Annotated in this window: 37 protein-coding genes (2 of these 37 running past the window's edge); 16 read left to right on the plus strand and 21 right to left on the minus strand. The window is 49.2% G+C overall.

From position 1 onward, the window contains the following. The 3 genes from HNQ57_RS02575 to HNQ57_RS02585 form a co-directional block, all read left to right on the plus strand. Positions 1 to 1,336 carry the 3' portion of a mechanosensitive ion channel domain-containing protein gene (locus HNQ57_RS02575; protein ID WP_226968250.1) on the plus strand. 908 nt of this gene lie to the left of the window's left edge, so 1,336 of the gene's 2,244 nt are visible here — the last part of the coding sequence; the start codon falls outside the window, past its left edge; it ends in the stop codon at positions 1,334 to 1,336. Positions 1,337 to 1,541: 205 nt separating this feature from the next. Continuing rightward, positions 1,542 to 3,230 (plus strand): VRR-NUC domain-containing protein, encoded by a 1,689-nt coding sequence (locus HNQ57_RS02580; RefSeq protein ID WP_184461048.1) that lies wholly within the window; start codon positions 1,542 to 1,544, stop codon positions 3,228 to 3,230. A gap of 11 nt (positions 3,231 to 3,241) precedes the next feature. Then, entirely contained in the window at positions 3,242 to 5,545 is a 2,304-nt protein-coding gene (locus HNQ57_RS02585; RefSeq protein ID WP_226968249.1) for an ATP-dependent DNA helicase, read from the plus strand. A gap of 77 nt (positions 5,546 to 5,622) precedes the next feature. On the opposite strand, the gene HNQ57_RS02590 is transcribed toward HNQ57_RS02585, so the two are convergent. After that, complete coding sequence (locus tag HNQ57_RS02590; protein WP_184461049.1) at positions 5,623 to 8,703, minus strand: parallel beta-helix domain-containing protein; 3,081 nt, start codon at positions 8,701 to 8,703, stop codon at positions 5,623 to 5,625. A gap of 115 nt (positions 8,704 to 8,818) precedes the next feature. Between HNQ57_RS02590 and HNQ57_RS02595 the strand changes: the two genes are divergently transcribed. Next, positions 8,819 to 9,829 (plus strand): AraC family transcriptional regulator ligand-binding domain-containing protein, encoded by a 1,011-nt coding sequence (locus tag HNQ57_RS02595; RefSeq protein ID WP_184461050.1) that lies wholly within the window; start codon positions 8,819 to 8,821, stop codon positions 9,827 to 9,829. Positions 9,830 to 10,009: 180 nt separating this feature from the next. Further along, positions 10,010 to 11,740, plus strand: a complete 1,731-nt coding sequence (locus HNQ57_RS02600) for a potassium/proton antiporter (protein WP_184461051.1) — start codon at positions 10,010 to 10,012, stop codon at positions 11,738 to 11,740. Positions 11,741 to 12,145: 405 nt separating this feature from the next. Here the strand turns inward: HNQ57_RS02600 and HNQ57_RS02605 are convergent, their stop codons facing one another. The 5 genes from HNQ57_RS02605 to HNQ57_RS02625 all read right to left on the minus strand — a co-directional run bounded on the left by HNQ57_RS02605 (position 12,146) and on the right by HNQ57_RS02625 (position 20,981). After that, complete coding sequence (locus HNQ57_RS02605; RefSeq protein WP_184461052.1) at positions 12,146 to 14,698, minus strand: TonB-dependent receptor; 2,553 nt, start codon at positions 14,696 to 14,698, stop codon at positions 12,146 to 12,148. Positions 14,699 to 15,873: 1,175 nt separating this feature from the next. After that, complete coding sequence (locus HNQ57_RS02610; RefSeq protein WP_184461053.1) at positions 15,874 to 16,221, minus strand: pyruvate kinase; 348 nt, start codon at positions 16,219 to 16,221, stop codon at positions 15,874 to 15,876. A 725-nt stretch (positions 16,222 to 16,946) separates the two neighbouring features. Beyond that, on the minus strand, positions 16,947 to 18,299 hold the full coding sequence (locus HNQ57_RS02615; RefSeq protein ID WP_184461054.1) for a protoporphyrinogen/coproporphyrinogen oxidase: 1,353 nt from the start codon (positions 18,297 to 18,299) through the stop codon (positions 16,947 to 16,949). A gap of 38 nt (positions 18,300 to 18,337) precedes the next feature. Further along, positions 18,338 to 19,852, minus strand: coding sequence for a glycoside hydrolase family 5 protein (locus HNQ57_RS02620; protein WP_184461055.1), 1,515 nt, complete (start codon positions 19,850 to 19,852; stop codon positions 18,338 to 18,340). Positions 19,853 to 19,904: 52 nt separating this feature from the next. Continuing rightward, positions 19,905 to 20,981, minus strand: a complete 1,077-nt coding sequence (locus HNQ57_RS02625) for an AraC family transcriptional regulator (protein WP_184461056.1) — start codon at positions 20,979 to 20,981, stop codon at positions 19,905 to 19,907. A 368-nt stretch (positions 20,982 to 21,349) separates the two neighbouring features. Here HNQ57_RS02625 and HNQ57_RS02630 point away from each other — a divergent pair, with 368 nt between their 5' ends. Beyond that, complete coding sequence (locus HNQ57_RS02630; protein WP_184461057.1) at positions 21,350 to 22,870, plus strand: cellulase family glycosylhydrolase; 1,521 nt, start codon at positions 21,350 to 21,352, stop codon at positions 22,868 to 22,870. A 117-nt stretch (positions 22,871 to 22,987) separates the two neighbouring features. Beyond that, a complete protein-coding gene (locus HNQ57_RS02635) occupies positions 22,988 to 25,360 on the plus strand; it encodes a TonB-dependent receptor (RefSeq protein ID WP_184461058.1) in 2,373 nt (790 codons plus the stop codon). A gap of 768 nt (positions 25,361 to 26,128) precedes the next feature. Here HNQ57_RS02635 and HNQ57_RS02640 read toward each other — a convergent pair. Then, positions 26,129 to 26,269: a hypothetical protein gene (locus HNQ57_RS02640; protein WP_184461059.1), complete on the minus strand. Its 141-nt coding sequence runs from the start codon at positions 26,267 to 26,269 to the stop codon at positions 26,129 to 26,131. Positions 26,270 to 26,787: 518 nt separating this feature from the next. Between HNQ57_RS02640 and HNQ57_RS02645 the strand changes: the two genes are divergently transcribed. Both HNQ57_RS02645 and HNQ57_RS02650 read left to right on the plus strand, forming a co-directional pair. Then, positions 26,788 to 28,428 carry a long-chain fatty acid--CoA ligase gene (locus HNQ57_RS02645; RefSeq protein ID WP_184461060.1) on the plus strand — a complete coding sequence of 547 codons (1,641 nt, stop codon included), beginning with the start codon at positions 26,788 to 26,790 and terminating at the stop codon, positions 28,426 to 28,428. Positions 28,429 to 28,854: 426 nt separating this feature from the next. Next, positions 28,855 to 29,463 (plus strand): hypothetical protein, encoded by a 609-nt coding sequence (locus HNQ57_RS02650; protein WP_184461061.1) that lies wholly within the window; start codon positions 28,855 to 28,857, stop codon positions 29,461 to 29,463. A 931-nt stretch (positions 29,464 to 30,394) separates the two neighbouring features. Here the strand turns inward: HNQ57_RS02650 and pyk are convergent. Together pyk and gap are read right to left on the minus strand one after the other, a co-directional pair. Continuing rightward, positions 30,395 to 31,843, minus strand: a complete 1,449-nt coding sequence (gene pyk, locus HNQ57_RS02655; RefSeq protein WP_184461062.1) for a pyruvate kinase — start codon at positions 31,841 to 31,843, stop codon at positions 30,395 to 30,397. Then, positions 31,840 to 32,883 carry a type I glyceraldehyde-3-phosphate dehydrogenase gene (gene gap / locus HNQ57_RS02660; RefSeq protein ID WP_184461063.1) on the minus strand — a complete coding sequence of 348 codons (1,044 nt, stop codon included), beginning with the start codon at positions 32,881 to 32,883 and terminating at the stop codon, positions 31,840 to 31,842. The genes pyk and gap overlap by 4 nt, the downstream gene beginning before the upstream one ends. A 231-nt stretch (positions 32,884 to 33,114) precedes the next feature. Between gap and HNQ57_RS02665 the strand changes: the two genes are divergently transcribed. Beyond that, positions 33,115 to 33,996 carry an SIS domain-containing protein gene (locus HNQ57_RS02665; protein WP_184461064.1) on the plus strand — a complete coding sequence of 294 codons (882 nt, stop codon included), beginning with the start codon at positions 33,115 to 33,117 and terminating at the stop codon, positions 33,994 to 33,996. Between the two features lie 5 nt (positions 33,997 to 34,001). Here HNQ57_RS02665 and HNQ57_RS02670 read toward each other — a convergent pair whose 3' ends face one another. From HNQ57_RS02670 to HNQ57_RS02715, 10 genes are all read right to left on the minus strand, one after another. After that, entirely contained in the window at positions 34,002 to 34,628 is a 627-nt protein-coding gene (locus HNQ57_RS02670; RefSeq protein WP_184461065.1) for a bifunctional 4-hydroxy-2-oxoglutarate aldolase/2-dehydro-3-deoxy-phosphogluconate aldolase, read from the minus strand. Between the two features lie 34 nt (positions 34,629 to 34,662). Beyond that, positions 34,663 to 35,376 (minus strand): 6-phosphogluconolactonase, encoded by a 714-nt coding sequence (gene pgl / locus HNQ57_RS02675; RefSeq protein WP_184461066.1) that lies wholly within the window; start codon positions 35,374 to 35,376, stop codon positions 34,663 to 34,665. After that, on the minus strand, positions 35,376 to 36,845 hold the full coding sequence (gene zwf / locus HNQ57_RS02680) for a glucose-6-phosphate dehydrogenase (protein ID WP_184461067.1): 1,470 nt from the start codon (positions 36,843 to 36,845) through the stop codon (positions 35,376 to 35,378). The genes pgl and zwf overlap by 1 nt, the downstream gene beginning before the upstream one ends. Before the next feature lie 76 nt (positions 36,846 to 36,921). Next, complete coding sequence (edd, locus tag HNQ57_RS02685; RefSeq protein WP_184461068.1) at positions 36,922 to 38,733, minus strand: phosphogluconate dehydratase; 1,812 nt, start codon at positions 38,731 to 38,733, stop codon at positions 36,922 to 36,924. Between the two features lie 158 nt (positions 38,734 to 38,891). Continuing rightward, entirely contained in the window at positions 38,892 to 40,553 is a 1,662-nt protein-coding gene (gene pgi, locus HNQ57_RS02690) for a glucose-6-phosphate isomerase (protein WP_184461069.1), read from the minus strand. 72 nt (positions 40,554 to 40,625) lie between these two features. Then, positions 40,626 to 41,546 (minus strand): carbohydrate kinase family protein, encoded by a 921-nt coding sequence (locus HNQ57_RS02695; RefSeq protein WP_184461070.1) that lies wholly within the window; start codon positions 41,544 to 41,546, stop codon positions 40,626 to 40,628. Continuing rightward, positions 41,546 to 43,090 (minus strand): mannitol dehydrogenase family protein, encoded by a 1,545-nt coding sequence (locus HNQ57_RS02700; protein ID WP_184461071.1) that lies wholly within the window; start codon positions 43,088 to 43,090, stop codon positions 41,546 to 41,548. Before HNQ57_RS02700 ends, HNQ57_RS02695 begins: the two co-directional genes overlap by 1 nt. Before the next feature lie 81 nt (positions 43,091 to 43,171). Continuing rightward, positions 43,172 to 44,887 carry a purine-cytosine permease family protein gene (locus HNQ57_RS02705; RefSeq protein ID WP_184461072.1) on the minus strand — a complete coding sequence of 572 codons (1,716 nt, stop codon included), beginning with the start codon at positions 44,885 to 44,887 and terminating at the stop codon, positions 43,172 to 43,174. 155 nt (positions 44,888 to 45,042) lie between these two features. After that, positions 45,043 to 46,008 (minus strand): sugar-binding transcriptional regulator, encoded by a 966-nt coding sequence (locus tag HNQ57_RS02710; RefSeq protein ID WP_184461073.1) that lies wholly within the window; start codon positions 46,006 to 46,008, stop codon positions 45,043 to 45,045. A gap of 33 nt (positions 46,009 to 46,041) precedes the next feature. Continuing rightward, complete coding sequence (locus HNQ57_RS02715; protein WP_184461074.1) at positions 46,042 to 46,728, minus strand: HAD family hydrolase; 687 nt, start codon at positions 46,726 to 46,728, stop codon at positions 46,042 to 46,044. A gap of 526 nt (positions 46,729 to 47,254) precedes the next feature. Here HNQ57_RS02715 and HNQ57_RS02720 point away from each other — a divergent pair. Further along, positions 47,255 to 48,526 (plus strand): hypothetical protein, encoded by a 1,272-nt coding sequence (locus HNQ57_RS02720; RefSeq protein WP_184461075.1) that lies wholly within the window; start codon positions 47,255 to 47,257, stop codon positions 48,524 to 48,526. A gap of 415 nt (positions 48,527 to 48,941) precedes the next feature. Here HNQ57_RS02720 and HNQ57_RS02725 read toward each other — a convergent pair whose 3' ends face one another. Beyond that, positions 48,942 to 51,317: a neutral/alkaline non-lysosomal ceramidase N-terminal domain-containing protein gene (locus tag HNQ57_RS02725; RefSeq protein WP_184461076.1), complete on the minus strand. Its 2,376-nt coding sequence runs from the start codon at positions 51,315 to 51,317 to the stop codon at positions 48,942 to 48,944. 448 nt (positions 51,318 to 51,765) lie between these two features. On the opposite strand from HNQ57_RS02725, the gene HNQ57_RS02730 reads away from it, so the two are divergent. From HNQ57_RS02730 to HNQ57_RS02750, 5 genes are all read left to right on the plus strand, one after another. Beyond that, the gene (locus HNQ57_RS02730) at positions 51,766 to 52,554 is read left to right on the plus strand and encodes an SDR family NAD(P)-dependent oxidoreductase (RefSeq protein ID WP_184461077.1); all 789 of its coding nucleotides are present in this window, start codon (positions 51,766 to 51,768) and stop codon (positions 52,552 to 52,554) included. Positions 52,555 to 52,956: 402 nt separating this feature from the next. Beyond that, positions 52,957 to 53,529, plus strand: coding sequence for an SOUL family heme-binding protein (locus HNQ57_RS02735; protein ID WP_221301540.1), 573 nt, complete (start codon positions 52,957 to 52,959; stop codon positions 53,527 to 53,529). Then, positions 53,522 to 53,992, plus strand: coding sequence for a pyridoxamine 5'-phosphate oxidase family protein (locus HNQ57_RS02740; RefSeq protein WP_184461079.1), 471 nt, complete (start codon positions 53,522 to 53,524; stop codon positions 53,990 to 53,992). The genes HNQ57_RS02735 and HNQ57_RS02740 overlap by 8 nt, the downstream gene beginning before the upstream one ends. Before the next feature lie 353 nt (positions 53,993 to 54,345). Then, positions 54,346 to 55,134: an acetoacetate decarboxylase family protein gene (locus tag HNQ57_RS02745; RefSeq protein ID WP_184461080.1), complete on the plus strand. Its 789-nt coding sequence runs from the start codon at positions 54,346 to 54,348 to the stop codon at positions 55,132 to 55,134. Between the two features lie 89 nt (positions 55,135 to 55,223). Beyond that, the gene (locus HNQ57_RS02750) at positions 55,224 to 55,808 is read left to right on the plus strand and encodes a TetR/AcrR family transcriptional regulator (RefSeq protein WP_184461081.1); all 585 of its coding nucleotides are present in this window, start codon (positions 55,224 to 55,226) and stop codon (positions 55,806 to 55,808) included. A gap of 2 nt (positions 55,809 to 55,810) precedes the next feature. Here HNQ57_RS02750 and HNQ57_RS02755 read toward each other — a convergent pair whose 3' ends face one another. Further along, positions 55,811 to 57,671: the 3' portion of a TonB-dependent receptor gene (locus HNQ57_RS02755; protein ID WP_184461082.1), read on the minus strand. Its footprint extends 521 nt past the window's final position; 1,861 of the gene's 2,382 nt are visible here — the last part of the coding sequence; its start codon lies beyond the right edge, outside the window; its stop codon occupies positions 55,811 to 55,813.

The following is a 57,671-nucleotide window of genomic DNA, read 5'->3' on the forward strand; positions in this document are numbered from 1 at the left end:
TATTGTGGTGCTTCGCAATAAGAACGATATTCGCCAAAACCTACTCACCAAAGCAAAGGCTTATCAGGGAGTCCGGTCCATAGTCCTGCGCTTGCTGGCACGATATTGGCACCTCTTGGCGCTGACCTACGCAATTGCGGTTACATTTAGCAGTGTTTTGTACCCAGAAACAGCTCTGCCGTTTATCGCCACCGCAAGCTTAAAAACTGGATTTTACATCGGTATTGGCGCGCTCTTGCTGACGATCATCCGCCAACTCATTGGCAGAGAAATCAATTTACCGACCTCACTTACCGAACAATTACCGCAGCTCCAGTCGCGAGTGAATACCTACATCCCAACCGGTTTAAAAGTGCTGGGTACGCTCGTCGCCACTATTATCAGCGTATTCACCTTGGATGCCTGGGCCGTATTCGACTTTTATGCATGGTATGACACTGAAACCGGCAGCAGTGCGGTGTCATCGCTGCTGGATTGTTTGTTGATATTAGTACTGGCCTCGGCATTTTGGATTCTGGCCGCAAGCTACATAGAGCACCGTTTGTCACCGAACAAAAAAGTCACGCCCTCGGCCGCCGCGCGCGCTGAAACCCTGTTAGGCTTGTTCCGCAGCTCGCTGGCTATTGTCATTATTGTCATGACGGTGATGATTATCTTGTCAGAGATTGGTGTAGAAATTGGCCCCTTAATCGCTGGTGCCGGTGTGCTCGGTCTTGCCGTTGGTTTTGGCGCGCAAAAATTAGTACAAGATATTATAAACGGCGTATTCATCCAGCTGGAGAACGCCATTAATACCGGCGACTATGTGAATGTTGGCAGCCATGAAGGAACCGTTGAGCGCGTCGGCATTCGCTCGGTCGCCCTCCGCGATCTCTTTGGCACCTACCATATAGTGCCGTTTTCCTCCGTTGAAGCGGTTTCAAATTTCACCCGGGACTTCGCCTTCCATCTCGGCGAATACGGCATTGCCTACCGCGAAAATATCGATCATGCGATAGAACACCTCAAGGCGGCTTTCGAAGAGCTTCGTCAAGGCGCCCACAAGGACGATATTTTGGAAGATTTGCAGGTTGCCGGCGTTTCGGCGCTAGCCGACAGCTCGGTAAATATACGGGTGCTCATCAAAACCGCGCCGGGAATGCAATGGGCCGTTGGTCGCGCCTACAACCGCTTGGTGAAAATGCACTTCGACAAGGCCGGTATCGAAATCCCCTTCCCCCACACCACATTGTATTTTGGGGAAGACAAAGAAGGTTTGGCACCACCAGCCTATGTGCGAGTCGACACCGACAAGCCGGAAATAGCGGCAACCGAAGCTAGCTCAACGACATCGTAATTACATAGACACCACCACAGAATTCGAAACGCCCTAGATTAGGAAACTAGGGCGTTTTCACTGGGTGTCAATTTATGGCTATTAGATGCCCCTTCTTAGACGCAGACCTCTCTGGCGCCAAACTCGGCCATTAATCAATGGACGTAGCAGCATAAAATCACAACAATAAGGCCATGAATCAGATCACCTCACACAATCGCAATTGATGAACGAGCAAGCCACTCTGCTAGCCAGCGCGCTTGCACCGGCCTCGCTCGACGACCCACTCTACTACCTGAAAAACCTTCAGGCAGTGGTGACCTGGGTAATGACTCACCATCACGACCTGCTCGACGCTGAGGAATTAACAACACTCCAACAACTCCTGCAACTTTCTATTCCCGCACAGGGCCTACTGGCCCGAATGATTATTCGCAAGGGAGAGCTATTCCGCAGTGATAAGCTGGAATACGATGAAATTCCATCAAGCGCGAACGCACTAGATGAGCTAAGTAAATACGGCTTTATCGATAGTAATCCGCTGATAGCTATTGAACAAATACATAAACACTGCCGCCGCGATGAACTTCTCAATTTACTCATCGCCGCCGGTAGCGCGCTACCTAAGTCTGCCAAAAAATCCGAGCTGCTGACCGCGCTAGAGACTCTAGATCTAGCGACAAGCGCCAGCCCCCTCCACGACTGGTGGCCGGAGGCGCCATTTAGCTTGGTGTCACTGCAATGCATGGCACTATTTGATCGCTTGCGACTGATGTTTTTTGGCAATCTTCATCAGGACTGGTCAGAATTTGTACTAACCGAGCTTGGCCATCAAGCCTATGAAGCCGTTGCCTTCGACCCCCAGTTTCGCGCCTTCGGTGGCCGCGACGATGTGGATAGCTATCTTGCCTTATACCACTGCCAAACCGCACTGCAAGAGGCAAGCGACATCACCGCCATTTTACCGCGACTCCCTGAGCGCTTAAGCAACCCTTGGCTTGAATATCGACGCCAACGGCTGGGTTTTCAAATGGCGCAACACGCTGAACGTGCAGGCGACATTCCGCTGGCTATCCAGCTTTATACCGGCAATGTTTTGGATGAGGCCAAGGTGCGCCTGTATCGGGTGCTCGAGAAACACAGCGACGATTCGCTAGCCGTTATTCACGCCATAGAGCAAGACTTACAATCACCGCTCAGGCTAGAGACCCAAGTTCATCTCCAGCGTATTCTCCTGCGGCTTAGTCGCAAAGTTGGCAAACCGCAGCCAAGACCAACAAGGCAAAAGCTGCCTGTTGTTGAGTTCAGCCTTAACAACAACGACCAGCGTGTGGAATTTGCCACCCTAGACGCACTCACGGCAGAAGACGAGCAAGAAGGCTTTTATACCGAAAACTGGCTGTTCACCGGCCTGCTTGGCCTACTCTTGTGGCCAGTGCTGTTCGAGCCTTTACCCGGCGCCTTCTTTCACCCGTTTCAAGCTGGCCCAGCAGATCTCTATCGGCCAGATTTTGTCGCACGCAGAAAAGCTCAAATCGATGAGCGCCTCGCGACATTAGATTCCGGTGAATACCGCGACTTGATCAAACACTGCTGGCAGCAAAAATACGGCATCGCTTGTTCCTTAATCCATTGGCCAGTGATCACAGAGGCACTATTGGATTTAGCCTTAGCGATTATTCCCGCTACGCACTTAAAGACGATTTTCACGCACCTATTAAGTGACCTACGCAATCACCGCCGTGGCATGCCAGACTTGTGCGTATTTGACCGTCGCCAGCGAAGTTACAGACTGGTTGAAGTCAAAGGCCCCGGCGATAGACTGCAAGACCACCAAACCTTATGGATAGAATCAATGTTAGCTACAGGCATTCCCATTGAGGTCGCTCAAGTGCAATGGAACACCCCCCTATGATGGATGTTTCAGTGAGATCACTGTGCGAATTTGCCGCCCGCACCGGCAGCTTGGAGTTTAAATACACCCCGGCACCAAGCGCCGAAGAAGGTATTATCGGCCACATTACTGTTCAGCAACGACGCCCCGATCCCTACGTAGCCGAGTATTTACTCAAAGGCGAATGCGAAGACGTGTTTGTGAGCGGACGTGTCGACGGTTACTACGCACTGCAACAAGACTGCTTTCTGGAAGAAATAAAAACCCATCGGGGCAATGTCGCCAGAATTGGCCCTGGCCGCCGCGCGTTGCACTGGGCACAGTTAAAAGTGTATGGCGCGCTGTTTTGCCGGCGCGATAATCGCGAGTCAATCAATCTTCGCTTGACCTATTTTGAAGTGCGCAAAGAGGAAGAAACCCACGAAACGCTGGAATTTAGCGCCGACGAGCTCTGGAACTACCTTAGCGCTTTATGCCGAGACTATGCCCAGTGGGCAATAAAAGAACAGCGCCATCGCGAGCGGCGCGATCTTGCCCTCGCCGCGTTAGATTTTCCCCACGCGGATTTCCGCACAGGCCAACACGATCTATCGCGCAATGTGTATATGGCGGTTGCATCGTCAGTGCCGCTGCTCTTACAAGCCCCTACCGGCATCGGGAAAACCGTCGGGGTTTTATACCCCGCAATGAAGGCCATGCCAAAAATCGGCTTAGATCGTCTGTTCTTTTTAACCTGCCGCAATACTGGGCGCAAACTCGGGCTCGATGGCCTGAGTACGATTATTAAAGCGCAAGCCCCTGTCGACCTAGAAGCCCCGGCCAAACTAGAAGCACCACCTATTCGCGTACTTGAGCTTTCCTCTCGCGAAGCCGCCTGCGACCACCCCGACAAAGCCTGCCATGGCGACTCCTGCCCGCTGGCTAAAAACTTTTTTGACCGCTTAAGCGACGCCCGTGAAGAAGCCATTCAGCAACGCTTTTTAGATCAGTCCGCGCTCCGTGCCATTGCCCGCAACCATTCCATTTGCCGCTACTTTCTCGCCCAGGAGATGGCGCGCTGGAGCGACATTGTGGTTGGCGATGTGAATCATTACTTCGATCAATTTGCGTTACTCCACAGCCTAACCAAGCAAAATGAGTGGAAGGTTGCACCGCTAGTTGACGAAGCCCACAACCTTATCGACCGTGCGCGCGGCATGTACAGCATTGTGCTCAGCGAAGCGGAAATGCTCTACACCATCAGTAAAGCGCCAGCACCACTGCAGAAGCCGCTCGCTGATTTAGAAGACGCATGGCAAACATTAATAAAGCCCTTTTTGAGCGACACCCCAGTAGCAGACATAGAGCACCGCTACTTCTTGGCCGAGGTGCCCGAAGAGTTAAACAGCGCTTTATACGGTTTAATTGCGGCGATTACCGACTATCTAAGCGACCACCCTGCCGCTGCCGACATTCAGTATGTGCTGTTTACTGCACTCGGCTTTTTACGCCTCGCCGATGCCTTTGCGGACCATTCACTTTGCACTTTAGAATTTACCGTGTCACCCGTAGCGGGCACCATTTTACGCGGCAGTGCCAAACTCAAAATTGACAATCTAATACCCGCAGACCACTTAAAGCAGCGCTTTATTGATGCCAATAGCTGCGTGTTATTTTCGGCAACACTGTCGCCCAACCGCTACCACCAAGACCTTCTGGGCATGCCCGCCAACAGCGTTTTTAAAGACATTGAAAGCCCCTTTCAGCGCGAGCAAATTGAGCTGCGCTTTGTGACTGACATCAGCACGCGCCGCGACGACCGCTTCGCCTCACTAGAACCGATCAGCGCGCGCATCGCCGGGCAGTTTAAGGCCCAACCCGGCAACTACCTTGTCTACCTCAGCAGCTTTGAATACCTGAACGCCTTATGCGCATGCTTAAACAAATTGCACCCAGAAATTCCTACAATTCGTCAAAGTGCAGGAATGGCACCTTCCGCGCGCGAACAATTTATTGCAGACGCCAGCGACACCACAGCCAGCGTTGGCTTTGCCGTATTGGGCGGCGTGTTTTCTGAAGGTATCGACCTGCCTGGCGATAAACTAATTGGCGTGTTTGTCGCCACCTTAGGCCTACCACCCCACGACGAATTGCATGAGGTATTGCGCACCCGATTGGAAGCGCGCTATGGCGACGGCTACCGCTACACCTACCTCTACCCCGGCATGCAAAAAGTCATACAAGCGGCAGGGCGCTTAATACGCACCCCCGACGATCGCGGCGTGATAGAACTCATCGACGACCGTTTTTTACGTGAGGATATTAAAGCCATGCTGCCAAAATGGTGGTTGCACTGAGGGAATTAAAGACAGGAACTTGAAAGCGAATAGGCCAGCTAGCACTGACCTATTCGCTAGAGTATTACCTTAGACGTTTACAGGCTATCTAGCGGCAAACATTGGCCACCAAGCACCGGCACTTCGCCCGGTAGGCAAAGTTCCAAATCAGAGCCACTGCCACTACTGGTGCCGCAGGCATCCGCATTGTCGTAGGTGTCGTTGACGACTTCATTGATCCATTTTGTCACTAGATCAAATGCCCCAGCGTGCACCGTACTCCGCGCTATCGGCGGCATCCGTGCAGCCAAGGTTGTAGCTTCGGGCCCTAGGCGGTAGGGAAGAATAGACTCAGCAGCATTGCCGGGAACAATGTCATACTCACGACCGCCGCGACCTTCGGTGCCGCTGGCGGTTGGCCCTTTACAGATACCGAAGGTATCGTTCACCGCACGGAATACATCGAGGTAGAAACCCGTGTTCTGCGCCAAGCCACGAGGATTATGGCAGTGGGCACAGTTCACTTCGAGATAAGAACGTACGCGAGCTTCAACATCTTTGTCGCTGTTTGAATCAAAGCCCGAGTCACCCGGTATATTAAAGATTGGGTTGCGTTCAACAGCCTTCAGATACTGTGTATTTGAATCGACTGCCATATTGCTTGGGCAGTTTTTCATTAGGCCGGTTTCACACCAAAACACCAATTGGTTTCTGCCGTTAACCGCGTGCGCATCCATACCCGAGGCAAGAGGCGACTCGCTGCTATACGGACGGTTAAGATTCCGCGCCTTGGGGCCAATGGGCGCAGAGCCTGTTTCGGCATCGTCGTTAGCATGACAACTTTGACACTGGTTAGCGTTTGGTAAGACATAGGCGTCCGTTGAGCCTTGGTAGTGATCACCGCTATTCACATCACTGTAATCCCAGCTTGCGCTCATCACCCCACCCTGCTGGGTCAAGTAAGCGACTTTCTCACCATTTTCTTCTTTCCAAATATACTCCAGCCCATCCCAGTAATACTGGCCACCACTGGTTTCCCGTTTAATGATCAATCTCGTTTCAGCTGCGACTTCAGTTTGATTCGTCTCATTCGTAAAGGAGAAGGTTTTAGCGAGAATCGTTCCGACCGGGAATAAAATAGCCGCATTGGCATTATCGTTACCATCGCGATAAATTGCCTGCTCGCCTTTAGGAATATAAGCCACGCGATACTTGGTGGCGTAATCCGAAAACAACTTGGTGTTCATTACAAAAGGCACACCCTGACCATTGGGCAGACTGCTTGGGTCCTCTGCATCCGCAAATAAATGGTATTGATCAAGACGTGGGCAATCAACCGTATAGGCCGCCGCATTGATTTCACCGGCAGGTACCGCGGCATTACAAAGCTGGTCGATCATTGCATCCGACGGTGCAGGGTCAATTGTGCCAGAAGGCTCAAACTCTGGAATTACAATCGGCGGCAACGGCGCCATGTTACTGCCATAGGTCTCATCACAGAGGTGCGGCGTGATATCGGTATCCACAGGGAAGTTCGGAAGACTGGTCACAATATCTATGAGGTCTTCTGGGCCTTGCGGTGGCAGGTATAACAGCGCTTCTAGGCCTTCGGTGCCGTGAAAATTGGCGAAAGTAGCGCTGTCGCTGTCAAAGTTATTGCTGGGGTCTATACAGGAATACCACCACTGCGGTTTCTTGCGTTCGCCCGCTTCATTAAACTTGTAAGCATTGTATCGGCAGGAAGGATTGGGGTACTGGTTACCTGAAATAGGTTTGCCTTCGGCATCTGCAGGTACTGGGTCGCCCTTACTGTCGGTCGGGTAAGGGCAGTCGGCGTTGTATTCGTCTTCATAGCCATCCCATGCGATGTGCGCGCCGCGGTATTCACCGGTGCCAGCCACCATTTTCAAACCAATTAACATAGGAAATGCGGAGGTGACCTGCTCACCACCAGTATCGATAATAGAGGCGAAATCAGGGCTTGGTAGATCGTTACCGTTATTTTTAAAGGTGTTATTCCAAATGTGAACACCTTCGCTGTATAAATCCATACGGCGATCGCCAGGCACACCAAACAGTTTGTAGCTCGTGTGCACAATACCGGCAGTGCCATTGTCTTCAAAAATGTTATCAAAAATATCGATCTTGTCGTAACCCATGGTCAACATACCGGTACCGCGAGGTACGTTAGATACGATGCTGCCGGGTTCGGCAAAGTTGTAAGTGTTATTGTTGCGCGAGGTGTTGCGATACATACGGGTACGGCTGCCGTAACGCGTTAGGCCGTCTAAGTCATAAACCAAAAAACCGCCGGTATTACATTCCGACAAATTGTCGACATACTCACCGCCGCGCACATTCTCAATTTCAAAACCAAAGACGTTAAATGCGGCGCGACTGTTACGGATAATCGCGTTATCGGTTTGACCTACATAAATACCGGCGTCAGATGCACCTACCGACTCCACATACTCAACCAAGATATTCCGCGAGTTTACTGGGTAAACCCCATAGCGGCCCGACAACTTACTGACATTGTAATCTGGTGACGTCGTGTCCATTTCAAGGGGGTTCGGATTGTCGGGGTTGTGTCGCGCTGGATCGGTACAGGCAACCTGCAACTTAGTTTTATAATTTGCCGCCGTTATGGTGTCTTCGTTGGCCGTGTTGCGCCCGCTAGACCAAAATGCACGAACCCGGCGTAGAGTCCCGTGATCAACACCCTGTAGCTTGAAAGCATCACCCGGCGAATCCAGCACCGTCAAATCTTCAACGGTAATGCCGCGCACCGTAGTCGCAAGAAAGCCTTCCTGCGAGCCGCTATTTTTGAACGACAGTACCGTTTTATCCATACCCTGGCCTTTAACGAGGATATCTTCTGTACCGGATATCTGGATGCCCGAGGTCAGTTCATAATAGCCCTCACCAAATTCAATGACATCCTTGGGTTTGGCGCTGATCATCGCCAACACCATCTCAGTGGTCGCATTCGGCCCGTTTGCGATGAAGAAAGTACGTCCCTGCCCGTCCTCGACACCGGGGTTACCGCCCGTGTCTGGATTACCCGGATTCGAGCCAGTGTTCGATTTAGCGCTATTACCGCCACCACAAGCTGCAAGGATTAGCACCAGCAGTAATAGTAAATAGTGAGATAAGGGTCTTTGCTTGAATTTCAACATAACATTCCATCTGCGACGTCTGTGAACTATTGAGCGGCCTGCCGCTATCAAGCAATTATGCTACCTTGTAAAGAATTAGGTACAATGCGGAAACGTGTCTTAAACGGGTTAATTTGTGACAAACAGCTCATTAGCTATCACCGCCCACGCTCAGTGGGCCAACATGGTCGCCAATGTTACCGCTGCGGCCTGCGGCTTTGATCGCGAGCAGTTATTCAAGGAAGCTGGTATTCCGTTATCCGCCTGGGACTCAGTGAACCGGGTGAACCAAGAGGAACTCACTGCGCTGTGGAAGTTAGCACAGCAATTAACTGGCCGGGTCGATCTTGGTCTCGATGTATTAGACCATTTCCACTTTAGAACCATTGGTTCTCTGGCCTTTAAGATGATGGTCGCCAAGACATTTCGGCAATCCATTCTAGAAGCACTCGATCAAATATCTTTGGTCAGCGAAGTGTGGAAGTTTTCACTTACGGAAGAACGCGGTTTAGGCGTAATGCGATTTCGCCTTGCAACCCCCAATTTAGAGGTTACCCATTACTCGTATGATGCCTTTATCTGCGCCTGTGTTCGGGTTTTGCAAGACTGTTTCCCAAGCAACACCTATAAATACGCTGAAATCTGGTTTGCGCACCCAGACTTTGGCCTAAAAGAAAAATATGAGTCAAAGCTGAACGCCCGTTGTCGGTTTAACTGCAAGGAATACGCACTGTGCCTAGACGGAAAACTGCTAGACCTTCCCCTGCAGTCAGCTGACCCCCAACTCTACGAATCTCTTGATACCAGCCTTGACCACCAAGTTCGCACACTCAACAGCCAAAGTGCCATAATCGAAAAAGCCATACTAAAATTGATCGACGAAGGGGTAGCACCATCGCGTCATACCGTATCCGCTAAGCTCGAGATCGGTGAACGCACACTGCTACGTCGACTGAAAGATGAGAACCTCACCTATAAAGAGGTCCAGGAACAAGTCTTTGAAAAGCTCACACTCCGCCGGTTACAGCGGGGTGAAGCAATGGAGTCGATTGCAGAAAAGCTGGGCTACTCCGATGCAAAATCCCTTGGAAAAATGCTTAAACGACGCACCGGTTTAGGCATTCGCCAGCTGCGGCAGTCGACTTAAAAAAACGAATAGCCGCTTAGCACCGCAGCCGACCTTGCCCTCGCCATTACACCCACTGATCCACATAGGCTGCCTATAAACGGCTAAACGAAGGTCCTAATAGGATATAATTGCCATTCCATGGTCAGAGTTCTAAGGAATATCCCTAGCCACCGCAAGCGATGAGCATCCAACCGACATATGATTGAGCACACCTACCAACTTGTTTTTATCGGCGCCGCGCTATTCCTGTTTGCGGTGTTTGCCAGCATCATCTCCCGCCGGCTAGGGGCTCCACTACTGCTTATATTCCTGCTGCTCGGTATGTTGGCAGGCGAAGATGGTATCGGCGGCATTCGCTTTGATGACATCGACACCGCGTTCTTAATTGGTAACCTCGCACTCGCCATTATCATCTTCGATGGCGGGCTCGGCACGCGCATGGATACATTTCGCAGCAGCTTACGGCCAGCGCTCTCCTTAGCCACGGTGGGCGTATTTCTCACGGCCGGAATAACCGGCGCAGCCGCATGCTATATCCTTGACCTGCCTTGGCAAGAGGGCTTGTTGATTGGTGCAATTGTTGGCTCAACCGACGCCGCCGCAGTATTCGGGCTTATCAAAAATGCTGGGCTAAATCTAAAAGATCGCACCGGCGCCACCTTAGAGATTGAATCCGGGTCAAATGACCCTATGGCTATCTTCCTGACCATCACGCTCGTTGAAGCGCTAAGCAGTCCTGCCGGTTTAAGTGGCTGGCTGCTGGTAGGCGAGCTCGTAAAGCAAATGGGGCTCGGCCTACTCTTTGGCGTAATTGGCGGTTACGTCATCCCTGCCGCGCTGCGCAAAGTAACACTGCCGGTGTCACTGTACCCCTTAATGGTTTTTGCCGCCGCGCTCACCTTGTTTGGCGGCACCAGTTTTAGCGGGGGCAGTGGTTTTCTTGCCATTTACATCGCTGGTGTCATGACCGGCACCACCTCTTTTTTGTATATGAATGACATACGACGTTTTCACGATGGCATCGCCTGGTTAAGTCAAATTGGCATGTTCCTTATGCTAGGTCTCTTGGTAACGCCAAGTCTGCTCCCCCCCATCATCATTCCGGCACTTATTATTGCCGGTATTCTCATTTTCGTCGCTCGACCGCTGGCGGTTGCGGTATCACTACTACCTTTCCGATTTCCGTGGCGAGATCAGGTGTTTGTTAGTTGGTGCGGACTACGTGGCGCAGTACCGATCATCCTCGCCCTATTCCCCTCGCTCGCTGGCTTAGAGAACGCACGCACCTACTTTGAGCTGGTCTTCTTTGTCGTACTTACCTCACTGGTCATCCAAGGCTGGACAATTGCACCAATGGCCCGCTGGTTGAAAGTCGACTTGCCCGTGGCACTGAAACTACCCAGTTTTAAAAGTACCCATTTACCCAGCAACCCCCACAAAGACCTTGTGGTATATCAGGTTGTTGCTGGTAGCAGCGTGATTGGCAAATCGATCTATCAGCTGGTTTTGCCTAACAGCGCGCTGGTAGTCGCGCTCATTCGCGATGAAATCCCACTTAACTCAAAGGCAGAAAACAAGCTTCAGGAAAGCGATCAAGTGGTCATCGTTGCCACTACCGGCATTGCCGAAAAATTAGCTGAGTTATTCTCGCCGACCCTTTCGCGCATGCCGTCAAAACTATCGTCCAACTTTTTCGGAGATTTTACGATTCGCCCAGACAGCGAATTGGGCGATTTGGCGCTCCTTTATAACTTTGACATACCCGATGAATTGAAACACCTCACCGTGGGCGAACACATTAAACGTAAGTTTAGGGGGCGGCCCGTGGTTGGCGACGCACTGACCTTCCCACAGCTTAAACTGACAGTGAAGGAACTAAAGGATGGCGAGATTTCTTTGATCGGCCTCAAGCTCACTCCAGCCCCCTGAATGAAAAATTCGCGTCGCCGAGTACGCTAGTAAGGTTGCGCTGATGTACGACTCTAATGGGGTAAAGCCATATTTCAGGCATAAAAAAACCCAGACCAAAGGCCTAGGTTTTTTATATAAGCCAGAGACTTATGTTTAACGCGCCCGGCACGATGCAAACGTGTGACCGCCGTTCGTACCATTAGCTGGATACAGTATCGTCACCTACACTAAATTATTCTAAATCAATAAGTTAACCTTAATTTAGCGCGGCAATTAACCTAAGTTTATTCATTCAAAAATATTCAAAAACGGGGCTTTATTGCCGCAAGTCAGCAGTGATCAAAAGCCCATTTCAATGCAATTACCGAGGGGTACTTTACCTACCCCGGTACAGCGACAAGCCGCTGCACCGGGGCTGCAGGGTTACCAGCGATAGCTGGCTTGCAGCGCAAAAGTACGTGGGTTATTGACCAAACCGTGATGGGTCGTCGCCCCGGTGATGGTTTTCGCGGTCGGCGCATCAACGCCGTAGAGCACAACCAACTCATCGCTAAGGTTTTTACCCAGCAATGCCACTTCCCACTCACCGTCTATTGACGACAGGGCAACTCGACCATTGAAGGTTTGGTAGGCGTCCTGCTTAATGCGATCATCCAAATTCGGCGAGGGGTGATAGTCGTCAGTGAAAATCACATCAATATTCGCGCGCAGCATCAGTGCGTTACCCAGCGGGCGCTCGTAGGCCAGCATCAAATTACCGGAATAGTCAGCAACGTATTGGTTAGTCTTGCCACTGTAGTCACAGTTAATGCCATTGGCATTGTCAGGCGTCTGATCCTGAATACAGGTGCCAAGCTGGTGGTCCTGAAACTCGAAGTCAAGGAAAGCCAGGCCGCCAGCCAATATCAGGTTTTCGGTCAGGGCCATACGGCCGTCCAGTTCAATACCCTGAGAAACAGCGCTGGCCGCATTACCCACATTAAAACCCAAGGTGCCGTCGAAGACACTGACCTGCAGGTTATCGAACTCGGTGCGGAACAGCGCCGCATTTAGCTCGGCAGCGCCTTCGAGAAGGGTGCTTTTCAGACCCAGCTCAAAGCTAAGCGCTTCCTCTTCCTCAAACTCAAAGCTACCAATCAACACTTGCTGATTAGTACCTGTAGGCGCATTGGGGTTAATCGGCGTAGGGTCTGCGCTAGGCGACGCATTGGAGCGCGCGTCAAAACCGCCTGACTTGTAACCACGGCTGGCGGAGAAGTAGCTCATTAAGTTATCAGTGGCATCCCACTGCAAGTTGATCAGCGGTGCGAACTGTACTTCTTCGCGCTCACCTTTCAGGTCGTGACGTTCGGCGGCAAAACTGACCGCAGCAGCGGTGTCGATTTCACCCAGTGGCTGAATTGTCCCATCCTCAAAGCCAAATTCGAGTTTGCGCGCACCTTCTTTATTTTCCCAAGTCAGGCGACCACCGAGGGTCAGACGGAAGGTATCCGCCATATTCCAGGTTGCCTGCATAAAGGTTGAGGCGATGCTTGATTCGCTATTGAAGTTACGCGGTGTACGGATGCCACGGAGCGCGTTACCGGCATCACCAATACCTAGCAGTTCAAAGCCACTGGAGCCGTCAGCGCCGGGATCAGCATCACCACGGGCGCCACCTTCGAGCAGGTCAGCGGCGTTAACCAGTTGTGGAATAATGTCGGAGGGAAGATAGAGCGAGTCGAAAAAGTCCAGCTCGCTGTATTGGAAATAGGCACCCGCAATATACTCAAAGGTTCCGCCGGCTGGGGAGATCCAGCGGAATTCTTGGCTGAACTGCTGGTACTCTTCTTGAAACTCAACTTGGAACAGCGGCGCACCGGTGAAGTCGCAGTCACAGTCTTCATCGTACTCATAACCCATAATGCCGGTGATCGAGGTGAATTGGTGATCGTCGCGGTACCAGTCGACATTGGCTGTAAAGTTATAGGTGTCGTTATTGCTGTAGTCGCCGTTGCTGTGGCGTTTGCGATCAGCGGTATTGTTCAGGACGCCCTCATCGGAGTCGATATCGATAATCGAGCCGCTGGGCTGAAGCTGTAGAAAATTCAACACCGGCGCCGGTAGCAAGCCGGTCAATGCCGCCAAACCGCCGGCGTCCGGGAATGTTGTGCGATCCATGATCTCACCGTAGGTGCGACCTTGGAACAAGAAGACATCGGAGTCAGACGCGTAATTGGTAATAATTTCAGAGTTGCGACCGACCACATCGAAGCTACCCGCCTCGATTTTAAACTTGGCCGTGACACTGTCGCTGACATCCCAGCCGAGCTTAATGCGGAAGGTTTCTTCGCCGCGCTGAGCTTCGTCGCGATCCAACACCAAGTTTTCCAAAAAGCCGTCTAGCTCGCGCTTGCGCACTGCAAAGCGGTAGCCCAAACGATCATTGATCGGGCCGCTAACCACCAAATCGATAATACGCTCGTTCTGTTCAGGCTCATACGTGACCTGAACGTTGCCTTCTGCGTATTCACTTGGGTTAGCGGTTTGGATACTGATGGCGCCAGCAATACTGTTTTTACCCAACAGGATGTTCTGCGGGCCGCGCAGAACTTCTACTCGAGACAAATCGAGGAAGGGCGCACGTGCCAACTGGGCGCGACCGTAAGCAATACCATCAACGTACATACCCACTGATTGCTCAAAGCCTTGGTTTTCACCTGAGCCTATGCCGCGAATATAAATATCAGTACCAATGCCGGATTCCGACATAGTGAAGTTGGGTACATAGGCCTGCAGGTCCTCAATTTTAGCAATACCCGCCTCCATCATTTTCTCGCCACCAATGGCGCTAACCGAAACCGGCACATCCTGCAGGCTTTGCGCACGTAGCTGGGCCGTAACGACAACTTCTTCAAGCATTGGCGCGGCATGTGCAAGGCTACCAAGTAAGCTCAATGGCAGTAGGGAAGATAAGGGATTAATTCTTTTTTTCATTTTGATCCTCATTTTTCTAGAAGGAAACAAGAGCATAGCCCTAGGCATAAACTTGGGCAGATTATTTGTTATGTAAGTTGGGCTACTCTTTAAGGTAGCCTACACAGCTCCGTTTACGATGATATCACTCTAAAAACTGTTCATTGAATATTTCTCACGGTGGATTCTGTGAGTAATAGCTTGTTGAGGCATTGGCCACTACGTATTTTTTAACGAGTTTTTCGGTCAATGAGAAGAAATCACTGCCAAAGATCGATAATAACGCCCATATTCGCAGCTCGTAACCGTCTGGTGATGCCATCTTGAATCAGGGCTGCCAATTGTGTGGGCGCAGCTCACCACTATTTGCGGCACGATGCTACGGCATTTGTCCCCATGACGTATTTCAGATAGATCTGCGAATCGTACCCATTGATAGGCGCTTCAGGCCCTTCTAATTAACAGGGTCTGATGAGCGTCATCCCCTGTTAATGGGATAGAGCCGAGGTCTGCGACCACATAGTAGCGTCTACAGCCATCCGGACTATGGACCCAGGGGGTCAAATTTTAGCGTTATGAAAATCGAATAGTCACGGTTTGGGCACAGCCAAATTTCAGGCATAAAAAGTCAGTTCAAATACCTTAATTTTATTATATAAGTCAAAGACTTATGCTTGGCGCCCGGCACGACCCGCATGTGCGACCACCTGTTCATAGCCTAAGTTAGATTGTTCATCTCCATTTACCTAAACTGACAATCAACGGCTTAAGATAAATCCAATACGGCTATTAACGCAACATTACCAAAATGGGCGCACGTTGGGCACGCCTAAAAACCTAGAGTTTAACCGCACCCGACAATTTGGCCAGCCACAATTAAAGCTAGCGATGTCGTTTACCTAGCCAATCAACACTTACTGTCCGAAAAAGCAGGTAAATATGTCTTCACGCAAATCAACCCGCACTATTAATTAACGTTCAATGAGAGACCTAAATAGTCGTCATTTTGGGGCCTTCATAATTATACCAACTACATAAGCGTTATTTTCAGCAAAGTAGATAATCGCCAAATAGTGTTATTTTTGTGCCGACATGAATGCGTCGACCGAAAGAAATTACGGAAATCTTGAGAAAAACCCGCCATAGGCGCGAAAAGTAATACGGGGCAATAAACCTGGCAGGCAGCACGGCCCCCCCTAGCCCAAGCTATCACCCACATTGACAATTTTAATGGTGCTCGTGTCATCATGAACGTTGCTGTAATCCCCATTTGAGAAAATCACCCAATCACCGCTGCTCCCACCATCACTCGACAGGTTCGCATCAAGCATAAAGAGTTGACCGTTTTCAAGCTCTACCGGTCCAGCGGCAAAACGCGATATCCGCACTTTAGGCCCCTGCAAATCGCCAAGCACAGCTACACTGCGGCGATGCTGTTTAGCCAGTGCCGGCACCTTCTTCTGGTCGACATCGGTGGTCAACTGGACAGCCGTGCTCTCCACTCCGCCCCGATGTAAGCCTACGTCAATTTCAATATTAACCAACAGCCTAGTACCTAAGCCCTTAGCTAGGACCAAATATCCTTGCAAGCGCCCAGCAGAATCGATAGTGCTTTTCAGCCTGCTTTAGGCTAGATTTAACGAGGTCAAGGTTTTGATCAAAGCGATCGAGGTCTATCACCATAACTGACCGCTTCGGCCCATGCATTTTCAGTTCTCGATTAAGGCTTCGAAAGTACTCTGTGTACGGGGCCCCATTATCGCGTGACCGACTAAGGCCAATCGCACCAATATGCCACGGATAGCAGTTGACGTCGCTTCATATCAGCATACCAGTAACTTTTCCGGGGGCTGTACCGAATACTTGTTTGTTTACAAGATCCGACCCATCACTTCTCGATAATCGAGTAGTATTTAATCCAAAATATTTCGGCATAGTGACGATTTCTATCTATAGTATAATGCACCGACCTCCGCGAGTATTGACCATAACGCTCGGGGAATTGACTGCAATGACCGCAAGTGCTATAAATTCGATAAAGCCCGCGACATATAGTGCGCCTTTCGGATTCACCTAAAATAAATATAAGCTATAGAATTATATTAAAATAATACTCACATCGGCCCAGCCGTGAAGAAATCAGAGCGTCGTCCCTAAACAGCAGACAGTAAAGGCCCTATATCGCTCAGCTAAGGCAACGAAGATCGAGCACAACAAGCCCACTACGCATATTCTGAATATTGTATAAGGTGATTGTTTTGGTCAATATTCAAACCAACAAAAGCGAACCACGTACGAATGCAACGGCCTGCTCGGCAGATGCGAGCGCCCCCTCAATGCAAGCGCCGTTGAGATAATCTCCGGCAAACGCCAAACCCGGCTTTTGCAGTTTGCGGAACTCGACGATTTCCCCATACCGTCCTACGCCGAACTCAGGAATCGCCTCTTCCCGCATGGCCAAATGCAGTGGCGTGGCATGCGCCGGAAGGCTTGGATAAAATGCGACAGCGCGAGCCCAGGCATCTGCATAAATAGTAGCTTCTGGCTGGCCAGCGTATTCCTGCGACGCTTCAGACGAGAAATACAAACTAATAATTTCTTTCCCTTCTGCACGCAGCGCGGGGTAACGCTCGCCACACAAACCAACGGCAACGATATCGCGTTTTCCGGGACCAGCAGGCACCGCCATGCTCACTGGATGAGCCTCTTCTCTATCGATTAAGTAGGCCACATGCAAATTGGCACAGTAGCGCTGGCTCTCAAGAAATTCGCGCTGACCCTGACAATAACGCGACGCGGGTAAATCCTTGCACAGCGCCGCGGCAACACTCGCCGTGGTCGCACATATCACCGCATCAAAAATTTCTTCGTGATCGCCGTCGGCATCGCGCCACGCTAACTTTGTACTTCCGGTGTTGTCCTGCAGGGTTTGTACTTCTGCACCAAAATATGAAGGAACACCAGACAGCAAGGCACGTGATAATTGATCAATACCTTCAGGAAAACTATAAAACCCCGCACCAGCGGAGTTAGACATCATGCCAATAAACATCGCGCGTGACACCTGCTCTGATGGCAGAAACCAAAAGGGCTCAATAGTCTGCCGTATAAAGCTGTGGTAGGCCCGCTCGCCCACTTGCTGACATGCGTCGTCAGCCACGCTGCGATCGTCTAGCTGACGCAATGACTCTGGCGACACCCAGTCCAAATGCCTACGTTGCGAATTTATTTTCGCCAGATAAATAGCCAAACGCCATTTATCACCCCAACCTAGGGTCGGCAATCGCATGGACGACCATGCCGACGACCAAAGACTCGTGGCATTGAACCGCGCGATCCTCTCAGGCGAGACGAAATCGATCTGCCGGCTTAAACGGTGCACCCCGCTCTCTAACCCCAATTCAGGCAGTAATTTTAAGAGTCGCGCGTAGAAACTGGTAAAGAAAGCGGCACCGCTATCCAGCACCAAACCGCGCTCTGGATCTCGCCAACTACTCGCACGCCCCCCGGGCTCAGCCGCTTTCTCAAAGACTTGTACGCTATAGCCCGCCTGCTGTAATAAGCGCGCTGACATTGCGCCGGACACACCCGCACCAATTATTGCAATTTTACCTTTATTCATAATACATCTCGTCGAAGCACCCGCCGTGGTGCATATATTTAAGGCGTTGAGGTGACACTCACCGCGTAATCACCGACCACTGTCACTTGTACTAAATATCCACCGGGAACATCTTTAACAACGGGCGTTGCGCCGCCCTTTATCTGAGGCTTGCCAATACGTTTGGGCAGCCAAAGTTCAAGTGTGCCTGGGGCGTCTGTTGTGCCACTTACCTCAACCGCGCCGGAATCGATGTCTGCCACAAGTGACACTAAGCGTCCCGGCGCAGCACGTGGATAAGCTCGTGAAAGCGTTCGCGCGTACTCCGGCACCATTCCCAATTCAATGTCACCGGGACAACCGTTGATTAGCAATGCCAACTGGTCACCCGGAATATCACCGCCGGATTCATTAAGTGAATGCGGATCACCGCAGGCCTGACGCCATACCCACCACGCGCCACCGATAAGATACTCGTCTTCAAAGCGCGCATATTCTCTGAGCTTAGCGTCGTTGTTTTCTGGATCGCCAAACCAGCCCCACTCACCTGACCAAAACGCCGTACCCAGTGAACGAGCCGCCGCATCCGCAAGCTGATAGCCTTGCTCAATACTCAGTGGAAAAACCGAAATGGAATCAGCATAAAGGTGGGGAGCAAACACAATATTGCTGTCTGCCGTAAAGCCATTGCGCGGTGGAAGTGTGGCACCGAATGCCGACCAATCTACGGTGGGTTCGAAAAAAACGATGTGCGAAAAACCGCCAACAACCCCAGCCTCCGCAGCCCGAATCGCCTCTATGGCGCGATCATAAAAGCTACCGGATAAGAACAACTCTGACACGCCCAATAAAAATCCGGGGTGCGGTTCATTCAAAAGGTCGTAACCAGCCACTGCCGGATTGGCCGCAAACTCTGCGGCAAATCTAGCCCAAGTCTCCACTAAGGCGCTTTGAATACCGTCGCGGTCTAACCAAAAATTTGTAAAGGCTTGCGTAACCGCAGGAGACAATTCCCGCAGAGCCACTCGGCAGGTCGAGAGCCCGTCAGTAATCGTCGCCCAAGCCGGCGCACCATCCCAACCTATTGCTGGCTGCAACGGCGGCAGACACACCTCATCCGCGCCGGTCGCAATGTACTTGCCCCAAGCGTCTTGATGCATATCTAGCACAACATATAAGCCCTGTTGCGCTGCCGCATTCACTTGCTCACGAATTTTCTCAATATACGCCTGATTCAATTCCCCACGCGTAGGCTCAAGAAGGGACCAGTGCACGATCATCCGCACCACGTTAAATCCCAAGCTCGCTATCCTCGCGAAGTCATCCGGTCTGGGTTCAACTGCCGCAGGCAAGTCAGGGTGCGCCTGATAATAGTCGCCTAATGACGTGTAGTTAACCCCGCGCAGCAAAACCTCGCGGTTAAACTCGTCATAGATTCCCGCTCGCTCGCCCGTTTCGGCGTGCAGCCGAGGCAGTGTTTCACTAATATTATTTTGCTTATCTGACGACGGCTCATAGCAGGCCACCAATACCAAGGCCGTAAACAAGCTCGCCAATTTGGTTATTTTCATCATGACGCAACTCTAAACACGAGCTGCAATCATAAAGATCTAAGACTGGCAGTCATTACCCAATAAAGTCATGACCATTGTTCAATTCGGACAGCATGGAATCCCGGTATTCACCCGGTGTCATACCGGTCCAGGTTTTGAATTTACGGAAAAACGATGCGGTTTCGATATAGCCCAGCGCCTGCGCAATATCGGTAAGTGAATGCTCCGGATCAGCCAAATATTGCATAGCTTGTTTCTGCCTAAGCTCGTCGAGTATTTGCTGATAATGGGTGCCCTCACGACGAAGATAACGTTGCAACGTTCTCTCGCTCATATCGAGGCGAGCAGCCACCTCCGACTTATTAATAACCCCGATCTGCAATTGTCGACGCAATTCCACTTGTACCAAGCCAGTCCAACTTTGCGCATTTGCATCAAGCCCTAACAATTGTTTTTGCGCATGGTTTTCAAGAGCTGTTAACAAAGCCGCATCGGGCTGACGAAGCGGCAGTGCCAGTATTTCCTCGTCAACGACTATCCCGCTTTTGGGCTGATCGAAGTAAACCGAACAGCCAAAAACGTGCTCATAGTCAGTATTACTGACGCCATCCGGCAATGCATGCTCAAATAGCACTTTACAAGGAGGATGCTTCGAGTCCGCAACCCATTGGCCAAATGAAAACCACGACGCAAGCACGTTCTCTACCATGTGACGCTTGGCCAACGGGTCCCTCAGGTGTGCCTGCCAACTCATACATATCTGCCCGTCCAGCGGCTCGATATGGCTGGTACCCAACTCACCAATCAATTTTTCATAACTGACGACCCGAGCCATTGCGTCGCCGACAGAGGCGCTATTAATTAGAATGTAACCCAGCACCGTCCAGGCATCCGGCTGTACTATCAATCCTGCATTCAAACCAAACAATCTATCCCCAGACAAGCTGACGAGTTCCAGCATCAGGCGCTCATGCGTTTTCGATGGCAGCCGAAGTTGCGAATTTTGAATATCTTGTTGCTGCAGCCCTAGCGCAGCTAGCGCGGACTCGGTGTCGACACCATATTGCCGAACGGCATGCACATACCTTAGCAACGCAGAGGCCGAGGCCTCTCGCTCAACGCCGGTATCATCTCGGTCGACACGGTTCATATGTAGGGTCATAACGGCCACTATAATTTTTATATAAGGCCTAATTTACACCTAAGGGCGATCATTTGCCTATGTAGCAAACCATTTACAGCCAAAACTACATGTAAATATGGCAACCAGTGCATCCACCACACTGCTCTGCAGCCCATATCACAATCTGCACTGGCCATCCATCACCGCCTCCTCTAGCCCCAAGAAAGCTGAGAACGCTGCCACACAAATACCGCATCGCTCACCTCAGGATGACTCCATCGCGCAAGGGGCAGATAAAACACCCTTGTCCGAATTGAACAATAGGCCTGACTCAATCCGGTAATGACAGAAAATCACATCCGCGTACCATTCAATCTCTTCAAGAGGGAGCGACAATGGCCAAGACCGGTGTAATTGCAATCCTGCTCCTGACAATTTTCTCGTCAGGCTGCAACATTAACAATAGTAATAAAAATAGCGATGACACGGTGCCTTCCGCACCACGCGCGGCCAAAACTCCAACGCTGCCACTTGGTCAGAGCAACGGCTGGATAAGCGATGCAGACGGTCGTGTTGTTATATTCCATGGTTTTAACATGGTAGCCAAGGAGCCCCCTTATACACTCGAATCTGTCGGCTTTGACGAAGACGACGGCGAGTTCCTTGCTCGCAACGGCTTCAACGCCGTACGTTTAGGTTTCATGTGGAAAGCTTCTGAACCAGAACCAGGGCAATTCAATGACGCCTACCTGAGCAGTATTGAGCGCACCGTTCAAGCCATTGGGCAGCACGGTGTTATGAGTCTTTTGGACTTTCATCAAGACGCCTACAACGAAGCTGTTGAAGGTCAGGGATTTCCGGATTGGATGGTATTTGACGATAGCGTTCCTTGGATTCCAGGCATACCCAAAGAAGCACAACTCAAGTACCAACGCGTTTGGGATAATTTCTGGGGAAATATTCAGGGCGTGAACAACACCGCACTGTGGGATCATTTTGCGGCTTTTTGGCAGCATGTCGCACAGCGCTTTCGCGACAATCCTAATATTCTAGGCTACGACCTAATGAACGAGCCCTGGCCCGGCCTCCAAACGCCACTTTGCTTGAACCCCATTTTTTGTCCGCATAACAGCACACTCAGCGAATTTTACGAACACGTCATTCCAATGATCCGCGAGCAAGATTCAAGCACCCCCCTCTATTATGAAGGCAGTCTATTGGCCGGCGGCGGGATGGCAATTGATATACCAGTGAGTGAAACAAATGCGGTCCTTTCATTTCACAACTACTGCATACTTACCGTGGTAGGTGCAATCGCGGGCCTGCCTTCATCACCAGAACTAACTGGCTTAACTTGCCCAGAGTTCGAAACCCTCACTTTTGACAACGCCAGCACACAAGCTCAGAACCAGGGCCACCCAGCGGTATTAACCGAATTCGGATCTGTACCCGATCTCGACGCCGTAAACAGTGTTGCCCAACAGGCCGACGAATATCGCTTAGGCTGGATGCATTGGACCTATTTCAACACAGGTACGACTAACTTCCCTGGCACGCCGAGCTTGGTATTCGATCCCACGCAACCGCCTATTGGCGACAACGTCAATACAAGTCTGCTCGAAACACTTGCTCGACCCTATCCACAAATAGTTGCCGGCACGCCTCTCAATTGGAGCTTTGACACAGACAGCAAAGTATTTGAAATGAGCTATTCACCCAAGCGAGTAGATGGCACAGGACAATTTTCTGGTGACGCTGAATCGATTGTTTTCGTCCCAGAGATCCAATATCCCCAAGGCTACACAGTAAACATAAGCGGCGGCACCCTGCGATCTCCAGCAAACGCTCGTCAACTTGTGATCGCAGCCAATAACGGTGCGGAGAATGTCTCCGTAAGCATTAGTCCAGGACATTGAGTAGCAACGATAAAGTATAAAAAGTGAATATTGACCGGTCGGCGCGAGACATTGCACCGCAATTCTCTGCAGCCATTAGCTTAATGATTTTCAAAAAAATACCAACAAGGAATAACTATGCTTTACCGCAACCTATGGGGTAGCGCATTGGCGCTAGCCTTGGTCCCAGCAACTGGACTTGCCGCCAGCGAAGAACCACGCGCAAAACTCGAAGAAGTCATCGTTACGGCTCAAAAACAAAAACAAAGTTTGCAAGATGTGCCTATCGCCGTTGCTGCAGTAGATGGTGCAAAAATACGGGACGCCGGTATAAAACGTATAGAAGAACTTGCCGCCTATATTCCTAATTTCAAAATGACTGCAACCGCACAGGGAAATGCGATCTATATTCGCGGCGTTGGCGCTGGGGACAACCGCGGATTTGAGCAGTCTGTTGGCATGTTTATTGACGGCATCTATGCCGGGCGCGGCCAACAATTTCAAACTCCATTTCTTGATATTGCTTTGGTCGAGGTATTAAAAGGTCCCCAAGGTACACTCTTCGGCAAAAACACAATTTCCGGCGCGGTGAACATCACCACCAACCGCCCGTCTGAGGAGTTTAGCGGCGAGCTTGGCTATCAGAGCAATCCAGAGTTAGGTGCAACCGAGGTCACCGCCATACTGAACACACCGATAGGTGAATATTTTTCAGCACGCGTTGCATATAAGCGACTGGAAGAATCTGGCTACCTCGAGAACTTTGTCACTGACCAGGAAGAGACGCCCAAAGCAGATGAATCCGTACGTTTAGCGCTACGCTGGGACGCAAGTGAAAAGCTTGAGGCAAACCTCAAGGTTGAAAAATCAGACTTTGGCGTACAGGGATCAACATTCCAAGTAACGGATAAAACGGGTACGTTTAACTTATACCAATCAAATATTATTTTGCCAATCGACCTCCCGATATCACTACTAGTACCCCTCCTATCGTTTAACTTAGAAGATGAAATTGACCCACGTGAAGATGGCAAATTCGATCGTCGCAAGTCTGATCGGCAATTTGCGTGGCAGCCAGCAATGGCGCAAAACAATAGCGAAGCCGCGGTATTCACCCTTGATTACGAACTCTCCGACACCCTTACAATAACCAGCATTACCGGCTACTCGCAGTTTGATTTCCATTTTAATTTAGACGCCGACTTTACCGATTTAGAACTTATCGGCACTGAAAATGGCGAAGAGTTTAAACAGCTCAGTCAGGAATTGCGCATAACCGGTAGCGCAGGCGAAAAAATTGATTATATCGCGGGGGTTTACCTGCACACCCAAGATCTAAAAAGTACACTCTGGCTCAACTTAGACTTTGCGGCGCTTGGTATTCCCAGCGCCATACCCCTGCCGGGACAAAGCATTTCCTTACCTTCGCAATTGGCGACCTACACGGAGTTTACGCAGACAGCCGATAGCGCCGCCGTGTTTGGCCAAGCAACTTGGAATATCACTGAATCGTTTAGTGCAACCCTTGGCCTGCGCTGGGGCCAGGATGAAAAACGCGCGGATAAGTTTTTGGATGTCGCCGAATTTCGTACCAAAGAACGCACGGTAAATCCACTTCACGCGATAATCGCTGGATCTTTAAATAATTCAGAAAACCACAATATAGCTAGCTCTCGCAAGGTCGACAATGTGTCGCCAGCATTAAACATCCAGTGGTATGCGACACAAGATACGATGACTTACTTCCGTTACGCCAAAGGCTTTAAGGACGGCGGATTCAATGCCAGCGATACCACCGCGAGCTTAGAAGCCTTTTCTTTTGAAGATGAAGAAGCCGACACCTTTGAGCTGGGCCTAAAATCAAGCTTACTCGACGGCGCGGCAACATTTAATGCGGCATTGTTCTACACCGAATTCATGAACCGCCAAGTCAGCAACTTTACCTTGACCGGCTTTGTGGTGGGCAACGCGGCGGAATCTATCACTCAGGGCGTTGAAACCGATTTCCGCTTAGCTCTGAGCCAGAACCTAACCGTCGGCGCATCAATGGCATTTTTGGATTCTTACTTCACCTCATTCGTCGATGGACCATGTACTGCCATGCAGACTGACGCCGCATTCGCTGCAGGTAACAGCAGCTGTACGCAGGATCTTAGTGGTGCAGGAGGCGATTATGCACCAGAAATAACCGCGAGCTTAACCGCACAATACCTACAACCCATCGGCGACGCGATGGAATTAGGTATTCAACTAGACCTCAATTACAGCGATGAATACTACTACGCCCAGGATCGAGACGACGCGGACATGCAAGAAGCGTATTACAAGATCAATGGCCGAATATCTTTATCGCACCTGGGACAGGGATGGGAACTAGGCTTAATCGCTAAAAACCTAACTAACGAGTTAACTCGCTCCACCGGCAGTGACATTCCCCTGTTCGTTGGCGCGCACGTTGCTGCCACAGAGCCGCCACGCAACGTATCACTTGAAGGCATACTTCGATTTTAAATATCAGGTTAAATCTAGCCCGATATTTAAACCGAGTTTTTATCGGAGCAAAATTTTCGACATTTGAATCGGCGCCATGTGGTAAAGCCAAACGGCATAGCTACGAACTCACCAGTCGTTCGAGCGCGAACAACCGTTTCTCCGCCATGCCAGCCACGAGTTGCACTCACTTATTGCGACGATTAGCGGTAATATTAAACTATTGAAAAAAATTCATCCTAAGCCAGAAGCCAATGAGCAGCGCATTGACCGCGCCAGTGCCAGCATGCGCTACCTCACCGAAACATTATTGTGGCTGAGTTGAGAGAACACCTCACAGCCCTCAAAACAAGAAAATCGCCTTTGGCCTAGGTTTAGATTTAAATCCAAAAGCTCGCAGAGCGCTTCAAGTGGAAATATCGAAATACGACTACAGAGCAAGGTCACGAAGCAAAAATAAAATCTCCAACCCAAAGGCTCCCTGAGTCTCTGCCTACATTCTGCTGCCAGAAAGGAAAAGGTTCAACCACGGCACCTCAATAGAGAACGGTAAGCCCCCCATTTAGCATCGCGCACTGCCTCGTGCGCATAGGCATAGCCAGCCGACAAAACAAGGGTAGAATTCGCGACTACCGAAAGTGCCGCGTTCATATTTTGACAGCGAACGCGGCTATTCCACTCATGTCCGAGCCGATTTGACTCGATATCCTCAATACACCGCCCCGCGCGACGACCACTTACCTGAATATGTTCCAAACTAAGGAATTTTTACAAATTTAAACTCGCACTCTAGGCCAACACTGGTTGGCCCTTGCGCGCAACCACAACCAAGTCATCGTCTTGCAGCTTACTATTAAGCACACTACCCGACAGCGGTTGTAAAATGTCGATCGCGATTTCTAAGGGGCTCGTCACAATAACCGGCAACACCACCGGCTCACGCGCGCCAATGGTAAAACGACTCTCAGAAAGCGCCGGATCAAAGGGGGAAAAATCGTTTAATGTCTCCTTATAAGCTCAGTACCCCTCAGTATACGCACCCACCGTCGGCCTGATTTTCCACAGTTTCTAATATCTGGAACAACAAATCATAAAGGCGCGCTTCGCGATATTTGCAGAGACAGGAGCCTCGCGTGTGCTCCAGTTTCTCGGCCCATCCGCCGGCGATGTACGCCGAAGCCCAACCAACGCGGCCACTATATCTCGCCCTTCTATAGCCACTACAGCTGACTCCGCCTGCGCTGCTCATAAGTTCCACTGCACAAATACATGCCAGTATTCGCGTGAGTCTAATACCTTAGTCGTATGGCGAAGCAGAACGTAACCTATATGATAGGGAGTACTCCCAAGCTTAGCGAAAAGTCTTCTGGATCTAAGCCAAATAAAAATTGACCAATTCATTCCATCTACAGAACTAAATAATACGGGTAACCAAAGGGATTTACTTCATGGCTAAAATTAACGTCGGCCTAATGCAAGAGGTTAGCTTAACAATACCAACATTGTTAGAGCATGCGGCCAAAAACCACGCGACGACAGAGATCGTTGCACGATTGCAAGACACAAGTATTTTTCGTTATACCTACGAAGACTTAGCGAATCGGTCTCGCCAGGCCACGAATGCCTTACGACGGTTAGGCGTGGAGTATGGGGATGTTGTAGGTACGCTGGCTTGGAATCATCACTGGCACATGGAATGTTTTTATTCAATACCAGGAATTGGGGCGGTATGTCATACAGTTAACCCCCGTTTATTCGAAGATCAAATTGTTTATATTATTAATCACGCCCAAGACAAGGTGCTAATGGTAGACCAGGACTTTGTTGCGCTGGCTGAAAATATTTCAGATAAAATCCCTACTGTTCAGCAGTTTATAATACTGGGGAAAAAGGGCTGTGTAGAATCGCCTACTCGGCTTGGTGACGTACTTTATTATGACGATATAATCGCTGCCGAGTCTGATCAAATCGATTGGCCAAATATTGATGAGCGAACCGCCTCGGGCTTGTGTTACACCTCAGGGACCACCGGTAACCCTAAAGGGGTGCTGTACAGTCATCGCTCGACCGTTTTGCACTCAATGGCCATTGCTCAGCCTGACAATCTATCTCTCTCGGCACTTGACTGCGTAATGCCTGCGGCACCGCTGTACCACGCTCAAAGCTGGGGCCTACCATATGCCGCGTGTATGGTCGGAAGTAAGTTTGTACTACCCGGGCGCCATTTAGATGGCAAGCATTTACTTGAGCTTATTCGCAATGAAAAGGTTACTACCGGCTGTGGTGTGCCGACTATCTGGACATTAGTACTTGGGTACGCGGAAAGTAATCAGCTAGACCTTGCCTCACTTAAGTCTTTATTGATTGGCGGTACCGCACTGCCAACGAATATTCGCAATCGTCTACGAGAAAAAGGCGTAAGTGCAGTACAAATATGGGGGATGACAGAGACTAGCCCGCTCGGAACGATTGGCAGGGCAACTCGCGAAGTCGCTGCCATGTCAGAACAAAGTCGAGATGCCCAGCTACTTAAACAAGGCAGACTGCCTTGGGGTGTTGAAATGAAGATAGTCTTAGATGACGGCAGCATAGCCCCACACGATGGTATATCTACTGGCGACATATGGGTAAAAGGCCCATGGATCGCCAAAGGCTATTTACATGGTGACGGTGGCGACCTGCTAGACAGTAATGGATTTTTCCCCACTGGGGATGTTGGTCATATCGACGAATATGGCTATATGAAGATTACTGATCGCTCGAAAGATGTAATAAAATCTGGAGGCGAATGGATCAGCTCAATAGATATAGAAGATGTGGCTAGCAATCACCCCGCGGTCAACATGGCTGCCGTAGTCGCTAGCTACAGCGAAAAATGGGATGAGAGGCCGTTACTTTTTCTCACGCTGAAACAGGGTGCAACATTGGACAAAAAAGCAATGCTGGATCACCTCGCAGGCAAAATGGCGAGCTGGTGGATTCCCGACGACGTGATCATCATCACTGAAATGCCAATGACCGCGACAGGTAAAATTCGGAAACTGAGTTTACGTGAAGAGTATTGGAACTATTTTCATCCTTCCGCATAGCGAAGCTTATCGTTATCGATGTGATGACATTTTCGCGAATCAAAAAAGTGACCAGCCTCACTAGGCCACTACCTGCAGTAGCTCAGACTTGATCTGGCAGTTACCCGTGTTTTACCGGTGCCTGCCCGTTTAGATCTGAGCCAAACTCTTCTCAGCCCCACTCGTTCCCACATGCTCACCAAGCTGTCTTACTAGGATTGCTTAACCGCGTTTTGTATTTAGATGAGAAAACAAAGCAAAATATCAAAGGAGTTTCTACGTGAATTAGCGGTCACTTCATCTCCAGCTCAGACAATTTTTGCGACCGCCGTCACACCTCGATATGCGTGTAACTCCGTACCATGGTACTCGCTTACAACAATTTTAGTTAGCGGTGGCGCAATATGCATTGCATTCACTTTCAGAATATGGAATTTGGGGAACAGAATGACTAATACCAAGAAAATGGTGACTGCAGTCGCTTTCGCTTCGATCTCATCCCTCAGCATGGCTGGCCCTTTAGCGCCGGTTATCGGTGTATTAACTCAAGTCGACAATCAGCTTGGCGCCTTGATCGGCGGCGCAGGCGGACTCCCCGGTTTGGATGCACTACCCCTCGACCCAATGGTGCTACTGACAACACTGCCGGCCTTGGACGGCAGCTTGATCGGCTTAGACGCGCTGCCAAGCGACCCTAGCGCATTACTTGGTGGAGGCTTACCAAGCCTAGACGTCCTGCGAATTGATCCCAGCACCCTGCTAAGCGGCGGCCTACCCAACGTAACTGATTATATGGCTTTATTGAATGTTGGCTTGCCAACCATACCAGGTTTAACCTTCTTACCAATTGATCCTGGCGCACTACTTGGCGGCAGCCTGCCAGGCTTAGATGCACTGCCACTTGACGTGGTATCAATACTTAGCGGCGGCCCGGTACCTGGCTTAAGTGTCCTTCCTATTGATGTATTTTCTGTGATTGGCGGTGACAGTTCACCTGGCCTAGATGCACTGCCAATTGATATTTTGGCTATTGCCTCTTTACAACCAAATTACTAGAACGAAGTTACCCATTAATGAGCAGCTATAGCCGTTCATTAATGGGAATAAAAGAGGGCGCTGACTTACGTCGAAAAATTCTCAACCGTTATATCACTGAAATACATCAAATTGAGAATTGGTCGCCCCGCGTCTAATACAAAAACCAATTGAAACTTAACGAAAATCACTCTGAGTTCAAGACCGCACTGGGTACCGGCACCAAAAAATTCTACGTAAACTAACTATAAACACCCTGTCTGAATATTGTCGCAGCGCTAAGAATTTCCTAGACGACCCGAGTAGTCTCAAGCAGATTGATAGAGATAGCTCATTTTTTAGCGGCCTACGGTCTCGCTTGGTTACTTAAACCCTGATCGGCGCTTTAATACCCAGCTTCGGCGGGCAATTTTAACCAACGATCAAGCCATCCGACGCTGTAGTATAAAATCGCAGGCGTGCCCCAGCCGCGTTCACAAACGCCGCTAACGGACTCTGGGCGCCCGCTAGCTAAAGGAAAGGTCGGAGGTAGCGAATAGTCAAAATACATCGAGCGTTGAAACGTTAGTGAATAAAACGGAATGTCCTGCTCTTGCCGCAAAAATATACCAATATTGTGAATTTCTGGATCTAGCGGAGAAGTGTATGCCAACGGTGCAAAGCCATAAAAATCAAGGCCGAAACACGTACTCAACAGACGGAAAAAGCAACTCCCACTATTAATTAACGCTCAATGAGAGGCCTAAATAGTCGTCATTTTGCGGCCTTCATAATTATACCAACTACATAAGCGTTATTTTCAGCAAAGTAGATAATCGCCAAATAGTGTTATTTTTGTGCTGACATAACTCCATCGACCGAGAGAAATTACGGAAATTTTGAGAAAAAAAACGCGCCATAGGCGCGAAAAGTAATGCGGGACAACAGACCTGACAGACAGCAATGGACCTCCCTAGCCCAAGCGGTCACCCACATTGACAATCTTAATGGTGTTAGTGCCACCATGAACGTTGTTGTAATCCCCTTTTGAGAGAATCACCCAATCCCTTTCTGCAACCAAGCCGCGACGCAGCAGTTCGGAAACCACACTCTCGTTTATTTTGTCTGCGGGCACATCGGCAACTTGGTAGCTTATTGGTATAACGTTGCGATACAAAGCCACGCGACTTTCGGTTTTCGCGTTCGGTGTAAACGCAAATACCGGTATATCGGAGAAAATACGGGTCATTAGCAGCGGTGTATTTCCGGTTTCCGTTAAGCTGATAATCACGGTCACGCCTTGCATATGGTTGGCAATATACATCGCCCCCATGGCAACGGACTCATCGGCCGCAACAAAGTTTTCATGCAAGCGGTGCGACGACACCCGCGATTCAGGATGTTTTTCTGCGCCGAGGATAACCCGATCCATCGCCGCAACCGCCTCAACAGCGAAGCGCCCCGCTGCAGTCTCGCCGGAGAGCATCACCGCGTCGGTACCATCTAAAACAGCGTTAGCCACATCAAATACTTCGGCACGGGTCGGCAGCGGACTGTCGATCATACTCTCCATCATTTGCGTTGCGGTGATTACCACTTTCTGTAATGCGCGACTGCGCTTTATCAAATACTTCTGCACACCAATCAAGGCAGCGTCGCCAATTTCCACCCCAAGGTCACCACGAGCAACCATCACCACATCTGAGGCGCGAATAATATCGTCTAGCAGATCGAGATCGGCCACGGCTTCAGCCCGCTCAATCTTGCTTACAATGCCGGCTTTGCCGCCAGCATTAATAAGTGCTTTGCGGGCGCGGTGCAAGTCGTCTGGACTGCGCACGAATGATACGGCGAGATAGTCCACGTCGATCTCGGCCGCGAGCAAAATATCGGCAAAATCCTTTTCAGTCAGCGCGCTGGCCGCTAGACCGCCACCTTCCAAATTAATGCCTTTGTTGTTCGAAAGACTGCCACCCACGATGACCTGTGTAATAATTTTAGATCCTAATTTTCGCTCTACCTCCAGCACTATGCGACCGTCGTCCAACAGTAGCCTGTCACCAATTGCGACTTCATCAGGCAGGCTAGTGTAATCAAGACCTACGCCGTCAATGCTGCCACCGTCACTCGGCAGGCTCGCATCCAGAGTAAAAATTTGACCGTTTTCAAGTGTTACTGATCCTGCAGAAAAACGCGATATTCGGACTTTAGGGCCCTGCAAATCACCCAGCACAGCGACACTCCGACGATGCTGTTTTGCCAGCGCCCTAACCTCTTCGGCGCGACGACGATGGTCGGCTGGGCAGCCGTGAGAAAAATTAAGCCGAACCACATTGGCACCAGCAAGTATTAGCTTTTCTAGCACGCCTTCGCCGTCGGTAGCTGGGCCTAGGGTGGCAACAATCTTGGTGCGGCGAATCATGCGGCGTGACTTCCTTTGCTGTTTACTGCAGGTTTTGCCGCAGCCATCAACGCTAAGCAGTTATCCAGCATTCGATTTGAGAAACCCCACTCATTGTCGTACCACGCCATGACTTTCACCATTCGGCCATTTACCCGAGTCTGTAATGAATCAAATATAGACGATGCTGGCTGGTGATTAAAATCAATCGACACTAACGGCGCATCGTTGTAAACCAAAATACCCGACATAGCGCCGTCGGCCGCCGCTCTAATCAGGCTATTAACTTCTTCTATTGAGGTGTCGCGGCTGGCCAGGAAATTGAAATCAACTAAGGAGACATTAATGGTTGGTACCCGCACCGCCATGCCATCCAATTTACCCGCCAACTCGGGAAGCACCAAGCCAACAGCCTGAGCAGCGCCAGTCTTGGACGGAATCATCGACTGGCTCGCCGCACGCGCCCTATAAAGATCGGCGTGGTAAACATCATGTAAGTTTTGGTCATTGGTAAAGGCGTGAATCGTGGTCATGGAGCCCCGTTCAATACCAAGGCCGTCGTTAAGCACTTTGGCAACAGGTGCGAGGCAATTTGTTGTGCATGATGCGTTAGAAATCACCTCACTGCGCGCATTTAACACCTGGTCGTTTACGCCGTAGACAACGGTTGCATCCACGCCGCTGGCGGGCGCCGATACAATAACTTTGCGTGCCCCAGCACGGATATGTGCAGCGGATTTGTCCCGAGACGTAAACAAGCCGGTACATTCAAAAACCACATCAATGGCCAGATCGTCCCACGGCAATTTCGCGGGATCGCGCTCAGCAAAGGTAAGGATTCGATCACCGTTCACCATTAAGGCGCCCTCGGCCGTTTCGACCCTCCCATTGAAGCGCCCGTGCACAGAATCGTAGCGTGTCAGATGAGCATTTGTGGTGTTGTCGGCGAGATCGTTAATTGCCACTAGCTCTACAGAATCGCTATAGCCAGACTCATAGAGAGCACGAAGAATGTTTCTGCCTATACGGCCATAACCATTTATTGCAGCGCGGATCTTCATAGCCAATACCTTTACCGAACGTGTTAATGTTATTTAATTACAAGATAACACCTACAAAAGACAATTAAAACAATTTAATGTAATGCAATTACACAAATTATAGTATAGGCATCTCGAAGTCTTTGGATAAGATCACCAGCTTGTTGAAAACATTAGTGTTTCAGGTAATGCTGCGCTCCGTGGCATATTTATCTTCGCGGTCGACCGCCGCCAAACACCGGAATTTAGATAATGAACATTCTGCATTTAATCAAAGTTCAGCGTGATCAGCTCAGTAAAGCCGAGGCCAAGGTCGCAGATGAAATTTTGGCGGCGCCCGAAGAGGCGATGAATATGGCAACCGCCGAGCTTGCTAGCCGTGCGGGAGTAAGTGACCCTATGGTGTCGCGCTTTTGCCGCAGCGTGAGCTGCAACAGCTTTCCAGAGCTTAAAGTGCAACTTGCTAAAGCCCTAGCCCACCGCGCCAGCTTTATCAGTGAAGCGGTGTCAAAAGGTGATACAGCCCATACCGTTATCGAAAAACGCATTAACTCCAATCAAGCGGCACTTGAATATTTGCGTAGTCACCTCGACACTCAATCGATAGATGCCGCGGTTAAAGCCATGAGCGGTGCGCGGCAAATTATTATTGCAGGCATGGGCGGAGCCGCCGCCATCGCCAAAGATGCGCAACATAAACTATTTCGTCTTGGGATTCCCACCGTGGCCTACGACGACCATCTAATGATGCGAATGGCTGCCGCTGGCGCTTCGTCAAAAGACTGTTTTTTAATATTCTCAGTAACCGGCCGCACCAACGCGATGATTGAAATAGCCGAATTGGCGAAACAAAGCCAAGTGACCCTGATCACTATTACTAATCCCGATTCGCCATTAGCCAAACTGGCCGATATCACCATTACTTCCGGTGACGAGCTGGAAGACACTACCATTTACGTACCAATGACCACTCGAATTATTATCTTAACCATCATCGATATAATAGCAACGGCCTTAGCCCTCGCTCAGGGCCCCGCCGCCGAAGCCCAACTAACAAAAGTGAAACACAGCCTCGATACTACCAAGCGTAAGGCAAGCGCTGAGCGCAAAACCTCAAAAAACAGTAAGCCCTAAATCCATTACGCCGCCAGTCCCGCAGCCATGCGTGACAGGCGTTCTATTTCTGCCCAATCGCCCGCCGCTATCGCCGCTTTATCCAGCATCCAGGTACCGCCAACACAGGCAACATTGGCCAAGCTAAGATATTCCATCACGTTATCGGGATTTATGCCGCCCGTTGGACAAAAGCGCAATTGTGGCAATGGCCCTAATATCGACTTCAACATGGGCACCCCGCCCGCAGCCTCAGCCGGGAAAAATTTTAGGTGGCGCTGGCCCTGCTCGAGCAATAACATTGCCTCGCTCGGACTATTCACCCCTGGCAACAAGGGAATACCTTCGGCGCGAGCGGCTTCAAGCAGCGTCAATGTACAGCCCGGACTTACTAAAAATTCCGCACCTGCTTCCTTGGCATTGCGCACGTCTTCAGCGGTAACTACCGTACCGGCACCAACCACTGCATCAGGTAATGCCTTGCGAATAGCACTAATGGCCGCCAAACCAAACTCTGTTCGCAAAGTAACCTCAAGTACTTTAAGGCCGCCGTTGTAAAGCGCAGTTGCCAGTGGCACTGCGTCTTCTGCACGATCAATAACAATAACCGGAATGACTGGGCACAGATCCATAATTTCATCTAAGTTGCGCATTTTTAATTTCCACTATTCAAAATAAAAAAGGTATTTACGGGGCCCAATACACATCCACATCCACATCCACATCGGTATTTAACACTGCGCTGACCGGTGTCGACATAAAGTCGCTGCTGGCCTTTGCTGCGCAATACACCGCATATTTTTCACTGCCAGTAATAAGCAAAATTCGCTGCCGAGCCGCCAACAAATAAGGCAACGTTAAGCTCATACGCTCAGTGTGGGCGCCAGTCACTTCACTCTGCTGCGCGTGTATTACCGCGCAACGTGCATCGCCTGACGACATTGCATGAGCCAGCCCTGCGCCGTAGGGAAACAGCGATGCGGTGTGACCGTCACTGCCCATTCCTAACAGGCACACATCAGCCTTAGGCGGTAGCGCAGCAAACCACGTTTCGCAGTCTTGCAACCCTGCTTCAGCTGAGTGAGCCGCCGTTTTCATACCAATAAACCTCGCTGCTGCAGCGCAGCTCTGCAACAAGGACCGGCGGATAAACGCCTCATTGCTCGCAGCGTGCTCTTGCGTCACCCAGCGCTCATCGACAAGCGCCACTACGACCTTAGACCAATCGAGCTGACGCTCCGCAAGTGCTTCATAAACCGCTTGTGGACTACTTCCACCCGATACCAGAAAACTTGCTGAGCCTCGCTCGATAATCGCCTCATTAAGCAGCTCACTAATGTGATGCACCACGGCTGTCACTAAGGATTGTCGCTCGTTAAAGCAATACTCGACCGCCGCCATTAATGCTGCTCTCCAGCGTTAAACCATTTAAAACCATCTTCGGCGAGTAGCTCGTCAGATTCCTCTGGCCCCCACGTTCCAGCCCTATACAAATGAGGATCCTGAGCATCCGATTGCCAGGCATCAATAATTGGATCTATCCAAGCCCAGGCATGGGCCACTTCATCGCGATGAATAAACAAGCTCGGGTTGGCCGACACCGCATCGAGAATTAAGCGCTTATAGGCGTCGCTTTTAAACTTTTTATAGGTGTCGGAAAAATTAAGATTGAGGGTGGCGGGCTGCAGACGCATATCCAAGGTGTCGAGATCTTTGGCCATCATAGTGAGCTGAATGCTTTCTTCTGGCTGCAATCTAATAACTAAGCGGTTGGGCGCCAAGGCACCCGCATCACGATCGTAAACGCGATGAGAAACTTCTTTGTATTGAATTACAATCTCGGCACAACGCTGCTTCATGCGCTTGCCGGTACGCAGGTAAAATGGCACCCGCGCCCAGCGCCAATTGTCGACATAGGCGCGCAGGGCCACAAAGGTTTCGGTATTGCTCTGCGCCTCGGCCAACTCTTCAAGATAGCCGGGCACCAATTTCCCTTTATGGTTGCCGGCAACGTATTGGCCACGCACGGTATGCCGTTTTACGTCGTCACCGCGCATTGGTCGCAAAGACTCTAATACTTTTACTTTTTCGGCGCGGATACTGCTGGCTTTCATCTTGTGGGGCGATTCCATAGCCACCAAACACAGTAACTGAAGCAGATGGTTTTGCACCATATCGCGTAGCGCACCAGCTTCATTGTAAAAACCGGCGCGCCCTTCCAAGCCAACGGTTTCAGAGATGCTAATTTGAACATGGTCAATGGATTTGGCGTCCCACAATTGTTCAAAAATAACATTGGTAAACCGCAACGCCATTAAGTTTTGAACAGTTTCTTTGCCTAGGTAATGATCGATGCGGTAGATAGCCGATTCATCAAAATAGCGGGCAATCTCCTCATTAATCGCATTGGCTGTATCCGCGTTATAGCCCAGAGGCTTCTCCACCACCACACGGCTACGCTCATCGACTAACTTATACTTAGCAAGGTTCTGGCAGCAAACGCCAAAAATAGCGGGCGGAATGGCTAAGTAATACACCCGCACCCGCTGGCGATATTCGTTTAATAGCTCGGCCATTGTCTGCCAAAAAGCACCCGACTCAGTAATATCAAGCTCTACCGGATACACATGTTCAATAAACGCTTGCGCCGCCTCTGTTCTGTACTCGCCTTCAGCTAAGTACTCCTGCAGGGCCTCATCAGCGTGCTGCAGGTATGCCGACTGCTCTTGCGCATTTCGGCAACAGGCAATCACCCTTGAACTAGCGGGCAATTTGTCCTCGCAATAACTGCGATACAGCGCGGGAATAAGCTTACGAAACGAGAGATCGCCAGCACCACCAAAAATGACAATATCAAAGGGCTCTGTCATACCATTTCCTAATTATTTACGAGGTCAGTCACCAACAAGGGCGCATAACCGAAGGCTTCCTAGCAACCGTGGGCAACTACATATCCATTACCGACGCACCGTGTTCGGCATCACTCACTAATTTTCTAAAACAAGAGAATAACTCGCGCCCCATACCCTCTTGATGGCCACCAGCGTAAATCGCTACCGGCCGCTCGAACACAGATTCGTCAAGTACCCGCAAGACACTGCGCTCGGCGTCGAACTCGATCATATCGCCGTCACGCAACCGCGCTATTGGGCCACCATCGAGGGCCTCTGGGCTCAAATGAATTGCCGCAGGCACCTTGCCCGACGCCCCAGACATACGACCATCGGTTACCAGAGCAACCTTGTAGCCACGGTCCTGCAACACACCAAGCAATGGCGTTAGCTTGTGGAGCTCAGGCATACCATTCGCCTTGGGCCCTTGAAAACGCACTACGGCAATAAAATCGCGATTAAGATCACCAGAATCAAAGCGGGCCTTCATTTCATCTTGGTCATTAAAAATAACCGCAGGCGCCGTTAAGACTCGATACTCAGGCTTGACTGCCGAGGTCTTAATCACCGAGCGACCAAGATTACCCTGCAACAAGCGCAAGCCCCCTTCTTTGCTAAAGGGCTTTTCGACTGTGGCGATAATCTCTGCCTCCAAACTGACTGTCGGCCCATCGCGCCATACTAAACTACCATCCTGATCTAAAAAGGGCTCTTTGCAATAACGCCGCATGCCACCTGCACCAGCGACCGTGCTCACATCGTTATGAAGCAGGCCGTTATCCAGCAATTCTTTAATTAATAGCGGCATGCCGCCGGCAGCCTGAAAATGATTTACATCGGCGAGGCCATTAGGGTAAATCCGGCACAACAAGGGCACCACTTCCGACAGCTCGGCCATGTCTTGCCAATTAATAATTACCCCGGCTGCGCGGGCAATGGCGACGAGGTGGATGGTGTGATTCGTAGAACCACCGGTTGCCAACAAGCCAATAATGCCGTTGATAATGCTCTTTTCATTAATCATTTCACCGAGTGGCAAAAACTCCGGCGATAGCGGCGACAATGTATTCAGCGTAGCAACCGCCGCCTTGGTCATTGCTTCGCGCATCGGCGTGCCCGGATTAATAAACGAACTGCCGGGCAACTGCATGCCCATAATTTCCATGAGCATTTGGTTGCTATTTGCGGTGCCGTAAAATGTGCAGGTACCGGCGCTGTGATAAGACTCACTTTCCGCCTTGAGCAATTCCGCTCGCCCTACCTTACCTTCGGCGTAAAGCTGGCGAATACGGCTTTTCTCGGCGTTGGGCAGCCCCGACTCCATCGGCCCTGCGGGTACAAACAAACAGGGCAAATGCCCAAAGGCCAGCGCACCAATTGCCAAGCCAGGTACAATCTTGTCGCACACACCAAGACATAAAACGCCATCAAACATATCGTGAGAAAGTGCAACGCCAGCCGCCATCGCAATATTGTCGCGACTAAAAAGCGACAGTTCCATGCCCTCTCGCCCCTGGGTCACGCCGTCGCACATCGCCGGCACACCACCAGCGAACTGAGCTACGGCGCCCAACTCGCGAGCCGCCGCTTTAATTTGCGCGGGGTAATCCTGAAACGGCTGGTGGGCCGACAACATATCGTTATAAGAAGAGACTATGGCAAAGTTCGCCGCGCGATCTATCGCCAGTGCAGACTTGTCGTGAGCATCTGAAGCGGCAAAACCGTGCGCTAAATTACCGCAGGATAAATGCCCCCGCGACACCCCAGGGCGATGGGCGCGACGAATTTTCTCAAGATACGCTTGCCGACTTGCTGCACTGCGCTCGATTACCGCTTGGGTGACCTTGTTGATAACTTCGTTAAGCACGCTATTTATCCTCACTGGGTCAGCCTTCCATCGTCATATGGCAAGGCTACACTGGATCAAATCTAAATTAACTAAATTAACTAATATACACGAAAAACTACTAAAAAAATTTAAATGTAATTTTATTACAAAACAGCTTATGTAACTAGCATATTGAATTAACACACCTCCGCAGACAGGCGCGCCAAGAGGGCTTCAGTCGAGGGATCGTGCCGCTCGCCAACTGAATCCTCACCGCACATCTCCCTACATATCCGCGATGCCAACTGTTTGCCTAACTCTACACCCCATTGATCAAAGGAGTTAAGCCCCCAAATAACACCTTGGCAAAATACCTTATGCTCATAAAGCGCGATTAGGCTGCCAAGTACTTTTGGACTCAGCTCTGGTATTAACAAGCAATTGCTAGGCCGGTTACCCGGCATTGTCTTATGCGCGACAAGTAAATCGAGCTTATCTGGCGCCAGCGAGCACTCGGCAAGTTCCGCTCGAAGCTGCTCCGCTGATTTACCGCACATCAAAGCCTCGGCTTGTGCCACTGCATTAGCGACAAGTATTTGGTGCTGCTCGGCATGTTCTGGCGCCTCGTGCGAAGTCGGAACAAGAAAATCACAGGGAATGAGATCCTGGCCTTGATGAATTAATTGGTAGAAAGCGTGCTGCCCATTCGTGCCCGGCTCACCCCAGATCACCGGTCCCGTTGCCCAGCTTGCCGGAGCACCATCTTTTTGAATCGACTTACCGTTACTCTCCATATCCAATTGCTGCAAATAGGCAGGTAAGCGCGCTAAACGCTGGCTATACGGCAGCACAGCATAGCTTTGCGAGTTAAAAAATTGACGGTACCAAATACCCAGTACTGCCAGAACGAGCGGCATATTCTCTTTCAGTGGTGCCGACCGGAAGTGCTCATCCATTTCCTCAGCACCTGCCAACAACTCGTCAAACGCCTCAGGGCCAATCGCGATTGCGATTGGCAGCCCCACTGCAGACCACAGTGAATAGCGCCCGCCCACCCAATCCCAAAAACAGAATATGTTCGCGTCCAGATAACCAAGCGCCTTGGCTACGCTCGGGCGTGCAGTAACGGCAAGCATATGCTGCTGCAAACTATTATCGTCCACAGCCAAATCTAATCCCGCAGCCAACCACCGCTTTGCCAGTCCCGCATTAGCCAAGGTCTCTTGGGTTGTGAAGGTCTTCGACGCGACAATAAACAAAGTAGTGGCAGGGTTTAAATCAGACAAAATATCGCAAATCAGCACCGGATCAACATTAGATACAAAGTGCATTTTAGGGCCACTGCGACCATAAGGCGCTAGCGCTTGCGTCACCATCGCAGGGCCAAGGTCCGAGCCACCGATGCCGATATTAACAACGTCACGAATCACCTCGCCGGTGGCACCCAGCCACTGGCCATTGCGCACCACGCGAGCGCAATCAGCAAGGCGCTGCCGCTGCTCGCGTATCGCTGGCATAACATTGACGCCCTCTGCCGCAATCGAATCCGGACCGCTATAACGCAAAGCTGTGTGCAAAACAGCTCGGTCTTCAGTGTTGTTAATAGCCTGACCAGTAAACATTGCCTCTCTCGCTGAACTAAGCCCTGAAGCCGCCGCCAGTTCAAAAAGATGATCTAAGGCCTCGTCATCAATGCGATTTTTTGAGTAGTCAAGAAAGAGATTTGCCGCAGCAAGGGAATAGCGCTCAACCCGCCGCGGATCCTGCGCGAATAAATCACGCATATGTATCGATTCCAGCCGCGAGAAATCCTGCTGGAGCACCGGTAAAAACGCCCTATTAACTAACGAAACCGACATATGGGTAATTTCCTATAATATTAAATTTAGATATGGATGCTTATTATTAGTTAGCGTTCTCGGCATCTCTATCTATGCAGGATTAATAAATTTCTGAATTTCGTGAATTGAAATTTTGGGCGTTGCTCCATGATTCTGCGCTACCAACGCACCAACCGCACATGCAAAATCAACAGCATATTGCGCATCTTTGCTAACACTTAACTGATAAATCAACGAGGCTAGAAAAGAATCTCCCGCGCCAACGGTATCCACTACATTAATTAAAAAACCGGAGTTGTAGTAGGTTTTGTCACCTACTTTAAGCAGGGCGCCGTGCCGGCCCTTAGTGACGCATATATTAGAGGTATTTGTTTTATTCGCTATAAATTCAATATTCTGTTCCAAGGAATTAAATTTCGACCCCATTGCACCCGCAATTTCAAATAACTCATCATCATTAAGCTTTATAAAATCGGCTACGTTCATCAGCTCTACTAGAGTATCAAGCGCATAGTGTGGTTTTCGCAGGTTAACGTCAAAAACTTTGTAAACAGAACATTTGACTAACTGCCGCAAGGTATTGAGGGAAACCTCGCTGCGCGCGACCAAACTTCCAAAAACAAATATATCTGACGACGCAACACGCTCGGCAATCTTAGGTGTTAGTTCAATATTATCCCAAGCAGTATCTGTAGCAATCTCGTACGTTGCCGACCCACCCTTATCGAGAATAACCTCAACAGTACTTGTTTTTTTATTCGGATTAACTATTACTAAGCCAGAATCTAAGCCGCGTTCTTTTATATCGCTTAACAACTCATCGCCCAACGCATCGCTACCAACTGCGCTTAATATATGTGCATCTACTCCCAACGCTTTTAAGCGCAGGCAAACATTGAGAGGCGCACCACCTAAGCGTTTGCCACTATCAAAATAGTCCCAGAGCACCTCACCAAAACAACTTACGACAAGCGCTCCAGATGATTTTCTGTCAACAATTAAACCTGACATCAGCTCACCTCTTCAGCTACAATTCTGTGTTTTTCCGAGAGAACACGATTCATGATTTCTCGTATGTCACTCGAGGACGAATACAAGGAATCAATTGCTTTCGTATAATTAAAAGTAAACTCGCTATTCTCAACTAGATTTCCAAACAAATGACGATTTCTCAAAAATGAAAGCTTATCTTCAGCGGTTTTTTGCGCATACGCAGCCAACTCTGCAGCCATTGCATCTTGAATAGTTATCGCTAGCTGGCCTTGATTAAGCGCTTTATCGCTGTAAAAACACCAAGCCGCTATGACTAAAATCGCGAGAGATGAATCTCGCCCCTTGTCTATGTTTTCGAAAATAGAAGACAGCAAAAACTTGGGTAGCTTAGCGGAGCTCTCAGAGCAAATACGAACCAGACTGTCTTTAATATTTGGGTTCGCAAAGCGCTCAATAAGAGTGTCTTTGTAACCATCTAAATCGATTCCATCTAGATCATCCAGCAAAGGCGTTACTTCTAGATCCATAAACGCACGTAAGTACTGAGCGAAACACACATCAGACACCGTTTCGTCTATCGTTTCATAGCCATAAATAGAGCCAAGCAAACCAAGGACAGAATGCCCAGCATTCAGTAGCCGGATCTTCATTTTCTCAAATGGCGTAACATCACTCACAAACTGAGCACCGACTAGGTCCCAATTCGGACGGCCGCAGCAAAAATCATCCTCAATGACCCATTGCGAAAATGATTCGCAGGTAATTGGCCATTGGTCAATTACCTGAAAGGTGTTTTCTACGTAAGCAATATCTAACTTGCTTGTTACTGGTGTAATGCGATCCACCATCGCATTCGGAAAAGAGACGTTTTCTTCTATCCATTGACTTAAGCTAGGATCTAGCCGCTCAGCCAACGCCGTTATCATTTTCCGCGTGATCGCCCCATTATGTTGAATATTGTCACAAGACTGTACGGTGAATGCGCCTAGGCCACTGACCATACGTTTTTTCAAGGCCGCAATGATATAAGAAAATGCTGTTCTTGGGTCATTTGGATTCTGAATGTCATGGCGAACATCGTCATTATCAAAATCAAACTCACCGGTCTCGGGATGGATATGATAACCACCTTCAGTAATGCTTAAAGAGACAATTTTGGTATCACTATGCGCTAATTTATCAATTACTTTTTGCTTATCTTCCGGTGCAAAAATAAAATCGATCATTGACCCGATAATCTTATTGTCAATTGTCCCGTTTGGATGACGAACTACCAAAGAATAGAGGTAATCTTGTTTGACGAGGATATCCCGCAAGTCACGATTACAATCCAGCAAACCAACGCCACATATTCCCCACTGTTCTGAACCCGGAGACTTCAATAGCTCGTTAAGATATGCAGCTTGGTGCGAGCGATGAAAGCCACCCACACCAATATGAACAATTCCCGCCTTAAGCTGACTGCGATCATATATCGGAACATCAATATGGCTAGGCAATCTCGCCAATATCGACGAATTCAAGAATCCTTTATTCACTTGTTCGTGCGGTGCAGTATTCATATTCTACGCTCTACAAATAAGTTGATAACTAACAAATATTCATTCTTTGGCACATTGCAAAATCGCTGAAAGCATTAAGCATTAAGCATTAAGCTTTTTTTGACGGCGCAATGAAGTATAGGCGCTGCCAAAATAGGCAATAGTGAAAATAAAGCAATAAGTCTCAAACTGAGATTTGTTAATTCTGTAAATTTCCATACTGGAACTAAAGAACATAACCTGGCAGGCGAATCCAGCAATAATAAGCAATGAAATTACGGATACCGCATTGAGAACTTTACTTACGACACTGGTATCAACCACAAAATCTTGATCATGAATAGCTTGTGCATCTTGAAACTCAACTATTTGCTGTTGCTCAAGTGCTTCTGCTGCTATCTCTTCACTATAATTCCTGTCCGCACCGTATTTTTTAGCCAACAAGGTATAAGTAACAATGGTGAACATCCACGTTGGGATAAACAAATAGTAGAAAGACATAACGTCGAGAGCATTCAATCCAAAACCAAAAATTAGTGCCAAAGCCCAAGAGCCTATGGCGGGCACACTTCGAGAAATATTCTGGTATTTCGCCCAATATCTGGTTAAGCCAATTTTTGGGAACAAAACGTGTTCAGCAAACACAATCCCACCAACAGGAACAACCAATAGCCCTGCATACGTCAACAGCGGTAACATCTGCGAGAATACAAAGGGAAAGCAGGCGATAATAACGGTTACAACACCAACAACTGCGGTAGTTTTTTCTCTGGAATGATTAACAAAAATGGATTGCGCAGCCAAACCAGCGCGATACAAGTTGGCATTAGCGGTAGTCCAGCCCGCGATAATGATAATGACAAATCCTGTTAAGCCCAGCGCGTGATAAGCAACATCGCCCGGATCCAAACTGGTAATCGTAGTTTTCAGAAGAACAGCGGCACCAGCGCCCATAATTCCTGCCGAAATCCACGCTATATAATGCCCGAAAAACATCCCTACACCAGACAGCAAGCCATAGCGCTTGCGCTTGGCAAAGCGAAATATTGCCATGTCGATCAGGCCGAAATGCGTAATCGAATTAGCCGCCCAAGCGAATCCGATAACCTCTAGCAACCCAATACCCTTCTCGCCACTTCCGGTAAACCCGGTCCAAATGGAACTATCGCCTATCGCAATAAAATCTGACCAATTTGTAATTGTCGTATCCCCCAGCACATGGAAGGACAATCCAGGGAATAGATTGAAAGAGCCGGCAATGAAGATGACAAATAGCCAGGGAGCACAGATCTTAGAAAAGTCGGCGACGGTTGAGAAGCCGTACATAGCAACTAGAACAACAATTGAACCCATTGCGATAACAATAAGAACAAACCAAAAACTACTAGGATACCAATTGAGTTGCGCAGGTATATTGAACAAAAATCTAACAGCGGTGGACGAAACCGTGATCATCGCCGCAGATATCACTGAGAAAATAGCGACGTTCGCCCAGTTATAGAGTTTTGTCATCGAGTTGCCGGCGATCTTGTTTAAGTAATTATATAAACTCAAGCGCGTTTCTACTGCAATTGGTGCGGTTAACAACCACCACGAACACATTGCCAACAGATTACCAATCAACAAACCAAGTAAAATATCTTTAGTTGCGGCACCTAAAGCAACAAAGGTTGCACCAATAACAAATTCCGTCGCAGCAACATGTTCGCCAGCATATAAACCAGCGAAATGCTTCCAACCATGTAATTTATTGCTTGCTATAGGTAACTGCTCTTCATTAACGCCACTAAATTTATTATTAAATTGATTACCGGCCATTTCATGCTTTCCTATTCACCAATTATCACCATCGCAAAACTGGTACGTGATAAACGTTTTAAGATAAGAATCGAATGAGTTAAATCTGCAACTATTTTGCTAACTGACATTAGTTAAATCGTTGACAAACTTTACCGTTCGACCTCCCGATACGACTATTTCGACGATAGATTAAGCAAAGCTTTGGCCGTATACTCATTAGTAATCAGAGAATTAATTAATTTCCCTCGCAGAGCGGCATGAATAGCAGCGACTTTGTCCTCTCCTGCAGCAACTCCATATACAGGCTTAGTGGCGTTTACCGTTAAGGGCGCACTCACCACTCTTTTATTGGTTTCGTTCTTAAGGAGTTTGCCATTAGCGTCATACAGCCAGCTGATGACTTCACCTCTTGCTCCGTCATTTATGACAGCATTCAGTTCGTCGTCGTCAATAAACCCATCTATAAATAAAGGGGAACTTGCTGAAATCTGACCTACACCAACAAAGGTCGCGTCGGCTTGTTCAATTAAACTAAATATACTCTTTACTGGTTGCAGGCTATGGAGCATCTTTTTTTCTTGAACAGATGACGCAATAACGGGTAAGGGCATAGGGTAATGTTTGGCATTAACGCGATTTGCCATAGAAACCACAATATCAAATGCCGAGGCGGCGCCGTCTGACATCATATTTCCCAGCATGGAAACAATCTTGTGCTGCTGGCATTGCATTGCCGGGACCTCATCGATACAGGCTTTTAAGGCCCGGCCTGTACCAAATGCAAGAATTTTTGGTGTTTCCGACTTTAGATAGCGCTCTAATATTGCGGCTCCGCACTGGGCTAGTCCGTGATTAGCATTGGGTGAAGCCGGATCGCTTGGAACAACTTCGCAGTCGAGCAGACCAAATTTTTCTTTTAGCTGCTGAGCTAACTCCATGCATTGCGTTATTGGATGCTCTAATCGCACTTTCACCAAGCCTTCACTGACAGCAAGTGCAACTAAACGCTGGGCTGATTGCCGAGAAACGTCCAATTTTTGCGCGATTTCGTCCTGTGTATTTTTAGCAACGTAATAGAGCCATGCTGCACGAGCAGCATCATCAAGCCGCTTTAGTTCAGAATTTGATTTATTATCCATAGTGATGCCCTAATAATTATTTTTCACTTTCACTTATATAATCTGGGTCGACCATCCATTCGCTGACAGCAGTTCTACTAAATCTTTCCAGTGTTTTAACACTGGCTGCTGCGGAAATATTTCTAAAACCGGTGATATAGAGCCGCTAATATGAAGGCCACCTGTGTAATGAATTACCTGCATACCGGCTGATACCGCCGCAGTAACGCCAGCAAGACTATCTTCAATTACTAGGCACTCGCTGGGCGGCACGCCCATCTTTTTCGCGGCATACAAAAATAAATCTGGTGCGGGCTTACCCTGCTTCACCTCGTCAGCGGTAAATACATTGGCAGTGAAAAATTCTGCTAAACCGCTAATACGAAGTGCTTCGCGCGTACGTTCATGGCCACTGCTTGTTGCTAAGCAAAACTCGAGTTTAAGTGCGGACAGCAAGGCTTTAACGCCGTGCGTCGCCTGTAGCTCCCGCCTAAATCGCTCAAGCAGAACAGCGCGATACTCGGCCTCAAATTCCTTCGGTAAATCGACACCGAGATTCCCAAGAACCTTTTCTCTGACTGACGTGAAGCTATACCCGAGAAAATGACGCTGAACATACTGAATATCAATATCGACACCCAGCTCGCGTAATTTTTCAATCAATACCGTTGCGCTAATGATTTCGCTATCAATTAACACACCATCGCAATCGAAAATAATCAACTTTATATTTTTATTCATTGCCATACCTATAACTTTTCGCATCGATAACACCACAAGCTAGGTGCTGCTACGATGATTAAACTCGCTAAACGAAAGCTATCTGCTACCACAACAACTTCGGTCTGGCCATCGCCTGAGCTCAAATGAGCAAAAGCTCAAGTAGTGGGCACATTCCCACAAGTCACCCCTAATGTCAATCATCACTTCACCCCGAGACCCCTGCTTTTGGCTAGTTGAAAGACCGAGGGTTTATCGCCCCCTCCTAAGCGAGATAGCAAACAACACAAACAACCGGACTTAAGGTGTTGATTTTATTTAAATAAAATTTAACCAGCACAAAAATATACGCGTGCACTCCCTGGAAAACTTGACGACGAAAAGGCATGCTGAGAATATGCCCGTAATGAGGGCCAATGCCCAGACTTAATTTCTACGATAAAAATATTACCGCGTAAGCTCACTACACCAGCACGACAAGACAAGACAAGACAAGACAAGACAATAATCAGACCTGCAAAGTCAGGCAAAAAACAAGGTGATTACCATGATAAGAAATCGCGTGAGTCAATTAGCCCATGGTCGCTTAACCCTAGGACTTTCCTGTATAGCACTGGCAAGCCCAACTTTCTCCGCCGAATTTTTCGACGATAAAATTCAAGCCAAATTAATGCTTATGCAGGGTTTCCAAGCAATAGAGGCAAAACCAGGTGCGTTTGAAATACCCAATACCGATATGGCACCGGGCTTCCAACGGCTTCGCTTTAATATTGAGCTAGTTGTTAAAGTTCACGATCACGTTACCGTCTATGTTGACCTCGGCGAAGAACCCAATGATTTCGGCACTGATGACCAGTTTGAAATTTCCCAGGATTTAGGATACATCGACCTAGATATTTTCGGCCTAGCTGGAAGCGCTCAACAAGACCAAAGTTGGCTATTTCGTGCTGGGAACATTGTTTCCACGGTATTTGAGTTCCGGGGCTACTCGGACGGCGCCGCTGTACAAAGCAACCCACTTATTGGGAATTCCCCTATTGACTTTGTAACTGCAGAATCCGGAATTCAAAGTTTGTGGTCACACAAGGTGTCTGATTCGGTAATCACGCAAGTGAATGCCGACATTGGCTTTACAGTACCGACGTTCTTTGAAGACTACAGTGGAGATCGAGGTTTCAACACCTTCGGCCAGCTGTCGCTTAACACGGGTTTCGGTTTAAATTTAGGCCTAGGCTGGTTTATCAGCAGTTTAGGTGACCAAGTCACTAACCGACTCTTTGCCGACGTGCAAACCGCTGGGCTAATTCAAGGCGATGGTGACAACTATAATTTCGCTGCGTCGGGTGCAAGTTCACGCGACACCCACGCTGGCTTACTGCCGGGCTTAGACGCGAATATTTTTCAAATCAACGCTCACTACCAAGCCCGCCCAGGCACCGAATTCCGTGGCTGGGCGGGTATCGCTAAAGATGAATTCAGCTTCGTTGATAGTAATGGCGATCAAACTGTAGCCAGTCAAGCCGTTGCTTATCAAGAGATCGCTAGCGAAATTAACTACTATGCAATCGAGGCCACACAATACCTCACCCTCAACCGCTTATACATTGCATCGCGCTTTAGTTCGGCTATCAACAAAAGTGATAATATTTCTGGCGACAAGGACCTTAATCGCATCCAGCTCGGCCTAGGCTGGTGGCTAACGGACAACACCCTGTTCAAAGCGGAGTACGTCAAACAATCGGAAGGAAATACCTCTGCTGGGCAAATCGGCGCTGATTGGGATGGACTAACGGCAGAACTATCGGTGGTTTTCGACTAATTGCCCTTCGCGCTAACCTCATTGAGACCATGGCGATAGCTAATAGCCAGCTATCGCCGCCATAGACATGGGTAACCGCCCCATTAATCAGTATTTATAATAAACTAATGATTCTGATTAACGCTTACTGCACTTCCCTGGCTTTTCTAGATATTTGCTAGCCCTAAACTTTGTAATTGCCGTCCCATCTCCGCAGTCCTCCTGCGGGAAAGTGTTACACGGACGGTCAATATGAGATGCAAATCTACAACTCGGATGTCCGCTATAGCTTGAAAAATTGGCTGGGTGTTTCACTTCTTTGGGGAGCCATAAAAAAGCCCAGTAATGCCATATCTCAATCATTACGGGGCAATTATCTGAGGAAAAACCAAGCCCCCTACTTCCAATTATTCTATTGGTACGACCCTGTAAAACCTTAAGGGCAGATACTGTCAGTACCCACAATGGTGAAGGTGTTTGAAATAGCCTGATAGGGCTGCGCCTCCGCAGCCATAAAACCAAGGGATGCACCCTCTACCCGCAATCGATAAGTACCGCTTGGTGTATTGATTGGCGTCGTCCAAGTTACTAGACCGGTACCGCCGCTACTAGTCTGCGGGCGCTCTAGTGCAGCAGGGGGTTGCACTAGGGGTTTCCATTCATAGAGTAATTCTGGTGTGCGATCTTCCTCAACGACCAGCCACTCCCCACTTGCCAATTCCTTTTCGACGTAGACGTAGCTCTGCTGAATGCGCAGGTCATTACCGGGATGGCCCACTACAAACTCAGCTTCAAGTACCTCACCGGCAATAATGGAGTTGGGCGGCTGAGTGACAACCGTGCCCGCAGCCCCACTGGGATGAGGTAATTCACGAGGACCGAGCTTCAGTGTTAAATCTGCGCGATCGCCGGGCGCAGGTGGCTCAGATACAGCGGTTTGGCTGCGCATTGCGCGCGCGAGTTTCAAAGATTCTTGCGCGACGGCGGCCTGTGTCCATGGACCATAGAGCGTGGATGCACCTTCGTATTGTTGAGATGAATATTCTTCGCGGGTGGTGAGATAGTGAACGTAATCGTTAACTAGCCCGGCTATAACCACGGTATCGACACCAACCGGTGCCAGCTCTTCGAGGAGCAGCGATCGAATACGGCGGGCTGACATGGTAGTGACTTCCCAGGGTAAACCTAGTAGCGCGAAGTTGCCCACACGGAATAATTGAATCGGTAATTCCGAGCCGCCCCGTGGCAACAAGACTGGTTTTTCGGCCTGGCAAGAGTAGTCCCCTGAAAATGCCAGCAGCTCTGTCGAGTTACACATAACGACGGAAGACAAGGTTTGACCGGGAATTAAATCCTTGGGCCAGCCACCGGGAAAGCCTTCGAGTCGTGATCCGGTCAGCGTCGCAATATCGACCAGAGCCGCGTCGAGAACGGCCGGATCGTCACTGCACTTTAGGCCTTCCTGCGTAGGTCCTGGGCCGTCTTCTGCACCGGCGCCAAAAGATGCGCCGAGAATACCGTCGCAGGTTCTCTTTTCCGCCTCATCTAATTCGGCAGGGTGTTTCAAACTCGCCAGTACGACAGGATCGTCGACGGTAATATCTGTAATGGGAATCCGCAAAAACTGATAATCCACCGGCCCAGTAACCGGCTTGCCGGTGCCATAAAGCTCAATCGCGCGCGCCAGTTGTTTAATGCCGGAAATAGCGTTGGCGTCTAAATCATTTTCACCGCCACCACGCTTGGGACTGGGATAGGGAAACTCTTCAATGGCGATATTGGGTGAGGCATCACCTTCATCGGCTTGGGCGAAGGCGCCCACGAAAGTCCCTGTACCTGGGTCTGCGCGATAGTTGGTGCCCATTAATCGCTCGAAGCCAATCGACGCATAGCCTTTTACATCGCCACTGACATAGTGCTGAGCGGGACCAATGACTGTCGGGTGCACACCGAACCAATTAATCAAGCCCGCAGCGGTGCCGTCTTGGCGATTCAGTTCCAACTGCACCATGCGCTTATTAACGTTGGTTTCTTCGCCGCGCGCGTTTAAAAATAGGCTTCGCTCCGCTTCGGTGTTTTGCTCGTAGGCAGGTTTGGAGCGATTTATATTGGTATTCAGTAACTCACCCGAAGACAAGATGATAGCGGCAGGTTCCGGGTTGGCCAGCAGATTGGCATGCGCTTTAGTGATGGCTTGAACAATGCCACCAGCGATAATAGCCAAGCCATTACCGACGCCGGCCAGCCCAGTGCCGGGATCTGAGTGCGTATGCGTCACCGAGAGCATGACGTTGTTCGCGTTATAGAGGCTGCTGAGCTCTTCGTTGGCAGCAATCTCGGCTAGCACCGCATCGCGAACGCTCGCGCTCATCAATCCAGTGTCAATTGAAACAAACATCACCCGTTTGTTATTGCAGGGGGACGCGATCGCAAACGCTCGGGCATAAACGCGCGAGTGCAGTGCGCTGAACACTTGCTGGGGATTCACCCACGCGAGGCTGGCGGTGTCGGCAATTGGGCCAGTGACATCGTGTAGACCGGTTCCGATCAAATACTCATCGTTACTTGAGCACTGCGCGGGACTACCTATTGCTGCGATGACGTCCACCTCCAAGCGTCCCGGAGCATCTAATCCCTCACCCACAGACCTACGCAGGTCATTCACTACACATTGTGCAGCAGGCTCATCGACTAGCCGTGGCGGTGTCTGGGGCTCGACGGCAACTGCATTGCTATTGTTGTTAGCTCCACCGCCGCAGGCGGCTAACACCAAGCCGAAGATGATCACTAATGCGGGTCTGGTCAGTACCATGCTACTTCACCTAAAGTTTGTGGGATACGCTATGCAGTAGTATAACTCAGCCAGCGCGCGTAAATACCTGCGACTTGATTATCCCCTAGGGACAGAATCATCAAGAAGATCAAATAAAGTTTTATATAAATCACATACTTTTGATCATAGTGGCTGGCACTTAGACAGATTGATAACACAAATTCTGCCGCAGCGAGTACCAGAAACTTGTCGATGCCATGCCCAATGCCGATGGTGACAATGCAATACCGTTTAGGCTAGCGATGGATAGCTTTAGGAGCCCAGTGGCGCTATTCGCGATGTAAGACTAATATAAGCATCAATGCAGGACTCGACTTTTAGTCATATCAATGTGGACGCGCATCCGAGTACCAGAAGAGTATGTTGTGGCAGCCTTTCGTAGAACTAGATTCCTAGCTTCGTTTATTCCCGCAACTTGGAGCACAAAATGAAGACTACCCTTATCACCGGTGCTTCTTCTGGTATTGGCAAATCACTAGCCGCGCTGTTCGCGCAGGGCGGTAGCAATCTAGTACTGGTGGCGCGCTCGCAAACGAAACTTGAAGAACTAGCACAACAACTACAGGCAGAGTACAAAATTACAGTTTGGGTCGAGCCGGCAGATTTATCCCGACCCGGTGCGGCTAAAACATTGGCGGCAAGCTTAGCTCGGCAAGATATCAAAGTTGAAATACTAGTGAATAATGCTGGCGTATTAGAGCACGGTAGGTTTATTGATATTGGCACCGAGGCTCACCGACGCATGCTCGATTTAAATATTAGCGGCCTAACTGAAATGTTAGATTGTTTTTTGCCTGCCATGGTAGAGCGTGGCAGCGGAAGGGTTCTTAATGTGGCATCTATTGCTTCATTTCAGCCAATACCGAGCTTGGCTATATACGCAGCAAGTAAGGCCTTTGTGCTATCCTTGACCGAGTCATTGGCTGAAGAGCTCAAGGGCAGTGGTGTAAGTATTACAGCGCTGTGCCCAGGCATTACGGCCACCAACATGGTTAGTACGGCACAAGAAAATAGCGGCGGCCTGAATATTCCTGACTTTTTGATTGGGGATGTAGACGATGTAGCTGCTGATGGCTACAAAGCATGCATGAAAGGCGAGGTGATTGTGGTGCCGGGCGCAATGAACTTAGCGGCAATACTGGCTGGCCGAGCAATACCTAAATGGCTGCTCAGACGAATAACCGGCGCTGTTGGACGCTACACTACAGATAACTAAATAGACAGACTGTTAGCAACATGCTTAGTGTTAATCAATGACATCTATCAGTCGTACAGTGGCCGCCAGTTACTCCGCCCGCGCTGCCACAATAGCGCGTTTAATTATATTGCAATTTTAAGCAAACCGCCGACACAATGATTTTCAATTGGTAATGATTTAGGTTTGTTAACGTATAAAACTGTCTCTTACGGTGTTCGCCCTTCATTGCGCACGGCAGATAAACGCTAAGTAGTTGGGCGGCAAAGCCAATGTCATGATGTCAGCCCAGCACGCTGGCAAAGCTCGCGAATTTGAACTGTGGTCCAGCGATGTTCATTTATAAGGGATACTTCCAGAATGCTTCAGACAGGTCGATTGAGTTGGGTCACAATTGTCGTATTGCTTTTGACAGGAAATGCTATGGCCGTTGAGGAAGCGAAATACTCTGTAATTCGTGAAGAAGGCCGATTCGAATTACGAAGATACGATCCCCACATTCTTGCTGAGACGACAGTAAGTGGTGATTTCGAGGGTGCCGGAAACGAAGCATTTGGTCGGTTATTTAAGTATATTTCTGGCAACAACGAGCAACAGCAGAAAGTCGCGATGACATCACCTGTTGGGCAGGAATCAACGAATAAGAAGATTGCAATGACTTCGCCGGTTGGGCAGCAAAAAATAGATGGGAAATGGGTTGTCAGTTTCATGATGCCCGCGACATTCAACCTGGAAAATACGCCAAAGCCGCAAGACCCGAATGTGTATATTCGCGAGGTTCCGGCACGTCACATCGCCGCAGTACGATATTCGGGATTTTGGAGCGAAAAAGGCTATCTTCGTAACTTGGAAAAGTTGCTGGACTGGATTACGGAAAGCGGCTTTAGTGTGTCTGGTGAACCTGTTTGGGCAAGATACAACCCACCTTTCATGCCCTGGTTTCTCCGGCGCAACGAAGTTCTAGTGCCCGTAACGGCTGCCACTCAAAATGAATGACATGCCGGGGCCCGACACAATGACGCTCTGCGAAGAAATCAGAGCCCATCTCGCTGCGAGAAAGCTTGCGGTATTGGCAACGCAGTCGGATGGGCAGCCGCATGCGAGTTTGATGGCATTTACTCCTGTGGATGACATAAAGCGCCTGGTATTTGCGACCTACCGCAAGACTCGAAAGTATGAAAGTATCATTCAGGGCGGTCGTGCTGCCTTACTTATTGGCAGCGGAATTGAGCCATTCGAACAACAACGTGCGGGCCTTATAGTTACCGCACACGGGAATGTTTTTGCTGCCCCTATCAACTCGGCTCAATCCATGCTCAAGTCGCACATCCAGCGCCACCCTGAGTTTGAGGAATTTTTTTCGTCGCCGGAGTGCGCGTTGATTGTCATGGAAATATCCGACTATCAACTCGTCACAAGCACCGAGGAAGTCCGGTGGTGCAACCTAGATAGCATCTAGTAGGACAACGAATGCGTAGGCAGCTCCCCGTGAGTGTTTAATTACATTGAATTATTATCTATTTTAGCGAAATATTTGCAAAAAAATTGCCCCACTTAATAGGTAATATCTGCTTAATTTAAAAATTCAAATACGGCATCCGCCGAGTCTCTATTACACGAGTTACCCTCGATCAATTTAACCCGCAATTCAACACAGACACGTATTTTTCAGTCATGAGCAGACCGTGCGCAGATAATAAAAATTCTTTAAATTGAACCCAAATAACCCTAGACGAGCACCTCAATATAGACTATCGTCTATTTAAAGACGTTTTACAAAGAGCGTTTTTATCAATAATAAGAGGAAATAGAATGAGTACACCAAACGGTAACCCCGGCGATATTCATAACTGGCCGATTCTCAAAGTCGTGTATCGCACGGACCCAGAAAAATTAGCAGCGCTGCTGCCGCCAGGTATAAAACCGGGAAAGGATCCTCTCGTTAAGCTCAATATATATAACTATCCAGTTCCCGACGAGCCTGAGCTTGGCATTTTAACAACAGTTAACGCCGACTTTAACGGCATTGAGGGTGAGTATGCACTTGGCTATGGTATCGACCAGGAGTCGGCAATTTTTTCAAGCCAGGAGATTAATGGTCAACCAAAGTACCCTTGCAATACAAGTTTCTACAGGGAGCAAGACCGTGTAGTTGCCCGTTGCACTCACAACGGATATACGTTTTTTGAATTTGAAGGAAAATCTGTTGGTGTTGAACCCAATTTAGATGATTTCACCGTAAACGAATGGTGGATTAAAGTATCTCGCGCAGTTGGTTCCGACTTTAGTGATATGTCTAATGTGAAGTATGACTTTCCACCGCACGTCGTTCACGTTAAATCAGTCTATGGCACTGTTCATCTTGAAAAGGTAGAGGGAAAAATACGCTTTCTTGAGAGCCCGTGGGACCCGTATGCAACTCGACTACCAATGCGCGAACTTGTTTCAGCAAATCTGTGGTGGGCTGTATTCAAAGAGCGCAGTATCTCTATAGCGGGAGAGCTTGATCCAAAAGGTTTTGCTCCGTTCTCTGACGTAATAGGCGGATCCAGATGGCCAGGCTTTCAAGGCGGCCCGCTCCGCGAAGATTGCTTTAAGTAATTTACGTTGGCCCAGCTAAAACTGGGCCAACGATTGCCCTTCCTGTAAGATAGCTTTCTCCTGTCAGCCATACTTAGGCTCTTTTTTACATGATGAAACGCCGTACCACTTCCCGTGCGAAAATTTTCGACGCGGCACTCTCACTACTGAATGAATACTCGTTTGAAGCCATTACAGTCGACAAGATCATTGAGGTTTCTGGCGTCGCAAAGCAGACGTATTACAATCACTTCGCAACAAAGCAAGACGTTTACGTTGAGCTGAGTTACAAAGAGCTCTTTGAGCGTACCAAGACGAATGTAGAGGATGCGTGCGCAAAATATAGTATGGCCGATCAGCGTTTAAATCGTTTTTTTCAGCTTTGTGAAAACTCGTTAAAAAAAGATGGGCATATAGAGCGTGCACTAATGAAAGAAGGCTTATTGGCTAGCGCAACACCGGAAAAAATTGCGCCTTATATGCTCGCTATTAATGATGAGTTGAAGCATCTAATCACGCCAGCGATAGAGTCTGGTGACCTGAGAGGCGATACACCCCTAGACTTTTGCATCGAGCTAATTGCGGGCACATTGAGCAATTTAGTCATTAACTGGACAAACATTCCGAACTATCGGCTAACTCGCAATAGAAAGCTCTACACCCGAGTCCTAGTGGAAAGCTTGTTAAAGAAGTAGCCTCAAAACCGAATGATCATGTCAACGCCATAGGTTCTTGGGTCGCCCCATATACCAGCCCGTTGCGCCTGAGGCAGGTGATCAAACGCATTTATTACATACTCTTCGTCAAGTATATTCTTAGCCCATAGCGCAATACTAGCCGTACCACCAAACACTGATAACTCAGAAATACCTAGCCGACCATTTAGTAAGCCAAATGACTCAAGCTCAACATTCTTAATTTTTTCTGTCAATGGCCCGCCGTTACGAGAATCCATAAAATTGTAACTCAGTGTAGCCTCCACGGTACCGAGAGGCCCTTCTGATATCGTCCAGTCGAGGTTTGCTGTATACGAGTTTTCAGGAGCAGAGCTAAATACGAACTTATCGGCTACATTCTCACCTGTGTCGGGATCCATTACAGACGTCATTTCCGCGTCGAGATATGAGTAATTGAATACAGCAAGGAGATCACTTGATAGCACGTAAGTAACGTCAAGTTCAAACCCAAGGATTTCAGCCTCGCCCACATTTAGGACGCGCGTGTTGTCGATGGCGCCATCAATTTGAAAGTTGATCTGGAGGTCCGTGAACGTAGTCCGGAATACATCCGTGTTTATGCGAAGGCTACTATCCAAAAACTCGCCTTTAAGGCCTATTTCGTAGGATAAAGCCTTCTCTTCGTTAAATCCCTTGGTGAAGAAGTCGGGGTCTGGGTCACGAGTGTTATAGCCACCACTCTTGTAAGCTTCAGCAGATTTTATATATACGTTTAGCTCGTCGTTTAGTTGGTATTCGGCAATATAGTCAAATGAATCGTCGCGGAATGAGCGATCGCCTGTCGCGGTATACCCATAAGATTCAATCGGCGCAATAGATCCTGCCAGTACATTACCACTCGCGTCCTCAGTCCAGCTCTCAGTGTAGACTTGGGTTGATGTGTATTTTTCCGCCCTGCGCTCGTCTGCCGAATGGCGGGCGCCGACGGTCAATAACAGCTCTCTATCAAACAACAGACTGCTTTTATAGCTAAGTCGCGCGTAGAATGCCTTAGCGCGATTTTTAATGCCGAATTGTTGCTCTCCAAGCTGTACTAGTCCCGTTTTTAGATTGCCTCCCACCCCCGGTATCGTCTGATTATTTATAAGCCCAGTAAACTCCAGATGGTAGGGCTGATCATTAATTGCATCTTCCTGGAAGGAATACACCCCCACAATATATTCAATAGATTCGTCAAACGCTGTCCCATTTAGCTTGAATTCGTGGGATACCTGATCCTGTACTAGCGAGGGAATGACTGCTGGTGTCTGGATAGCGCCATCTTTTGAGGTATAGGCATTGGTGTCCACACGAAAATCTGCCGAAAGTGAACCAGTTGCCACGTCAGCATAGGTATTGTTTTCTAAGTCTCTAACACCTAATAAGTATTGAAATTCAATATTATCAAGAGAGTAGCGAAAATCGAATTTATGGCCAGTCACTCCGTTTGAAGACTCAAGGATAGGGACCGCGGCAAACATGCTGCTCTGCCTTTTATCGGAATATATCATCGACTTGCTTGCTTCGCGCCGTATCGAATCGTTAAGCACTGAATCGGCATCTAGACCACCGGAAAGCGGTTGTGGCCGGAACGGCTGGTAAGACAAGTTTGTATATTCGGTATCTGCGCTTTCATAGCTATAGTCGAATGTCGCGCGATCACTTAGATCCGCCCTTAGGTCAATTCGATATCCTTGCGCAGACCGTTTTCCATAATCCTCACCGAGCCCTGTATTCTCAATAACACCACCCTGCTTAGTCGTTAAAAATGCTGCTTTGACGGCTATTTTGTCAGACAGAGGCATGTTCGCTGATGTCTTCGAGGTTAGGAGCCCGTAATTG

The sequence above is a fragment of the Zhongshania antarctica genome (assembly GCF_014202945.1).
Classification (GTDB): Bacteria; Pseudomonadota; Gammaproteobacteria; order Pseudomonadales; family Spongiibacteraceae; genus Spongiibacter; species Spongiibacter antarcticus.

Coding starts and splice junctions, on each gene's coding strand:
- HNQ57_RS02750 (WP_184461081.1), top strand. CDS start 55,224: ATGATGAAACGCCGTACCACTTCCCGTGCGAAAATTTTCGACGCGGCA.
- HNQ57_RS02730 (WP_184461077.1), top strand. CDS start 51,766: ATGAAGACTACCCTTATCACCGGTGCTTCTTCTGGTATTGGCAAATCA.
- HNQ57_RS02745 (WP_184461080.1), top strand. CDS start 54,346: ATGAGTACACCAAACGGTAACCCCGGCGATATTCATAACTGGCCGATT.
- pgl (WP_184461066.1), bottom strand. CDS start 35,376: ATGGCGGCGGTCGAGTATTGCTTTAACGAGCGACAATCCTTAGTGACA.
- pgi (WP_184461069.1), bottom strand. CDS start 40,553: ATGTCGGTTTCGTTAGTTAATAGGGCGTTTTTACCGGTGCTCCAGCAG.
- HNQ57_RS02650 (WP_184461061.1), top strand. CDS start 28,855: ATGACTAATACCAAGAAAATGGTGACTGCAGTCGCTTTCGCTTCGATC.
- HNQ57_RS02725 (WP_184461076.1), bottom strand. CDS start 51,317: ATGGTACTGACCAGACCCGCATTAGTGATCATCTTCGGCTTGGTGTTA.
- HNQ57_RS02590 (WP_184461049.1), bottom strand. CDS start 8,703: ATGTTGAAATTCAAGCAAAGACCCTTATCTCACTATTTACTATTACTG.
- zwf (WP_184461067.1), bottom strand. CDS start 36,845: ATGACAGAGCCCTTTGATATTGTCATTTTTGGTGGTGCTGGCGATCTC.
- HNQ57_RS02580 (WP_184461048.1), top strand. CDS start 1,542: ATGAACGAGCAAGCCACTCTGCTAGCCAGCGCGCTTGCACCGGCCTCG.
- HNQ57_RS02615 (WP_184461054.1), bottom strand. CDS start 18,299: ATGAATAAAGGTAAAATTGCAATAATTGGTGCGGGTGTGTCCGGCGCA.
- HNQ57_RS02720 (WP_184461075.1), top strand. CDS start 47,255: ATGATAAGAAATCGCGTGAGTCAATTAGCCCATGGTCGCTTAACCCTA.
- HNQ57_RS02665 (WP_184461064.1), top strand. CDS start 33,115: ATGAACATTCTGCATTTAATCAAAGTTCAGCGTGATCAGCTCAGTAAA.
- HNQ57_RS02620 (WP_184461055.1), bottom strand. CDS start 19,852: ATGATGAAAATAACCAAATTGGCGAGCTTGTTTACGGCCTTGGTATTG.
- HNQ57_RS02710 (WP_184461073.1), bottom strand. CDS start 46,008: ATGGATAATAAATCAAATTCTGAACTAAAGCGGCTTGATGATGCTGCT.
- HNQ57_RS02735 (WP_221301540.1), top strand. CDS start 52,957: ATGGCCGTTGAGGAAGCGAAATACTCTGTAATTCGTGAAGAAGGCCGA.
- HNQ57_RS02695 (WP_184461070.1), bottom strand. CDS start 41,546: ATGTCAGGTTTAATTGTTGACAGAAAATCATCTGGAGCGCTTGTCGTA.
- HNQ57_RS02705 (WP_184461072.1), bottom strand. CDS start 44,887: ATGGCCGGTAATCAATTTAATAATAAATTTAGTGGCGTTAATGAAGAG.
- HNQ57_RS02635 (WP_184461058.1), top strand. CDS start 22,988: ATGCTTTACCGCAACCTATGGGGTAGCGCATTGGCGCTAGCCTTGGTC.
- HNQ57_RS02740 (WP_184461079.1), top strand. CDS start 53,522: ATGAATGACATGCCGGGGCCCGACACAATGACGCTCTGCGAAGAAATC.
- pyk (WP_184461062.1), bottom strand. CDS start 31,843: ATGATTCGCCGCACCAAGATTGTTGCCACCCTAGGCCCAGCTACCGAC.
- HNQ57_RS02700 (WP_184461071.1), bottom strand. CDS start 43,090: ATGAATACTGCACCGCACGAACAAGTGAATAAAGGATTCTTGAATTCG.
- HNQ57_RS02605 (WP_184461052.1), bottom strand. CDS start 14,698: ATGAAAAAAAGAATTAATCCCTTATCTTCCCTACTGCCATTGAGCTTA.
- HNQ57_RS02600 (WP_184461051.1), top strand. CDS start 10,010: ATGATTGAGCACACCTACCAACTTGTTTTTATCGGCGCCGCGCTATTC.
- HNQ57_RS02715 (WP_184461074.1), bottom strand. CDS start 46,728: ATGAATAAAAATATAAAGTTGATTATTTTCGATTGCGATGGTGTGTTA.
- gap (WP_184461063.1), bottom strand. CDS start 32,883: ATGAAGATCCGCGCTGCAATAAATGGTTATGGCCGTATAGGCAGAAAC.
- HNQ57_RS02625 (WP_184461056.1), bottom strand. CDS start 20,981: ATGAACCGTGTCGACCGAGATGATACCGGCGTTGAGCGAGAGGCCTCG.
- HNQ57_RS02630 (WP_184461057.1), top strand. CDS start 21,350: ATGGCCAAGACCGGTGTAATTGCAATCCTGCTCCTGACAATTTTCTCG.
- HNQ57_RS02645 (WP_184461060.1), top strand. CDS start 26,788: ATGGCTAAAATTAACGTCGGCCTAATGCAAGAGGTTAGCTTAACAATA.
- HNQ57_RS02670 (WP_184461065.1), bottom strand. CDS start 34,628: ATGCGCAACTTAGATGAAATTATGGATCTGTGCCCAGTCATTCCGGTT.